Here is a 45,226-nt window from a genome sequence, read left to right as displayed (position 1 = left end):
GCTCCGGGTCGGTGGTCGTTGGCCTCGCAACCGCAGCCTCCCAACTCAGCCCCGGAGGGACAACCTCCTTGGCAGCGACAGCTAGCCGAGCAGCCTGCCGATCACCCGCGCCGTGTAGTCCACGACCGGGATGATGCGCCCGTAATTGATCCGGGTCGGCCCGATCACGCCGATCGCGCCGACGATGCGCTCCTGCCCGGTGCGGAAGGGCGCGACGATCATCGAGAGGCCGGCGGAGTCGAACAGCCCGCTCTCGGCGCCGATGAAGATCTGCACCCCCTCGGCGCGCTGCGCTAGGTCGAGCAGGCGCAGCATCGTCTCCTGCGTCTCCAGGCGCTCGAACAGCATCTGGATCTCCTGCAGCTTCGCGAGCTGGTCCACGTTCTGCAGGAGCCGCGCCTGGCCGCGCAGGATCAGGATCCCGCCGCCGCCGCCCGACCAGGTGGCGAGACCGGCAGCGATCACCTGCTGCGTCAGCTCGTCGAGCGCGCTGCGGTTCGCCGCGATCTCCTCCTCGATCGCGAGCCTCGCCTCGTCCAGCGTGCGGCCGGCGAGGCGGGCGTTCAGGTAGTTCGAGGCCTGGATCAGCGCGCTCGGCGGCAGGCCGGGCGGCACCTCGACGACCCGGTTCTCCACCTGGCCGTCGCCGGTGACCAGCACCACGAGCGCGCGGCCCGGCCCGAGGCCGACGAACTCGATGTGGCGCACCGGCGCGGCGTCGCTCTTCGGCGCCACCACCAGCCCCGCCGCGCCGGCGAGGCCCGAGAGCATCTGCCCCGCCTCGGCCAGCGTCTCCTGCACCGAGCGGCCGGAGGCGGCGCAGCGCGCCGCGATCTCCGCCCGCTCCTCCTCGGAGAGGTCGCCGAACTCGAGCAGCCCGTCCACGAACAGGCGGAGGCCGCGCTCGGTCGGCAGCCGGCCGGCGGAGGTGTGCGGGGCGAAGAGCAGCCCCGCCTCTTCGAGGTCCGCCATCACGTTGCGGATCGTCGCCGGCGAGAGGTTCAGCGGCAGCCGGCGCGAAAGCGTGCGCGAGCCCACCGGCTCCCCGGTCTGCACGTAGGTTTCCACCAGTTCGCGCAGCACGGCGGCGGAACGCGTGTCGAGCACGGGGCGCCGGTCGTGCCCCGGCATCTCGCCGCGGCGGGCCGCGCGTTCGGACGCGGCCACCGGCCCGGGGCGCGGCGGTCGGATCTGCGGGCCCATGGTTCCGGTGAAGTCCCTGGAATGCCTGACAAAAATCCTAGGGAGCCGGGGCCGCAACGTCAACGGCCCGGCCCGCCCGGCCCGGCGAGGGCGCGCAGGTCGCGCCAGGCGAAGGCCACCTCGGGCGCGCCGCCGAGCTCCGGGTTCTCGCGCGCCCCCACCAGCGTGCCGCCGAGCTCGGTGTAGAAGGCGCGCGCCGCGAGGTTGGCGCGCAGCACCCACAGGCTCGCGGCATCGAAGCCGTGGCCGAGCAGGCACGCCGCCATCCCGCGCATCAGGGCGCGGCCGATCCCGGCGCGCTGCGCGCGGCGCAGCACGTAGAGCGCGTGGAACTCGCCCGGGAAGGGCAGCGCCGTCCCGCGTTGCGGGCCGCAGGCGCCGAAGGCCACAAGCGGGCCGCCGGGCCCCTCCTCGGCGACGAGCACGGCGGAGTCGGGGGGCGGCGCCTCGAGCCGGGGGCGCCAGAGCGCCTCGCGGGCGGCCTGGTCCTGCGCCGCGATCACCGCCTCGGGCAGCAGCCCGCGGAAGGTCTCGCGCCAGGCGGCGACGTGCACCGTCGCGATGCTCGCGCAGTCCTCGGGGCGGGCGGGCCGGATCTCGGCAGCGGACATGCGACACAACCTAGCACGGCGGGCGCGCGCGCGCGGTAGCCGGGACGGGCCGCTGCCCGCCGCGGCGCCGACGCGGCCGGAAGGATCCGGCCCGGGACGGGCGAATGGACGGCGGCAGGGGCGACGCATCGTCCCGAGGAGGCGACCACGAACCCTGCGGCCATGCAGCGTGCCGAGCGTGCCGTCCTCGCCGCGGAGGGGCATGCCTTCGGCCCGTCCCGGGATCTCGGCGGGGCGCGCCGTTCTCTCCGGGGCGCGGCCGCGAATCAGACGCCACGCGGGGCCGCCGGCGGGAGCGGATCCTTGGGCCGCCTCGCCGACCCGCCCGGACCGCTGGACGCACCGCCCGCCGCGCGTGTAGGAGCCGCGCCTCCCCGCCGAACGAGGTTCCCGTTCATGCGTCCCTCCGGCCGCGCCCCCGACCAGCTCCGCCCCGTCATCCTCGAGCCCGGCATCGCCCGCCACGCCGAGGGCTCCTGCCTGATCCGCATCGGCCACACCGAGGTCCTCTGCACCGCCTCGGTCGAGGGCAAGGTGCCGCCCTTCCTGCGCAACACGGGGCAGGGCTGGGTCACCGCCGAATACGGCATGCTGCCGCGCTCCACCCACACCCGCACCGACCGCGAGGCGGCGCGCGGCCGCCAGTCCGGCCGCACCCAGGAGATCCAGCGCCTGATCGGCCGCGCGCTGCGGGGCGTCACCGACCTCAAGGCGATGGGCGAGATGACGGTGACGCTCGACTGCGACGTGCTGACCGCCGACGGCGGCACGCGCTGCGCCGCGATCACCGGCGCCTGGGTGGCGCTGCACCTCGCCTTCGAGCGCTGCCGGCGGATGAACATCCTCGCCGCCAACCCGCTGCGCGACCAGGTCGCCGCCGTCTCCTGCGGGATGTTCGAGGGCGTGCCGGTGCTCGACCTCGACTACGACGAGGACAGCAAGGCGGGGGCGGACGCGAACTTCGTGCTCACCGGCCAGGGCGGCATCGTCGAGGTGCAGGGCACCGCCGAAGGCGCCCCGTTCAGCGAGGGCGATCTCGCCGCGCTGCTCGCGCTGGCGCGCAAGGGCGCGGCGGAGCTGTTCGCGCGGCAGCGCGTCGCGGCGGGGCTCGGCTGAGATGGCAGCGGCACCGCGGCGGCTCGCGCGCGGCGAGCGCATCGTCGTCGCCACCCACAACGCCGGCAAGCTGCGCGAGGTCGCCGCCCTGCTCGCGCCCTGCGGGATCGAGGCGGTGGGGGCGGCCGAGCTCGGCCTGCCCGAGCCGGCGGAAACCGAGGACAGCTTCCTCGGCAACGCCCGCATCAAGGCGCTCGCCGCCGCGCGCGCCTCGGGCCTGCCGGCGCTGGCGGACGATTCCGGCTTCTCCGTCGCCGCGCTCGGCGGCGCGCCCGGCGTGCGCACCGCCGACTGGGCGGTGCAGCCGGACGGCCGCCGCGACTACGCCAAGGCCATGGCGCGGGTCGCCGAGCGCGCCGCCGCCACCGGCAGCCCCGACCGCCGCGCCTGGTTCACCTGCGCCCTCGTCCTCGCCTGGCCGGACGGCCACGCGGAAGGGTTCGAGGGGCGGGTGGAGGGCCACTGGGTCTGGCCCCCGCGCGGCACGCGCGGCTTCGGCTACGACCCCATGTTCGTCCCCGACGGCCACGCGGAGACCTTCGGCGAGATGGACCCCGAGGCGAAGCACGCCATCAGCCACCGTGCCCGCGCCTTCGCCCGCCTCGCCGCCGCCTGCCTCCCGGCGCCGGACTGGGGGGCGCGCGACGGCGCCGCCGCGCCGCGCCGCTAGCCGAGGCGGATGTTCGCCTCGCGGATCACCCGCGTCACCAGCTCGCGCTGGCGTTCGAGGAAGCCGGCGAACTCCTCCGGCGTGCTGCCGACCATCTCGGCGCCGAGCGGCTCCAGCCGCGCGCGCACGGCGGGATCGCGTGCCGCGTCGCCGACCGCCGCGCCCATCCGCGCCACGATCGGCGCCGGCACGCCGGAGGCGGCGAACAGGCCCATCCAGTCGTTCATCTCGAAGCCCGGCAGCAGCCGCTCGGCGATCGCCGGGGCGTCCGGATAGGCGCCGACACGCTGCGCGCTGGTCACCGCCAGCACCCGCGCCCGGCCCGCCTGCACGATCGGACGGATCGTGGAGGTGGTGATCAGCACCGCGTCGAGGTTGCCCGCCCCGACGTCGCGCGCGGCGTCGGTCGCCTGGCGGTAGGGCGCGTGGGTCATGCGGAAGCCGAGTTCGCGCATCAGCACCTCGCCCGCCATGTGCGCCATGCCGGCCGCCGGCGGCGTGCCGTAGGTGATGCGGCCCGGATTGGCGCGGGCGTAGGCGACGAACTCCTCGATGGTCGCCGCGGGGAAGTCCCGCCGCACCGCGATGACCTGGGCGAAGTACACGAGCTGCGAGACCGGAACGAAGCTCGCCCGGTAGTCGAAGGGCAGATCGCTGAGGAGCAGCGGGTTGATGAGCTGCTGCGCCGCGTCCACGAGGAAGGTGTAGCCGTCGCGCGGCGACTGCAGCGTCGCGCTGCCGGCGATGACCGAATTGCCGCCGGTCCGGTTCTCGACGACGATCTGCTGGCCGAGCGTCTCGCTCATCCGCGCGCCGAAGGCGCGGGTCGCGGTGTCGGCCGCGCCGCCCGGGCCGAAGGCGACGATGATGCGCACCGGCCGCGTGGGCCAGACGCCGCCGTCCCCGGCCGCGGCCCGGCTCGGCTGCGCCGAGGCCCCCCGGACGCCGCCGAGCATGGCGGCGGCCGCGGCGGGTGCCGCGAGGCCACCGATCGCCGCGCGGCGCGTGACGCCCCGGGCGCCGCCGCTGGTGTATTTGCCCTGCATGGTCTTTCCTCCCCGCGCGGCATGGGCCTGGTCGAGGCGGGTCGGCAGGGCCGCGCGACTCGCGCGGCATGATGCCGGAGTTCCCGGTCCGCCGCCACTCGCCCCGATGCGGCGCGCCGCGCATCCGGGCGCAGGCCGGAACGGATCGGGCGGACGGGCGGCTTGGCTTCGCCCGCCAGGAGATCGTATCCACAATTCTTATAAACTTTCTGCCATATCCCCGCCAATTTCGCGAAACAGCCTCCCCGTTCCACGCGCAACACGGGGAAGACCCAGGGCATGGCCGAACCGACCGCCTACGAGCAGTACATCCTCGAGCTGATCAACCGCGCGCGGCTCGACCCCGCCGCCGAGGCCGCCCGGCTCGGGATCGACCTGAACCAGGGCCTCGCGTCCGGCACCATCTCCACCGACCCCAAGCAGCCCCTCGCCTTCAACCCCTACCTGATCGACGCCGCCCGCGGGCACAGCGAGTGGATGCTCGCCACCGACACCTTCTCCCACACCGGCGCCGGCGGCAGCACGCCGGTCCAGCGCATGGCGGCCGCCGGCTACGAGTTCACCGGGAGCTGGGCCGCCGGCGAGAACATCGCCATCCGCTACGGCTCCGGCACCGCGATCTCCGCCGGCACCGCGCTGGCGCTGCACGACCAGCTCTTCCTGAGCCCGGGGCACCGGGCGAACCTGCTCGATCCGCGCTGGCGGGAAGCCGGCATCGGCCTCGCCGAGGGCGATTACAAGGGCTGGGCCGCGGCGGACGTCACCGAGAACTTCGCCCGCTCCGGCACCCAGTACTTCCTGCTCGGCGTCGCCTTCGACGACAAGGACGGCGACAACTTCTACGACCCCGGCGAGGGCCTCGGCGGCGTGACGGTGACCATCGCCCCTGCCGCCGGCGGCACCCCCACCGTGCTGACCACCTGGTCGGCCGGCGGGTGGCAGACCCCGCTCGCCGCCGGGACCTACACGGTGACCTTCTCGGGCGGCGGCCTGCCGGAGACGGTCAGCCGCAGCGTCACTATGGGCAGCCAGAACCAGAAGCTCGACCTCAACATCGACACCATCGAGGGCGGCGGCGGGGGACCGGCCGCCGGCGAGCTGATCGTCGGCACCGCCGCCGCGGAGTCGCTCCGCGGCGGCACCGGCGAGGACACGATCCGGGGCCAGGGCGGCAGCGACACGCTGTTCGGCGGCGTGCGCGGCGACCTGCTGGAAGGCGGCGGCGGCAACGACGTGCTCTACGGCCAGGGCGGCAGGGACACGCTGGTGGGCGGCGACGGCGCCGACCGGCTGGTCGGCGGCCCCGGCGCGGACTCGCTGATCGGCGGCGCCGGACCCGACCGGTTCGTGCTCCGGCACATGGCCGATCGCGGCGACCGCATCGCCGACTTCAACGCGGCCGACGGCGACCGCCTGGTGCTGACCGGCATCCTCGGCGCCTTCGGCAGCACCTATGCGGAACTGGCCGGGAGCGGCCATGTGCGCCTCACCGAGCACGCCGCCGGGGTGCGCGTGTGGGTGGACGAGGACGGCGGCGGCGATTCCTGGGTGGCGCTGGCGCTGCTCGAGAACGCCACGGTCGCCGGGCTCGGCACGGACTTCCTCATCGCCTGAGCGGGAAGCGCGGCGCCCGCCGGCCTCGACGCGGCGGGCGCCAGCCCCCCGGTGTCGCCGCCCCCTTCGGCCTCGGCCCCGCGACGGAAGGCAGACGACGCGGTACGGGCGGCGCTGTTCCTCGACTTCGACAACGTCTTCTCGCGCCTGCCGCGGCAGGAGGTCGAGGCCGCCGCCTTCGTGCGCGACCCGGTGCGCTGGAGCGCGGCGCCGACCGCCCCGCGGAGCTCGGCGAGCCGCCGCCGCGCCGGCTTTACCGGGAGCTCGGCTCCATCCCGACGGTCCTCGGGCCGCGGCTCGCCCGCGCCTTCGACGCCCCGGCGCGGGAGCTGCCGATCGCCAGCCCGACCTCCTCGGAGATCCGCCGCCGGATCAGCGAGGCGGCGCGGGCGGGAGTGGCCGCCGCGGAACCGGACGGGGCGCCGCCATCCCCCGCGATGCGGGATTTCGGCCCGGCCGAGGACGACCCCGCCGAGGCGGAGCCGGACGCGCCGGACCTCGAACGGGACGCCGGGCCCTCCGCCGCGGCCGGCCCTCGCGAACCGCCGCGCGCCAGCGGCAGGGGCAGCGGTCCCTTGTCCTGCCGGCGTGCTCCGTGTCTCCTCTCCGCTCCGGCAGCAACGAGGGACGATCCATGATCCGAACCGGAAGGCGCGGGCTGCTCGCCGTCGGCGCATCGGCGCTCGCCGGCACCGCCCTTGGCGCGCGGCAGGGGCAGGCGCAGGGAGCCGGCGGCAACAGGGGGGCCTTCCCGACCCGCCCGGTGACCATCGTCGTGCCCTTCCCGCCCGGCGGCTCGACCGACGTCACGGCGCGCATCATGGCCGAGCTCATGGCGCCGCGCCTCGGCCAGCCCGTCCTCGTCGAGAACCGCCCCGGCGCGCAGACGATCATCGCCGCCGAGCACGTCGCCCGCGCCGCGCCGGACGGGCACACGCTGCTGATGCCCTCCGGCACGACGCTCACCATCAACCCGCTGATCGGCCGCAACCTTCCCTACAGGCCGGAGGACTTCGCGCCGATCGCCCTGGTCGCGACGCTCCCCTTCGCCCTCGTCGTGCGCCAGGGCATGCCGGCGACGGTGGAGGAGTTCGTCGCCCTCGCCCGCGCTCGTCCCGGTGCCATCAACTACGGCCACAACGGGCGCGGCAGCTTCAACCACATCGTCGGCGCGATGATCGAGGAGAAGCTCGGCATCCGCATGCAGGACATCCCCTATCGCGGCGACGCGGCGCAGACGCAGGACCTGCTCGGCGGCACGCTCGACGCGATGGTGGTGGGCGGCGCCTCCGGGCTCGCGGCGCATCGCACGGGCCGCGCGCGCATCCTCGCCTGGACCGCGGAGCGGCGCCTGCCCGGCCTGCCGGACCAGCCCGTCTTCGCCGAGACGCATCCCGATCTGGTCGCGCAGACCTGGTTCGGCCTGCTCGCCCCCGCGCGCACGCCGCAGGCGGCGATCGCCAGGCTGAGCGAGGCGGCCCAGGTCGCGCTGCAGGACGGCTCCCTGCGCGAGCGCCTGCTCGCCGAGGGGATCGTCAGCGCCGCGCCCGCGGGGCCCGAGGCGTTCGCCGAGTTCCTGCGCACCGAGGCCGCGCGCTGGGCGCCGCTGCTGCAAAGGCTGGACATCCGGCTCAACTGATCGCCGGGCGCGGCCCTCCGCCGCGCGGAAGGCACGATACCTCCGCGGCCGGGCCGCCGTGGCGCCGGGGCGCGCCGCCCGGCCGACCGGCCGCGGCCCCCGATGCGCCACGGCAACGGGACGCTCACGCGGGGTTTGCCGTCCGTCCGGCCTCCGCTTCGCGTCCGGCGTGTTGGACCCGGCGGGCCCGGACCGGTCCGGGCCCGCGCGGGGGTGCTGCAGGCGGATGGCGGATCGAGGCCCGGGAGACCGACGACGGCCGACCCTCGCGCGGCCGCGCCACCCCGCCAGGGCCGAATTCGGCGCCGTCCTCGCGCGGACGGCCATGACACCGGAAAGCCTCGCGCGCCTGCTGCGCCGCCGCGGCTGGCACGTCCCCGCGCCCGTGGCGCGCGCCTGGGCGGCGGGCAGCGCGGCGCGGCGGCCTCCCCCGCCCGAGCTGCTCGCCTGGCTGCGGAGGCTGGCGGTGCAGCTGCGACGCGATCCGCTCCCCCGCCTCGATCCGGCCGCGGCCCGCGACGCGGGCGGGCAGCCGCCGCGCGTGCTGGTGGACTGGCTGCGCCGGCTCGCGGCCTACCACCTGCGCAACCCGCCGCCGCCACCGCCCGGGGAATGGCGCGCCGCGGCCGTGATCGCCCCGCCGCGGGGCCGCCCGCACTGACGCGCGTCCGGCGGGCGGCGGACGTCTCGTGCCGGCGGATCGGTCGCCGCCCGATGCCGCGCCCGCGCATGCGGCCCGCCGCCCACGCGGCGAAGCCGGTCGGGCCGGAGGTTCGCGCCCGGCGTCCGGGGCGTGGCCGGCGGGGCGACGCCGGCCGCCATCGTCAGATCGCGTCCCTGAGCTCCTTCGCCGGCCGGAAGGCGATCGTGCGGCTCGCCGCGATCTGGATCGGCTCGCCGGTCGCAGGGTTGCGCCCGGTGCGCGCGGGGCGGTCCCGCACCTGGAAGACGCCGAGTCCGCTGATGCGGACCTTCGCGCCGGCCTTGAGGTGGTCGGTGAAGGCGGTGACGAAGTCGTTGAGGATCGCCTCGACCTGGCGCCGCGGCAAGTCATGGTCCTCGGCCAGCGCCGCGGCCATCTGCCGCAGCCCGACCGCCGTCCCGGCGGCGCCGCTCCGCGCGCCCGCCGCCGCAGTCCCGGCTTCCTTTTCCTCCTGTGCCATCTTCGCGTCCTCTTGCGGTCTGTCGCGCCGCCAACGCAACCACGCCGGCGACGGATCAACAAGCGTCGCGACCCCGCGCGCGCGATGGAATTCCCGTGCCGCTCCGGGTTCGGAGGCTTCGCGCGCCCGCCGCCGGCAGGCGCGACGCCGGCGCTCAGCCCTGCTCCACCGCGCCGCCGGCCGCCGCCCAGTCCTTGAAGCCGCCGAGGTTGCGCACGTCCGCGTAGCCCATGTCCTTGAGCGTCTTGCCGGCGAGCGCGGCGCGGCCGCCGGAGGCGCAGTAGGTGATCACCGTCTTGGCGCGGTCGAACGCCGCCTCGTGCAGCGGGCTCTCGGGATCGGCGCGGAACTCCAGCAGCCCGCGCGGGATGGTCAGCGCGCCCGGCACCTTGCCCGAGGCCGCGACCTCCGGCGGTTCCCGGAGGTCCACGAACACCACGCGCGGATCCCCGTGCAGCGCCTTCGCCTCCTCCGCGCTGATGCGCGGCACGGCGGCCTCGGCGGCGGCGAGCATCTCCTTGACGGTCGTCGGCATGTCGGCGGTCTCTCCGCTGTGGATGCGCCCGTCCGCCGGCCGGCGTCGGCCGGCGGCGGTGCGGGGCCGGTCAACCTAGACGGGCGGTCCCGGAGCCGCCAGGGCCCCCGGCGTTGCGCCCCCGCGCGGCGTCAGCCCTCCCGCACCGCGGCGCGGACGCCGCCGCTGATGCGCAGCAGCTCGGCCGGCGTCGTCTCGAACACGTGCGTCGGGGAGCCGGCCGCCGCCCATACCCGCTCGAAGGCGAACAGGTCCTGGTCCACCAGCACGATCGGCGGCGCGAGGTGCCCGACCGGCGCGACGCCGCCGATCGCGAAGCCCGTCGTGTCCCGCACCCATCCGCCGTCGGCGCGCTTCACCGGCTGCCCGATCGCCCGCGCGACCTTCGCCATGTCCACCCGGTTCGCGCCGGAGGCGATCACCAGCACCGCGCGCGGCACGGCGCCGGCGCGAAAGACGATGGACTTGGCGATCCGCGCCAGGTCGCAGCCCACCGCCGCCGCCGCCTCCGCGGCGCTGCGCGTGCCCGCCGGGAAGGCGCGGATCGTGTCCGGATGGCCCGCGGCGAGCAGCGCCGCGCGCACCCGCTCGACCGAGCCGCCGGCCGCGCCCCGCCGCTCGACGCCCGCCCCGCCCACGCCCCATATCCTCCGTCGCGATGGAACCCCTGGCGCTCTACATCCACTGGCCGTTCTGCGCTGCCAAGTGTCCCTACTGCGACTTCAACTCGCACGTCCGCGAGCGCATCGAGCAGGCCCGCTTCCGCGCGGCATTGCGCCGCGAACTCGCCTTCGAGGCGGCGCGCACCGGCCGGCGCCCGCTGGTCTCGATCTTCTTCGGCGGCGGCACGCCGAGCCTCATGGAGCCGGAAACCGCCGCCGCGCTGATCGAGGACGCCCGCGCCGCCTTCGACGCCGCGCCGGACATCGAGATCACGCTCGAGGCCAACCCGACCAGCGTGGAGACCGGCAGGCTCGCGGCCTTCCGCGAGGCCGGCGTGAACCGCCTCTCGCTCGGCGTGCAGTCGCTGGAGGAGGCGGCGCTGCGCTTCCTCGGCCGCCGCCACGACGCGGCGCAGGCGGTCGCGGCGCTGGAGGCGGCGCGGGCGCTGTTCCCGCGCCTCTCCTTCGACCTGATCTACGCCCGCCCCGGCCAGGCGGAGGGGTCCTGGCGCGCCGAGCTGCGCCGCGCGCTCGCGCTCGCCGCCGACCACCTCTCGCTCTACCAGCTCACCATCGAGCCGGGGACGCGGTTCGCGACGCTGCACGCCCGCGGCGAATTCGCGCTGCCGGAAGGCGAAGAGGCCGCGCGCCTCTACCTCGCCACCACCGAGGAGGCCGCCCGTTTCGGCCTGCGCCCCTACGAGGTGAGCAACTACGCGAGACCCGGCGCCGAGAGCCGCCACAACCTGCAGTACTGGCGCTACGGCGACTACCTCGGCATCGGCCCCGGCGCGCACCAGCGCGTCACCCGCGGCGCCGACGGCGCGCTGCTCGCCGCGCGCCGCCACCGCGCGCCGGAGGAATGGGCCGCGCGCGTCGGGCGCGACGGCCACGCGATCGCCGAGGAGACGCCCCTCGCGCCGATCGAGCGCGCGCGCGAGGCGCTGCTGATGGGGCTGCGCCTCGCGGAAGGCGTGGACCCCGCGCGCGTCGAGGCGCGCAGCGGCGGCCTGCCCTTCGCGGAGGCGGTGGATTCCTCCATGCTCGCGGCGCTGATCGAGGAGGGGTATCTGGCATGGACCGACGACCGCCGCCTCGTCGCGACGCCGGAGGGCAGGCTCAGGCTGGACGCGCTGCTGCCGGCACTGCTGCGGTGACCGCGCCGCTCGCCACGCGCACCCAGGTCCTCGCCCACTACCGGCCGCTGCGCGGCGCGATCCGGCGCGTGCTGCGCGGCGCGCCGCTCATTTGCACCGAGGCGGAGGTCACCCGCGCCGCCTGGCTGCTCGGCCTCGATCCCGCGGATCCGAGGGCGGAACCCGACGCGGCGATCGAGATGCTCGCCGACCTGTCCCTGTTCGACCCCGACGCCAGCGGCCGCCGCGCGATCGACCGCTTCGCCGCCGCCCGCGGCGCCCGCGGCCCGGCGACGCGCGAGGACCGGGCCCTCGCGCGGCGCATGGCGCAGACCGCCCGCTTCTCGGTCTTCCACATCGCGGCGCGCCACAGGGCCGCAGGGCTGTGGCTCGAGGACATGCTCGACGGCGGCCGCCGCCTCTGGCTGGTGGACGAGGCGCTGGAGACGCAGCGGCCCGGGCTCACGCATCTCGCGATGCGGATCTTCGACGCCGGCCCCTACCATTGCGGCTTCGGCATCGTCGCCGCGCTCGACGCGGCGCAGGCCGCCGCCTGCGTGCTGGAGCAGCAGATGACGGGCGAGCCGCCCTTCGGCCCGCGCTTCGCCGCGGCGCTCTACGCCGCGATGCTCACCCGCACGACGCCGGAACGGGCCACGCGGCCGCCGCGCGCCCTCGGCGCGCCGCGTCCGGGCCGCCGCCGACCGGGGACCGGCTGATGCCGGTGGCGGCCGGCCGCGCGGCGTCGCGGTCGGCGCCCCCGCGCCAGGTCACGACGCCGGACCGCATCGTCTCGACATGGCCACGCGCGCGGTGCGGCAGCCGCCGTCCGCCCGCCGGCGGGTCGGCCAGCAGCACCGGCCGCTTCAGCGCCGGCGTGCCGCGGTCGTGCGGCCCGGGGCCGTCCCCGCCGCGTCGGGAGCCGGCGCGCCGGCTCCGGCAGCGCGGCGTTCCGTCGGACGGGGCGGGGGAAGGGGAGCAGCCCGCTCGCAGCCGGGAAGCCCGGCGTGACACGCTCGCCGCGGGCGTCGGCCGTCTCCGCCCCGCGCCGGGCGAGGCCGCGCCCGGCCGCGGCGACTCTGCCGCCCGTCGCGGTGCCGCCGCGGACGGCGGGATCGGCCGCGCCTCTCCCTCTCCGCGCCTCTCCCGGTCGGCGATGCCGCTATCCCGCCCGCGCCGCGCCGTGCCGGAACAGCCACGGCCGGCGCGCGCGGTAGCCCCGCTCGAAGGCCGCGATCGCCGGCTCGTGGCGCAGCGTCACGCCGATCTCGTCCAGCCCGTGCAGCAGGCGCCGCTTGCGGGCCGGCTCGATCTCGAAGGGCAGCTCCCGCCCGTCCGGGCCGGTGACGCACTGCCGCTCCAGGTCCACCGTGATCCTCGCGCCGGGCTGCGCGTGGAGCTGGCCGCGCAGCGCCGCGACGTTCGGCTCGTCGAGCCGCACCAGCAAGAGCCCGCCCTTGACCGAGTTCTCCCAGAAGATGTCGCCGAAGCTGATGGCGATGACGCAGCGGATGCCGCCGTCCACCAGCGCCCACACCGCCTGCTCGCGGCTCGACCCGCCGCCGAAATTCCGGTCGGCGACGAGGATGCGCGCGCCGCGGTAGGGCGCCCGGTTGAGCACGAATTCCGGCCGCTCCGCGCCCGGCGCCGAGAAGCGCAGGTCGTGGAACAGCACGTCGGCGTAGCCCTCCCTGCGCGGGCGGCGCAGGAAGCGCGCCGGCGCGATCTGGTCGGTGTCCACGTTCGGCGCGTCGAGCGGCGCGGCGACGGCGGTGAGGGTGGTGAAGGGCTCCATCGCGCTCAGCCTCCGGTCAGCTCGCGCACGTCGGCGATGCGGCCGCGCAGCGCCGCCGCCGCGGCCATGGCCGGGCTCATCAGGTGGGTGCGGCTGCCCCTGCCCTGGCGGCCGCGGAAGTTGCGGTTCGAGGTCGAGGCGCAGCGCCTGCCCGCCCCCACCAGGTCGCCGTTCATGCCGACGCACATGGAGCAGCCGGATTCGCGCCACTCGAACCCGGCTTCCCTGAAGATGCGGTCCAGCCCCTCCGCCTCGGCCTGGCGCTTCACCAGGGTCGAGCCCGGCGAGACCATCGCCGGCACCACCGCCCTGCCGCGCCGCGCGACGGCGGCGGCGGCGCGCAGGTCCTCGATCCGCCCGTTGGTGCAGGAGCCGATGAACACCTGGTCCACCGCGATGTCGGTCAGCCGCTGGCCGGGCGCGAGGCCCATGTATTCCAGCGTCTCGCGCCAGGCCGCGCGCTGCACCTCGGAGGCGGCGTCGGCGGGGTCGGGGACGCGGCCCGTCACCGGCAGCGCGTCCTCCGGGCTGTTGCCCCAGGTCACCATCGGCTCGAGCGCCGTCGCGTCCAGCGCCACCTCCGCGTCGAAGCGCGCGCCGGGGTCGGTCGGCAGGGTCCGCCAGTGGGCGAGCGCCGCCTCCCAGTCGGCGCCCTGCGGCGCGAAGGGGCGGCCCTCGAGATAGGCGAAGGTCTTCTCGTCCGGCGCCACCATGCCGGCGCGCGCGCCGGCCTCGATGGACATGTTGCAGACCGTCATCCGCTCCTCGACCGACATCGCGCGGATGGTCGAGCCGGCGTACTCGATCACGTGCCCCGCGCCGCCGTTCGCGCCGATCCGTGCGATGACGGCGAGGATCACGTCCTTCGCCGTCACCGCCGCGGGCCGCTCGCCGTCCACGGTGATGCGCATGGTCCGCGGCCGCCTGCGCCAGAGCGTCTGCGTCGCCAGCACATGCGCCACCTCGGAGGCGCCGATGCCGAAGGCGAGCGCGCCGAGCGCCCCGTGCGTCGAGGTGTGGCTGTCGCCGCAGACGAGGATCAGGCCCGGCTGCGTCACGCCCTGCTCCGGCCCCACCACGTGCACGATGCCCTGGCGCGGGTCGTCGAGGCCGAACAGGGTGAAGCCGTACTTCGCCGCGTTGAGCGGCAGCGCCTCCACCACGCGGCGCTGCGCCGGATCGGCGATGTCCTCGACGCGGCGGCTGATGGTCGGCACGCCGTGGTCCGGCGTGGCGAAGGTCTGGTCCGGGCGGCGCAGCGTCAGGCCGCGCTCCTCGATCGCGGAGAAGGCGTGGTAGGAGCCGTCATGGGCGAGGTGCCGGCCGACCAGCAGGAGGCACTGGCCGTCCTCCTCCAGGATCAGGTGGTCGTCCCAGATCTTCTCCAGCAGCGTCCTCGGTCCAGCCATCGCCTCTCCCCCGCCCCGCGCGCATCCGGAGCCGCCGTCGCCGGATCACGGCCCGCCACAGCCTGTCGCGCGCCGACCATAGCCCCCGGCGCCGCGCCGCAACAAGGCGCGGCGCGGCCGTCCCCGGCGCCGGTCAACGCCGCGCTTGCGGCGCCGGCCCCCGGCGCGCGAGGATCGCCCGGCCATGAGCGCCATCCCGCCCGAGACCGTCACCGGCTACCACGCGCACGTCTATTACGACCCCGCCACGACGCGCGCGCAGGCCGCGCGGCTGCGCGCCGAGGTCGAGGCGCGCTTCCCCGCCGCGCTCCTCGGCCGCTGGCACGACGCGCCGGTCGGGCCGCATCCCGCCGCCATGTTCCAGATCGCCTTCCCGGTCGAGCTGTTCGCCACGCTCGTCCCCTGGCTGATGCTGAACCGGCGCGGCCTGACCGTGCTGGTGCATCCGGAGACGGACGCGCCGCGCGCCGACCACCTCGACCGCGCGCTCTGGATGGGCCAGGTGCTGCCGCTCGACGCGAGCGTCCTGCCGGAGTGGCGCGGAACGCGGGATCCCTGACCCGCGCCGGCCGCCCCGGCGCGCCCCAGCTCAGCCGATGCGGCGCAGCCCGGCGGCGAAGCGGCGCCAGTTGTTCACGTAGAACTCCGCCGAGACGCGGATGATCTCGCGGATCTTCGCGTCCACCTCGCGCACCGCCTTGGCCGGCGCGCCGACGATCAGCGAGTTGTCGGGGAATTCCTTCCCTTCCGTCACCAGCGCGTTGGCGCCGACCAGGCAATTGCGCCCGATCCGCGCGCCGTTCAGCACCGTCGCCCCCATGCCGATCAGCGAATCGTCGCCGATGGTGCAGCCGTGCAGGATGGCGTGGTGGCCGACGGTGACGCCGGCGCCGATGCGCAGCGGGAAGCCCGGATCGGTGTGCATCATCACGCCCTCCTGCACGTTGGAGCGCGCGCCGATCTCGATCGGCTCGTTGTCCCCGCGCAGCACGGCGCCGAACCAGATCCCGACCTCGTCGCCGAGCGCGACGCGGCCGATCACGTGCGCGTCCGGCGCCACCCAGAAGCGTCCCGCCTCGGGCAGGACGGGCACGCGGTCGTCCAGGGCGTAGATCGGCATCGCTTGCCTCCTTCTCCGTCTCGTCATGCCGCCCGGCTAGGCCACCGCGCCGAGCCCGCGCAGCCGCGCGATCTCCTCCTCGGTGTAGCCGAGCCCCGCCAGCACCTCCGCCGTGTGCTGGCCGAGCAGCGGCGCGGTGCGCGGCGCCGGGCCGGAGCCGCCGCCGAACACCAGCGGCTTGCCGAGGCCGCGGTAGCGGCCGACCTTCGGATGCTCGTACTCCGCCACCATGCCCTCGGCGACCGCCTGGGGGTGGTCGAACATGTCCTCGATGGCGCGCACCGCGGCGCAGGGCACGCGCTCGCCGAACAGCGCCTCCCATTCGAGCGCGGTGCGCGCCCGCAGCGCCTCGCGCAGCCGCGGCACGATCTCGCCGGCGCGCTGCGCGCGCTTGCGGATGGTGTCGTAGCGCGGGTCCTCCGCCAGCTCCGGCAGGCCGACCAGCTCGCACAGCGCCCTCCAGAAATGCGCCGAGTTGGCCTGGAGGTAGAGCACCCCCTCCTTCGTCGGATGCAGCCCCGTGATCCCGCCGGAGCGCATGTCGCGCCCGATCGCGCGCGGCTCGCCCTCGGCCCAGACGAAGCGCCCCGCCTGCAGGGTCAGCGCGCTGCGCATCAGCGAGACGCCGACCCGCTCGCCCGCGCCGGTCCGCTCGCGCCGGTACAGCGCCGCCGCCACCGCGTAGGCCAGCATCGCCGCGCTGTAGTAGTCCACCACCGAGCCCGCGACGATCTCCGGCTGCCCGCGCGGCTCCCCCTGGAAGACGCAGATGCCGGTCATGGCCTGCAGCACCTGGTCGAAGCCGGCCTTGTCCTTCAGCGGGCCGCTCTCGCCGTAGCCGGTCAGCGCGCACCAGATCAGGCGCGGATTGATCGCGCGCAGCCGCTCGTAGCCGATGCCGAGGCGGTCGGGGACGGAGGGGCGGAAATTGTGCACCAGCACGTCCGCGCGCTCCACCATCCGGTGCAGCACCGCGAGGCCCTCGGGCCGCTTGAGGTCGAGCACCACCCCGCGCTTGCCGCGGTTGGCGCCGAGGAACATCCGGCTCTCCGCCTCCAGGGTCGAGGGGTACTGCCGCATCAGGTCGCCCTGCGGCGCCTCGATCTTGATCACCTCGGCGCCGAGATCGGCGAGCAGCGCGCAGCCATGGGGTCCCGCGAGGTAGGAGCTGAGATCGAGCACCCTCACGCCGCCCAGCGGCCCCGTCGCCTCGCCCTCCGCCCTCATCGCCCGCCTTCCGCGCTGCCCGCTCCGATGAACCGCCGCCCGGGGCGCGCCGTCAAGCCGCGCCACCCCTCGCCCTCGCCGCGCCGAGACGCCAGAATGCCGCGCCAGGACCAACGGCGGGCGGAGCGCGGCAGGCATGGCGGCAGGCATGGCGGAGGGGACGGAAGCCGAGGGGGCGAACCATGCGGTGGTCGTCGGCCAGGGGCTGATGGGCTGCGACATCGCCGCGATCTTCCTCGCCGGCGGCTGGCGCGTCACCGGGGTGGAGCCGAACCGCGCCGCCTGGCCCGGCTGCCTCGACCGGGTGCGCTCCTCGCTCGCCCAGCTCGGCGCCGATCCGGAGCGGGTCGAGCACCTGTTCCTCGTCGCCGCGCTCGGGGAGGTGGGCTTCGCCGACGCCGCCTGCGTGGTCGAGGCGGTGCCGGAGGACCTCGACCTCAAGCGCCGCGTCTTCGCCGAGCTGGACCGCCTGGTGCCGCCCGGGGTGCCGATCGGCTCCAACTCCTCGGCCCTGCGCATCACCGACATCGCCGAGGGCTGCGCCACGCGGTCGCGCATGGCCAACCTGCACTTCTTCCTCCCCGCGCATCTCGTCCCCGGCGTCGAGGTGGTGCGCGGCGCGCACACCGATCCCGAGACCTGCGACCGCCTCGCCGCGATCATGGCCGAACTCGGCCGCAAGCCGATCCGCGTCGCGCGCGACGTGCCGGGCTTCCTCGCCAACCGCATCCAGCACGCGCTGATGCGCGAGGCCTTCGCCGTCATTGACCAGGGCCTCGCCACCGCCGAGGACGTGGACGCCGCCGTGCGCTACGCCTTCGGCTTCCGCTACGTCGCCGCCGGCCCGATCCTGCAGAAGGAGCTGGCCGGGCTCGAGACCCAGCTCGCCGCCGCCCGCGCCATCTACCCCACGCTCTGCAACGACACCGAGCCGAGCCCGACGCTCAAGCGGCTGGTCGCCGAGGGCAGGCTCGGCACCAAGAGCGGGGAGGGATTCCGCCCCTGGCCGCCGGAGGTCGCGGCGCGCGAGCGCGAGCGCTACGAGCGCGTGCTGCTCGAAGCGGCGCGGCTGCTGCGCGAGGCGTAGCCGGCGGCGCGCGCCTCAGCCGAGCGCCTCCTCGATCACCGCCCGGTAGAGCGCGGCGAGCGCGCGCAGCTCCGCCACCGGCGTGCACTCGTCCACCTTGTGCATCGTGGTCCCGACGGCGCCGAGCTCCGCCACCGGGCAGTAGCGGGCGATGAAGCGCGCATCCGAGGTGCCGCCGCCCGTGTCGAGCGCCGGCTCCCCGCCGGTGGCGCGCCGCACCGCGCGCTTCAGCGCCTCCACGAACGGTCCGGGCCGGGTCAGGAACGCCTCGCCCGAGACCGAGACATCGAGGTCGAACCTTGCCCCCTCCGCCTCCAGCGCCGCGCGCAGCATGCGCGCGAGCGATTCGCCGGTGTGGCGGTCGTTGAAGCGGATGTTGAGCCGCGCCCGCGCCGCCGCCGGGATGACGTTGGTCGCCGCGTTGCCGACATCCACGCTGGTCACCTGCAGCGAGGACGGCTCGAACCACTCCGTCCCCTGGTCGAGCGGCCGCGCGATCAGCCCGTGCAGCACGCGCAGGAGGCGATGCACCGGGTTGTCCGCCCGCTGCGGGTAGGCGACGTGGCCCTGCACGCCGTGCAGCGTGATCGCCGCGTTCAGGCTGCCGCGCCGGCCGATCTTGATCACGTCGCCGAGCCGCGCGCGCGAGGTCGGCTCGCCGACCAGGCACATGTCGGGGACCTGGCCGTGCGCGGCCATCCACTCCAGCACGCGCGCCGTGCCGTCCACCGCCGGCCCCTCCTCGTCGCCCGTGATCAGCAGGCTGAGGCTGCCCGGCGCCCCCGGCCGCGCGGCGAGGCGGTCCGCGACCGCCGCGACGAAGGCGGCGATCGCGCCCTTCATGTCGGTCGCGCCGCGGCCGTAGAGCACCCCGTCGCGCACCTCGCCGCCGAAGGGATCGGCCGTCCACGCCCCGGCGTCGCCCGCCGGCACCACATCGGTGTGCCCGGCGAAGCAGAGATGCGGCCCGCCCGCGCCGCGCCGCGCGAACAGGTTCTCGATCGCGCCGAAGCGCAGCCGGTGGCAGGCGAAGCCGAGCGGGGCGAGCGCCGCCTCCAACACCGCCATCGCCCCGTCGTCCGCCGGCGTGACGGAGCGGCAGCGGATCAGCGCCTGCGCCAGCGGCAGCGGATCGGTCGCCACGGCGGCGTCAGTCGCGCAGCAGCTCGTTGATCGAGGTCTTGGCGCGCGTCTGCGCGTCCACCCGCTTGACGATCACCGCGCAGTAGAGGCTCGGCCCCGGCGACCCGTCCGGCAGCGGCTTCCCGGGCAGGGTGCCCGGCACCACCACCGAATAGGCCGGCACGCGCCCGACGAACACCTCCCCCGTCGCGCGGTCCACGATCTTCGTCGAGGCGCCGAGGAAGACGCCCATCGAGAGCACGCTGCCGCGCTCGACCACCACGCCCTCGGCGACCTCGCTGCGCGCGCCGATGAAGCAGTCGTCCTCGATGACCACCGGGTTGGCCTGCAGCGGCTCCAGCACGCCGCCGATGCCGACGCCGCCCGAGAGGTGGCAGTTCCTCCCGATCTGCGCGCAGGAGCCGACGGTCGCCCAGGTGTCCACCATCGTCCCCTCGGCCACATGGGCGCCGATGTTCACGAAGGAAGGCATCAGCACCACGTTGCGGCCGATGAAGGCGCCGCGGCGCACCACCGCGCCGGGCACGGCGCGGAAGCCGGCCTCGCGGAAGCGGTTCTCGCCCCAGCCCTGGAACTTCAGCGGCACCTTGTCGTAGGCCCCGGCCGCGGTCGCCATCGGCACCGAGTCGGCGAGGCGGAAGGAGAGCAGCACCGCCTGCTTGAGCCACTGGTTGACCTTCCAGCCGCCGCTGCCGTCCGGCTCCGCCACCCGCGCCCGGCCGGAATCGAGCAGCTCGATCGCGGCCTCGACCGCCGCGCGGTCCTCCCCGCGGGTGGCCGGCGAGATCTGGTCGCGGCGCGCCCAGAGCGCCTCGATGCGGGTCTGAAGGCTGGCGGTGTCCATCGTGGCGGCGTCCCGTCGTGCGAGCGTGGAGGTGCCGGCCCGGCTGTCGCGGCGGCGGCGCGGACGATGCATGCGGCCGCCGGCCTGTCAACGCCGCCGGCCGGCCGGCGGCGCGGCGGCTCAGGGCCGGATCAGCGTGCCCGCCCCGGCGTCGGTGAACAGCTCCAGCAGCACCGCGTGCGGCACGCGCCCGTCCAGGATCACGGCGCCCCGCACGCCGCGCTCGATGGCGTAGATGCAGGTCTCGACCTTCGGGATCATGCCGCCGGAGATCCAGCCCGCGGCGATCCCGGCGCGCACCTCGGCCACCGTCATCTCCGGCACCAGCGCCCCGTCCCGGCCGAGCACGCCGGGCACGTCGGTCAGCAGCAGCAGCCGCTCCGCCTTGAGCGCGCCGGCGATCGCGCCGGCGGCGGTGTCGGCGTTGATGTTGTAGGTCTGCCCGTCCTCGCCGACGCCGACCGGCGCCACCACGGGGACGATGTCGGCGCCGATCATCAGCTCCAGCACGCGCGTGTCCACCCGCTCCGGCTCGCCGACGAAGCCGAGGTCGAGCGCCTGCTCGGCGCCGTTCTCCGGGTCGCGCACGGTGCGCGTCAGCCTGCGGGCGCGGATCAGCCCGCCGTCCTTGCCCGAGATGCCGACGGCGATCGCCCCGGCGCGGGTGATCGCCTCGGCGATCTGCTTGTTCACCGGTCCGGCGAGGACCATCTCGACCACGTCGAGCATCTCGGCGTCGGTGACGCGCAGGCCCTGGACGAAGGTGGACTTGACGCCGAGGCGCTTGAGCATGGCGTTGATCTGCGGCCCGCCGCCGTGCACCACCACGGGCTTGACGCCGACCTGCTCCAGCAGGGCGATGTCGCGGCCGAAGCGGAGCGCGGTCTCCTCCTCGCCCATGGCGTGGCCGCCGTACTTCACCACCACGATCTGGTCGTCGTAGCGCTTGAGGAACGGGAGGGCGCCGGCCAGCATCGCCACCTGGTCGCGCGCGGAATCGGTCATCGGCGTGGCGTCCTTCCCCCGAGGGTCGCGCGCGGCGTCTAGGCGCCACGCCCGGCGGGGTCAAGCGCCCGGCCGGGCGCGGTCAGGGGAGGATCAGCGGGATCTCGCGCACCGTGCCCGGGGCGACCGAGAAGGGCTGCTCGTACCAGCGGCCGTCGGCCAGCACGCGGACGACGTAGGCGCCGCCGGGCAGCACGAAGCGCGCCCGCGGCGCCGCGCTCTCGGCGAGGGGCGCGTCGGCGACCGGCCGATCCTGCCGCGGCCGCTCGAACAGCTGCCAGTGCACGCCGAGCAGCGGCCGCCCGCCGCGCAGCGAGACCAGCGTGATGTCGGCCGCGCGCAACGCGATCCGCGGCTGCGTCAGGGCGCCGGGGGCGACGCGCGCCACCGTCTCCGCCTGCACCTGGCCGGTCTCGAAGCGCAGCCGATAATGCCCCGGCGCGAGGTGGAAGACCGGCTGGCGCGCCGTGGTGGAGACCACGACGGCGCCGGCCCGCCGCTCCGGCACCGACTCGACGATGACCGTCCAGAGGCCCTCGAGCGGCGGGGAGCCGGCGACCAGGCCGGCGACCGGACGCAGCGTGCCGGCGTTGAGGACGACGCGGCGGACCTCCTGCGGGGCCGGCGCGTCGGCCGCCACCTCGAACCGCTCCACCGCCTGCACCGCGCCGTAGGTGACGCGCGCCTCGTACCGGCCGGGGCCGAGATGCAGCGTGGGCCGCGCCTGGTTGGGGCTGGAGAAGACGGTCCGCGCGGGGTCGCCGAGGGCGACGACGGACCAAGCCGCCGGCACGGAGGGCCCCGCGGCGGTGGCGACCGCGTCGAGCGTCAGCGCCATCCGCGGAACCGGCACGGCGCCGCCGGTGCTGGCGTGACCGGGCCCGGCGCCCCGCGGAGCGGGGCGGAACGAAGCCGGGACCGCCCCGCCGGCGGCAGGGATGCCGGCGACCGGCCGTGCCGTCGCGGGGTCCGCCGTGCCGCGGTCCAGGGTCGCCTCGACGGACATCGGCGCCAGTATCAGCGGCACCGCCAGCCCCAGCGGGGCGAACAGCCCAGCGATTCGTCGCAGCAGGGGATCGCGCATGGCGGGGGTCCAGGCGTCGGGAGAGAGAACCAAATCCTCGATCGAAAGGAATGTTTTTTCAACATCGGAACGGTTGAAATTCCCGTGCGACGGCTTCGCCGTCGCGACTCACCCCGGCGCCGGTCCGGCGAGCGCGGCGAGTTCCGCGCGCAGCGTCTCGATGCCCTCTCCGCTGCGGCTGCTGGTCACGATCACCAGCGGATGCCCCGCGGTGTGGGACCGCGCCAGCGTCTCCGCCTCCCGCACGCGCCGGGCCAGCGCCGCCGACCGCACCGCGTCGGCCTTGGTCAGCACGATCTGGAAGGCGACGGCGGCCCTGTCCAGCAGGTCCATCACGGCGCGGTCGGACGGTTTGGTCTCGATCCGCGCGTCGAGGAGCAGCAGCACCCGGCGCAGGCTCGGCCGGCCGCGCAGGAAGTCGAACATCAGCCCCTGCCAGTCGGCCTTGATGTCCTTCGGCGCCTGGGCGTAGCCGTAGCCCGGCATGTCCACGAGGACGAGGCGTCCCTCGCCCGGCGGGCCCTCGATCTCGAAGAAGTTGAGCTGGCGCGTCCGCCCCGGCGTGTTGGAGACGCGCGCGAGCGTCGCCTGCCCGGTCAGGGCGTTGACCAGGCTCGACTTGCCGACGTTCGAGCGGCCGCAGAATGCCACCTCCGGCCCGCGCGGCGGGGGCAGCTGGTCGAGGCGCTGGGCGGCGAAGAAGAAGCGGCAGGGCCGGGCGAAGAGGCGGCGCCCGGCCTCGACCAGCGCGGCGCGCTCGGCCTCGTCGCGCGCCTCGAGCAGGCCGCCGGCGGGGAGCGTTCGGGCGCCGGGCGTGCTCACACCCGCGCGTCTTCCTTCTTCCGCCTCTCCTTCTCCTCGGCGGGCCCGGGCGCGAGTGCCGGGGGGCCGGCCTTCTTCGCCGCCGCCGCCGCGGCGCGGTCGTGGCGCATGATGTACCACTGCTGGGCGATGGAGAGCAGGTTGTTCCAGGCCCAGTAGATGATCAGCCCGGCCGGGAAGCTCGCCAGCATGAAGGTGAAGAGCACCGGCATCCACTGGAAGATCTTGGCCTGGATCGGGTCGGGCGGCTGCGGGTTCAGCCGCATCTGCAGCCACATCGTCAGGCCCATGATGATGGCCCAGGCCGGCAGGTGGAAGAAGGACGGCGGGTCGTAGGGCAGCAGCCCGAACAGGTTGAACAGGTTGGTCGGGTCGGGCCCCGAGAGGTCGCGGATCCAGCCGAAGAAGGGCTGGTGGCGCATCTCGATGGTGACGAACAGCACCTTGTAGAGCGCGAAGAAGACCGGGATCTGGATCAGGATGGGCAGGCATCCGGAGGCCGGGTTCACCTTCTCCGACCGGTAGAGCGCCATCATCTCGGCCTGCGCCTTGGCCGGGTCGTCCTTGTAGCGGTCCCGGATCTCCTGCATCTTCGGCGCCAGGATCTTCATCCGCGCCATGCTGTGGTAGGCCTTGTTGGCCAGCGGGAAGAAGGCGATCTTGATCAGCAGGGTGAAGACGAGGATCGCCAGCCCGAAGGGCGCGCCGGAGCCGAGCGCCTGGAACTGCTGCGCGATCCAGTGGAGCGCGTAGAAGAACGGCTTGGTCAGGAAGTAGAACCAGCCGAAGTCGATCGCCTTGTCGAAGTCGGTGATGCCCAGCCGGTCGCGGTAGGCATCGAGCAGCGTCACCTCCTTCGCCCCGGCGAAGAGGCGGGTGGCGAGCTGCGCGATCGCGCCCGGCGCCACGGTCTGCGCGCCGGCGGGCACGAGGTCGACCTGCCAGCGGTCGTGGCCGCCGTCGGGGACGTAGCGGTAGGCGAAGCGCGCGGTGAAGCCCTGATCCGCCGGAGCGAGCGCGGCCAGCCAGTACTTGTCCGTGATGCCGGCCCAGCCGCCGCGCGACTGCTGCTCGAACGCCGGACCGCCGCCGCGCTTCTGCGCCTCGCTCCGGGCGTCGGAATAGGTCCACTCGTGCAGCCGGCCGTCCATCACGCCGGTGAAGCCCTCGTGCAGGATGAAGAAGCCCTGCGTCGGCGGCGTCGCCTCGCGGCGGACGCGCGCCCAGGGCAGGACCTGCACCGGCTCGCCGGCCCCGTTCCGCACCCGCTGCTCGGCGGTGAACATGTAGTTCTCGTCCACCTCGAGGACGATCTCGAACACCTGCCCCTGGCCGTTGTCCCAGGAGAGCGTGACCGGCCTGCCGGGCGCGAGCGGGCCGCCCGAGGCCCGCCAGTCGCTGTCGCCGTCGGGCACGCGCGTGCGGCCGTCGGCCGCGGTCCACCCCCATTGCGCGAAATAGGGCTGCGGCCCGCCGCGCGGCGCGAAGAGTCGCACCAGCGGGGAGTCCCGCTCCACCGTCTCGCGGTAGTCCTTCAGCACCAGGCTGTCGAGCATGGCGCCGCGGAGGGTGATGCTGCCCTCCAGGCGCGGCGCCTCGATGCGCAGGCTCTGCGCGGGGGGGCGGGCGAGCACGCCGACCGCAGGCGGGCTCTCCTGGTAGCCCGGCAGCGCAGGACCGAGCGGGCCGGGCGGCACGGGGACGGCCTCCGGAGTCCGCTGCGGGGCGGTGGCCTCGGCGGGCGGGCGCGGCGGCGGAGGCGGCGGCGGGGCGATGTAGACCTGGAAGATCAGCAGGATGCCGATCGAGATCGCGATCGCCGCGAAGAGGCGCTTCTGGTCCATGGTCGGGGTCTGCTCAGCCTTTCGGCGAGGAACGGTCGGCCGCGGCCGGAGGAGCCGCGGCGGCGGCCCTTCGGGGCGGAACCGGATCCCAGCCGCCGGGATGCCAGGGGTTGCAGCGGAGGATGCGGCGCGCGGTCATGGCGCTGCCGCGCAGCGCCCCGTGCAGGGCGAGCGCCTCCAGGGCGTAGTCGCTGCAGTGCGGATGGAACCGGCAGTTCGCGCCGATCAGCGGACGCAGCGTGTACTGGTAGGTCCGCACCGCTCCGCGCAGCAGGCGCGCGGGCAGGGTGGGCGCGGGGGCGGAAACGGTCGCGGTCATGGCGCGGGCGCCTCCGGCACGGCCGGCGCCGCACGCGCCGCGGGGCGCGCGCCTCCGGCGGGCGGCGGCGATGCCGGGTGGTCGGACGGTGCGGCCGCCGGCCGCGGCGGCGCGCCCGACCAGGCGCCGAGCTGGCGCAGCGCGCCCTCGAGATCGGCCCGCAGATCCTGGAAGCCGCGCCGCGCCGTGCCCTCGCGGCCGATCAGCACCAGGTCCCAGCCGCGGGCGGCCTCGGGGTGCTCCCGGAAGGTCAGCCGCGCGGCCTCCTTCAGGCGGCGGCGGACGCGGTTGCGCAGCACCGCGCCACCGACCTTCCTGGTGACGGTGAAGCCCAGCCGTGGCGGCGGCGCGCCGGAGCCCGCGGGCGCCGCGGCGGGCATCGCCTGCAGCACCAGGCCCGGGCGGGCGACGCGCCTGCCGCGCGCGGCGACGCGCAGGAATTCGCCTCGCCGCTTCAGGCGCGCCGGCGCCAGCGCCGGCGCCGCGCGGGGCGACGTCGGCGGGGACGGCTCGGACACGGCGGCGGGACCTCGGGGCGAAGGTTGACGGGCGGCGGGAGGGCCGGAGGCGGCGAACGGGCGTGCCGGCCGCCGCGCGCCGCGCCGACCCGGCACGCCCTGCGGGCTCAGGCGGACAGGCGCTTGCGGCCCTTGGCGCGGCGATTGGCCAGCACCTTGCGGCCGGCCGCCGTCGCCATGCGGGCGCGGAAGCCGTGGCGGCGCTTCCGGACAAGCTTCGAGGGCTGGTAGGTACGCTTCACGGCGGATCTCCCGAGGGCATCCAGGCCGGACCAAACCGGCGCGGCCGGCGGCGCGCCCTTCGGGCCGCCCCGGCAGAGGCGCGCTCCTATAGGGAGGCCACAGGCGGCGCGTCAACCGCAGTGGCAGGAATTCCGGCGCGATGCGGCGCAAGGGGCTGGGCGAGGGCGGTCGGGCTCCGCGCGCGCCGACCGGCCGCCGCCCCTCGGGGCCGGCGACCGCGCCCACGGCCAGAACCGTCGCGCCCCGGTGCCGGGCGAGCCTCGCCAGCCGCGCAGGCGGACCGGGCGCCGTTGACGCAGCGCCCGCGACTCCCCTCCTGGCTGTCGGGCATCCTCCTGCCCGCATAACCCCGTCCCCGCCCGTCGTGAAGGCGCGCGCACGATGCCCGATCCCGATGCCGCGGCGGCCGCGATCACCGCCGCGACCAACACCCCGACCGGCGTCGCCGCCGCCGCGCCTGCCGAAGGGCGCGCAGCGCCGCCCGCCGCTTCGCCCGCTCCCGTCGCGACGGGCGGGGGAGGACCGAGGCGGGGACCGGATCCCGCCTGCCGGGCGGCGCCCGGCGCCCGGCGCAGGCTCGTGCCGCGCCTGCTGCCGCTCGGCCTGATCGCGCTCGCCCTCGCGCTCACCTATGCGTTCGGCCTGCACCGCCTGCTCTCCTTCGAGGCGCTGGCCCGGCACCACGAGGCGCTGGCGGCGCTGGTCGCCGCCGATCCGCTCGCCGCCGCCGCGCTCTACCTCGCCGCCTACATCGCCGTCGTCGCCCTCTCCCTGCCCGGCGGGGCGGTGATGACCCTCGCCGGAGGGTTCCTGTTCGGCCCCTGGCTCGGCGCCGGGCTTGCCGTGTCCGGCGCGAGCCTCGGCGCCTGCCTGCTGTTCCTCGCCGCCCGTTCCGCCCTCGCCCCCCTGGTCGCGGCGCGGGCGGCGCCGCTGCTCGACCGCCTCCGGCCCGGCCTCGAGCGCGACGGGTTCTTCTGTCTGCTCTCGCTGCGCCTGGTCCCGGTGGTGCCGTTCTGGCTGCTCAACCTCGTCCCGGCCCTGGTCGGCATGCGCCTCCTCCCCTATGCCGCCGCCACCGTCCTCGGGATCGTCCCGGGAGCGGCCGTGTATGCCGGCATCGGCGCGGGCCTGGGCGGGATCCTGGCGCGGGGGGAGACCCCCGACCTCTCGGCGATCCTCTCGCCCGGCATCCTGCTTCCGCTGCTCGGGCTGGCGGCGCTGTCGCTGCTCGGGGCGTGGTGGCGCCGGCGCAGGGGAACTGAGGGGCATGGCTGACTACGACGTGGCGATCATCGGCGCCGGCGCGGCCGGGCTCTCGGTCGCCGCCTTCGCCGCGCAGCTCGGCCTGAAGGTCGCGCTGATCGAGCGGGCGCGCATGGGCGGCGACTGCCTGAACCACGGCTGCGTCCCCTCCAAGGCGCTGCTCGCCGCCGCCCGCCGCGCGCAGCAGGCGCGCGACGCCGCCCGCTTCGGCATCCGCCTGCCGCCGCCGGAGATCGACTGGGCCGCGGTGCGCGCCCATGTGCGCGGCGCCATCGCCCGCCTCGCCCCGAACGACTCCGAGGCGCGGTTCCGCGCCCTCGGCGCCGAGGTGATCCGCGCCAGCGCCCATTTCGTCGCCCCCGACACGATCGAGGCCGGCGGCCGCCGCCACACCTTCCGCCGCGCCGTCGTCGCCGCCGGCAGCGCCCCCGCGGTGCCCGGCATCCCGGGCCTCGCCGAGGTGCCCTACCTCACCAACGAGACGCTCTTCGACCTCGAGGACCCGCCCGGCCACCTGATCATCGTCGGCGGCGGCGCGGTCGGGCTGGAGATGGCGCAGGCGCATGTCCGGCTCGGCTGCCTCGTCACCGTCATCGAGGCGGCGCCCGGCATCGCCGGGCGCGAGGACCCCGAGCTGGTCGAGGGCCTGCGCCAGGCGCTCAAGGCCGAGGGCGTGGCGCTGCGCGAGGGCGCGGCGCTGCGCCGGGTCGAGCCGGACGAGGCCGGCGGCCTCGCCGCGGTGCTGGAGGACGGCAGCCGGATCGCCGGCACGCACCTGCTGCTCGCCGCGGGCCGGGTGCCGCGCCTCGCCGGCCTCGACCTGCCGGCGGCCGGCATCGAGGCGACGCGGCACGGGATCGTGACCGACCTCTCGCTGCGCTCGGTCTCCAACCGCCGGGTCTGGGCGGCCGGGGACATCGCCGACCCGCGGGGCCTCGGCCCGCGCGGCTTCACCCACGTCTGCGCGCAGCACGCCGCGATCATCGCGCGCGCGATGCTGTTTCGCCTCCCGGCGAAGCTCGACTACGCGGCGCTGCCGCGCGTGACCTACACCGACCCCGAGCTCGCCCAGGTCGGGCTGACCGAGGCCGAGGCGCGCGAGGCCGGGCATACGGCGCTGCGCATCCTGCGCTGGCCGCTCTCGGAGAACGACCGCGCGGTGGCCGAGGGGCGGCCGGAGGGGCTGGTCAAGCTGGTCGCCACGCCGAAGGGCCGGCTGCTCGGCGCCTCGGTGCTCGGCCCGCGGGCGGGCGACATGGCCGGGATGTTCGGGCTGATGATCGGGCGGAAGCTGCCGCTCTCGGCGCTCGCCGGCCTCGTCCTGCCCTATCCGACCCTGGCCGAGGCGGCGAAGCGGGCGGCGGGCGAGTTCTTCGTCCCCCGGCTCCTCTCCCCGGCGGCGAAACGACTGGCCGGCTTGCTCATGCGCCTGCCCTGAGCCTATTGCGGCGGCTCGTCGCTGCGGTTGCGAAGGATCGGGGCAGTCCCATGGAACGCACGCTGGAGGGCCGCACGGCCCTCGTCACCGGCTCGACCTCCGGCATCGGCCTCGGCATCGCGCGGATGTTCGCGCGGGCCGGGGCGACGGTGATGCTGAACGGCCTCGGCCGGCCGGAGGACATCGCCGCGGCGCGGCGCGAGGTCGGCGCCGCCATGGGCGGCGGCGAGGCGCCGTTCTCCGACCACGACCTGTCGCGGCCCGCCGCCGTGCGGGAGATGGTGGCGGCGGCCGAGAAGGCGCTCGGCCGGGTGGACATCCTGGTCAACAACGCCGGCATCCAGTTCACCGCGCCGATCGAGGAGTTCCCGGAGGAGCAGTGGGACCGGATCCTCGCGATCAACCTCTCCGCCGGCTTCCACGCCATCAAGGCGGCGCTGCCGGGGATGAGGGCGCGGGGCTGGGGGCGGATCGTCAACATCGCCTCCGCCCACGGCCTGGTCGCGAGCCCGTTCAAGGTCGCCTACGTCGCCGCCAAGCACGGCGTCGTCGGGCTGACGAAGACGGTGGCGCTGGAGGTCGCGCGCACCGGCGTCACCTGCAACGCGATCTGCCCGGGCTTCACCCGCACGCCGCTCGCGGAGGCGCAGGTCGTCGCCGCGGCGCGGGAGAGGGGCATCAGCGAGGAGGAGGCGCTGACCGAGGTGGTCCTCGCCAAGCAGCCCTCGAAGCGCTGGGTGGAGGTGGAGGAGGTGGCGCGCATGGCGCTCTACGTCTGCGGCCCCGACACGGCCAGCCTGAACGGGGCGGCGCTGAGCATAGACGGCGCCTGGATCGCGGCGTGACGACGGACGCGCCCGCGACCGGGCCGAAGCGCAGCGCGGCGAAGCGCGAGGCGGCCGACCGCATCGCCGCCACTGAGGTGCTCGGCCCGGTCGCGCACCGCGCGCCGCGGCCCGCGACGCCGTCGCGCGCGCCGTCCGGGAAGCGGAGGATCAGCCTCGGCCTGCAGGGCGGCGGCACGCACGGCGCCTTCACCTGGGGCGTCCTGGAGCGGCTGCTCGAGGACGACCGGCTCGAGATCGACGGCGTCTCCGGCACCTCGGCCGGGGCGATCAACGCGGTGATGCTGGTGCAGGGCCTGATCGAGGACGGGCCGCAGGGCGCGATCCACGCCCTCGACCGCTTCTGGCGCAGCATCGGCGCCCGGCTGACGGCGAGCCCCGTCCGCAGCCTCCCCTGGGAGAGGCTGATCTGGGGCCACGACCTGACCTACTCCGTCGCCTACCAGACCTTCGAGACCCTGACCCGGGTCTTCTCCCCCTACCAGATCAACCCGACGCCCTTCGACTACAACCCGCTGCGCCGGGCGCTCGAGCAGTCGGTGGACGTCGCGCTGCTGCGCGAGGCGGCGAAGGCGCCGAAGCTCTTCGTCTCCGCGACCAACGTGCGCACCGGCAAGCCGCGCATCTTCAGCCGCAGGGAGATCAGCGTCGAGGCGCTGCTCGCCTCCGCCTGCCTGCCGCAGATCTTCAAGGCGGTGGAGATCGACGGCGAGCCCTACTGGGACGGCGGCTACCTCGGCAATCCCGCCCTCTGGCCGCTCTACGAGCATGGCGGGCCGCCCGACATCGTGGTGGTCCAGCTCAACCCCCTGGTCCGCGAGGAGACGCCGACCACGCCGGCCGAGATCATGAACCGGCTGAACGAGATCACCTTCAACGGCTCGCTTGTCGCCGAGATGCGCGCGATCGACTTCGTCCAGCGCCTGCTCGACGCGGGGCGGCTGGAGCAGCCGCGCTACCGTCGCCTGTTCCTGCACGTGATCGAGGACGAGGAGCGGATGCGCCGCTTCAAGCTCTCGACGAAGTTCAACGGCGACTGGGACTTCCTCCAGACCCTGCGCGGCTACGGCCGCGAGGCTGCCGACCGCTGGCTCGCCGAGCATTTCGACAAGCTCGGCCGCGAGAGCAGCCTCGACATCCGCGCCCGTTACCTGTGAGGTGGCGACGGACGCGGAACGGAGGGGGCGGGGCGATGCCGATGGGGTCCTGGCTGCGCATCGCGCTGGCGGCGGTGGTCGGCGTCGGCGCGCTGGTCCTGCTGGCGGGCCGGCAGGAGGCGGTCCTGACCGCCGAGCATCTCGGCGTGCTTCTGTTCGCCGCCTGCTTCGCCTACGCGATCCGGGTGGTGGACCGGCATTTCGACGCCCGCGAGCGGGGCGACGAGGAGGAGGGACGATGAGCGGCCCCGCGCCGTCCGCCAACCCCGGCTGGGACCCGGAGCAGTACCTGCGCTTCGGCGACGAGCGGCTGCGCCCCGCCCTCGACCTGATCGCGCGCCTGCGGCATCCCGGCCCGACGCGCCGCGTGGTGGACCTCGGCTGCGGCGCCGGCAATGCCCTGCCGATCCTCGCCGCGCGCTTCCCCGGCGCCGAGGTCACCGGCGTGGACGGCTCCGCCGCGATGCTCGCCCGTGCCGCCCGGGCGGGCTTCCGCGTCGAGCAGGCGGACATCGCCGCCTGGGCGCCGACCGAGCCGGTGGACGTGATCTTCTCCAACGCCGCCCTCCACTGGCTGACCGGGCACGAGACGCTGTTCCCGCGCCTGCTCGGCTGTCTCGCCCCGGGCGGCGTGCTCGCGGTGCAGATGCCGGCGATGGACGCCGCGCCCTTCCGGACGCTGCAGTACGAGGTCGCGGCGCGCGAGGGGCAGCCCTGGACGGAGCGGCTGCGCGGCGTGCGCAGCGCGCCGCCGATCCTGGCGCCGGAGACCTACTACGACCTGCTCGCCGGCCGCACCGCCGCGCTCGACCTGTGGCTGACCGAGTACATCCACGTGCTGCGCGGCCCCGACCCGGTCGTGCAGTGGGCCCTGGGCAGCAGCCTGCGGCCTTTCCTCGACGCCCTCGACGACGGTCCGGCGGCGGAGGCGACGGACGTGCGGGCGGCCTTCCTCGCCGCCTACGCCGAGGCGGTGCGGCCGCGCTACCCGCCGCGGGCGGACGGCGCGGTGCTGCTGCCGTTCCGGCGGCTGTTCATCCTGGCGCGGGTCTAGGGACGCGTTCGCCCGCCTGCACTCGCCGCAACGGCCCTCGCGCCCCGGGCTTCGGGCCGATCCGCGCTCCCGGCCGTCTCCGGCCGCCCGCGATCGGCTCGTGGCGTGCCGCCGGGGGGCGCGGCCCCCGCCGCCCACCCCGGCCGGAAGGAGCGGTCCGCCGCGGCGCGCATCGCCTCCAGCCGCGCGGCGAAGGGGAGCGAGCGCCGACCGGCGAGCACCGCCCGCAGCCGCCCCTCCATGCGCCCGCGGTTGAGCCACAGCATCAGGCTCGCCCCGAGGCCGAGATCGGCATAGCGGCGCAGCCCCTGCGCCGTGTCCACGTCGTAGGGATGGCAGTAGGTCCAGAACACGGCGCCGTCCGGCGCCGCGCCGGCCTGGCGCGCGAACTGCCGCAGCCGCCAAGGCGGCAGGTAGCGGAGGTACATCCCGCCGAGGAAGGGCATGGCGAGCGGCCCCACGCGGCCGAGCGGGCAGGGCAGCTCGAGCACCCCGGACGGCCACAGGAAGGGCCGCCGCGGCGCGCCCGGATAGCCGTGCAGGAAGTTCCAGGCCGGCACGACCGACGAGGAATAGGCGAAGCCCAGCTCGCCGAGGATCGCCGTCGCCCAGGGGGCGGTGCCCGCCGTCAGCGAGAACATCGGCGCGCGGAAGCCGAGCACGGGCGCGCCGGCGAGGTCCTCGATCCGCGCCTTGCACGCCGCAAGGCCGGCGCGGAACCCTTCCGGGGTTTCGGCGCCCAGCGCGCGGTGCCGCTCGCCGTGCGAGGCGAGCTCGTGGCCGCGCCGGGCGATCTCGCGCACCAGGCCGGGGGCGCGGCGGGCGGCCTCGCCGAGGACGAAGAAGGTGCCGCGCCCCTCCGCCTCCTCGAGCAGGTCGAGCAGCCGGCGGGTGGTGCGCTCCAGCCGGGCGGCGGAGGATTCCGGGTGCAGTTCCTCCACGTCCACGGTGAAGGTGAGCGAGTCCGGCAGCGCGGCGAACACCGCGGCGCGCCGGGCGGCCGCGGCGTCGGGCGCAGGCGGCGCGGGCGCGCCCGCCGCGCCCCGCGATGCCGCCCTTGAGACGCCGCTTGGCCCTTGATAACCTTGGCCTTCGGCGCGGGGGGGCGGCGCGATTGTCCGATTGCGTGGCATCCGACTTTCTGGCATCCGGCGGTCTGATATCGGGCGTCCTGGTCGCGCGGAACCCGGGCGCCGCATCTTTCCGCGCGCAGCGCCGCCGGCGCGGCGGGGATGCCCGTCCTCCAACCGATTGCGGGGCCTTGGTCCGAGCATGTCCGTGACTTCGACAGTTCCCCTGGAAGCCGAACTTGCCCGGCTGATCGTGGAAGCCCTGCATCTCGAGACGGCGCCCGAGGAGATCGATCCCGAGGCGCCGCTGTTCAACGAGGGCCTCGGCCTCGACTCGATCGACGCGCTGGAGATCGCCCTCGCCATCTCCCGCCGCTACGGCTTCCAGCTCCGCTCCGACGACGAGCGCAACCACCGCATCTTCGCCAGTCTGCGCGCCCTCGCCGCGCACGTCGAGAAGCATCGGACCAGGTAGGGCGCCACGGGATGGCCGGGGAGCCGCCAAGCGCCGCCTCGCTCCCGCTGGCGCTGACCGGGCTGCTCGGCGCCGGCTTCGTGCTGGCGCGCGCCCTCGGTGCGGACGGCCTCGCCGCCGCGGCGCTGGCGGCGGGGCTGGCGATGGCGGTGGCGACGTCCGGGCGCGGCGCGGCGCGGCGCGGACGCCTCGGCGGCGCGCTCGGCCTCGCGGGGCTCGCGGCGGCGGTCGCCGTCGCGCCGCCGCCCTGGCTCGGGCACGCCCTCGACGCCCTGCCGCCCCTGTGCGAGCTCCTGCTCGCGCTGGTCTTCGCCGCGACGCTGCTCCCCGGACGGGAGCCGCTGATCGCGCGCTACACCCGGCTCGACCGCGGCGTCGTGCCGCCCGAGTGCGAGGGCTACGCGCGCCGCCTGACCGCGTTCTGGGCGGCGCTGCTGGCCCTGCTGGCGATCGGGCACGGGCTGGTGCTCGCCGGCGTCCTGGCGGTGCCGGACGGGGTTCTGCTGGCGGTCAATCCCGGCCTGGTGGCGGCGGTGTTCCTCGCCGAGCACCTGGTGCGCACGCTGCGCTTCCCGCATCTCGGCATCGCCTCGCCGCTGCGGACCTGTCGCGTCGTGCTCCGCGCCGGATGGCACGAAGCGGCCCTCGCGCCGGCCTCGGCGGCGCCGCGGCGCCCGCGCCATGCCGCCTGACGCCGCCGGCACGATCGGCGCCGCGCCGCCGCTGACGCCGCGCCGGCCGGAGGCGGTGCTGTTCCGCCGCCGCGGCGAGGCGATCACGGTCGGCCGCTTCCTCGCCGAGGCCGCCGCGCTGGCGGCGCGGCTGCCGGAGGCGCCCTGCGCGATCAACCTCTGCGCCGACCGCTACCTCGCCCTGCTCGGCTTCGCCGCGGCGCTGATGCGCGGCCAGACCACCCTGCTCTCGGCCGACCGCTCGCCGCGCCGGCTGCGCGAGCTGGCGGAGCGCCATCCCGGCGCCCACGCCCTGGTGGACGACGCCGCCACCCTGGCGCAGGACGCCGCCGCCGCCGCCTGCCCCGTCGTCGTGACCGGCTGCGCCGAGGCGCTCCTCCCCCCCGGCGACGCCGGCCGCGCCGTGGCCGCGCCGCGCATCCCGGCGGAGCGGATCGCCGCCATCGCCTTCACCTCCGGCAGCACCGGCGAGCCGGCGCCGCACGCCAAGCCCTGGGGCGCCCTGGTCGCCGGCGCGCGCGCCGCCGCGGCGCGCTTCGACCTCGCCGATCCCGCCCGGCCCGCCAGCATCGTCGCCAGCGTCCCGGCGCAGCACATGTACGGCTTCGAGACGACGCTGCTGCTGCCGCTGCACGCCGAGGCGGCGGGCCATGCCGGCCCCACCTTCTACCCCTCCGACCTGGCCGAGGCGCTCGCCGAGGCGCCGCCGCGCCGCCTCCTCGTGACCACGCCGCTGCAGCTCCGCGCCCTGCTCGCCTCCGGCGCCGGGCTGCCGGCGCTGGAGGCGGTGATCTCCGCCACCGCGCCGCTCGCCGGGGAACTCGCGGCGGAGGCGGAGCGGGCCTGGCGGACCCGGGTGCTGGAGATCTACGGCGCGACCGAGGCGGGCTCCCTCGCCAGCCGCCGCACCGTCGAGGGGCCGCTGTGGCGGCCCTACGACGGCGTGCGCCTCCGCATCGCGGCGGACGGCTCGGCGCTCGCCGAGGTGCCCGGCCTGCCGCGGCCGGTGCCGCTCGCCGACGAGCTGGCGCCGGCCGGGGACGGCCGCTTCCGCCTGCTCGGCCGGCGCGCGGACGTGGTCAAGCTAGCCGGCAAGCGGGCCTCGCTCGCCGGGCTCACCCGCATCCTCAACGAGATCGAGGGGGTGCGCGACGGCGTCTTCGTCGCCCCGGAGGACCTCGACCGCAACCCGCGCGCGCGGCTCGCCGCCTACGTCGTCGCCCCAGACCGCTCGGCGCGCGAGATCGTCGCCGCGCTGCGCGAGCGGATCGAGCCGGCCTTCCTGCCGCGCCCCGTGGTGATGCTGGACGCGCTGCCGCGCGACGCGGTGGGCAAGCTCTCGCGCCGCGCCCTCGCCGCGCTGCGGCCCGCCGCCGCCCGGCGGCCGCGGAGCGACGCGTGAGCGGCGCCGCCGCCCGCGCCGAAGCCCAGGCGGCCATCTCAGTGCCGGCCGACCATCCCGCCTTTCCCGGCCACTTCCCGGGCCGGCCGGTGGTGCCCGGCGTGGTGCTGCTCGACCTGGCCGCGGAGGCGGCGCGGCGCGCCTTCCGTCTCGGTCCGCTGCGGCGGATCGCCCGGGCGAAATTCGTCGCCCCCGTCGGCCCGGGCCAGGCGGTGGCGCTGCAGCTCTCGCGGCGCGCGGACCGCCCGCTCGCCGTCGCCGTCGCGAGCGATGCCTTCTCCTGCGAGGCGGAGTTCGCGCCGCCCCCCGACGGAACGGACCCTCCGGCGTGACCGCCTGGACGCGGCAGAAGGAGCGCGGCAGCCTCGCGGCGCTGCGGCTGATGACGCGCCTCGTCTTCGCGCTGGGCTGGCGCGCGGGACACGCGCTGCTCCGTCCGATCACCGCCTATTTCGTGCTCACCGCGCCGGCGGCGCAGCGCCGGGCCGTGCGCGCCTATCTCGCGCGGGCGCTCGGCCGCGCGCCGGGCCTGCGGGACGTGTTCCGGCTCTACTTCGTCTTCGCCTGCACCATGCTCGACCGCGTCTTCCTGCTCGCCGGCCGCAGCGCCGGCTACGCGGTGGAGGTGGTCGGGCTGGAGCGGCTGGACGCGCGGCTGCGCGCGGGGCAGGGCGTGATCCTGCTCGGCGCGCATCTCGGCAGCTTCGAGGTGCTGCGCGTGCTCGCCGGCGCCGACTGCCCGGTCGAGATCCGGCCGATGATGTACGAGGAGAACGCGCGCCAGGCGGACGCGCTGTTCAACGCGCTCGATCCCGCCCGCGCCGGCAGCGTGATCGCGCTCGGCCGGCCGGACACCATGCTGCGCGCGCGCGAGTGCCTGGAGCGCGGCGGCATCGTCGGCCTGCTCGGCGACCGGGCGCCGCGCGGCGAGCGGATGCTGCGCGTGCCCTTCCTCGGCGCCGCGGCGCCCTTCCCGGCGGGGCCGCACCTGCTCGCGCACGTGCTCGGCGCCCCGGTGATGCTGTTCTTCGGCCTCTGGCGCGGGCCGCGCCGCTACGAGCTGCGCTTCGAGCCCTTCGCCGAGCGCATCTCGCTCGACCGCGCCGACCGGCCGGCGGCCCTCGCCGAATGGGCCGCGCGCTATGCGGCGCGGCTGGAGGCGCTGTGCCGCGCGCACCCCTACAACTGGTTCAACTTCTACGACTTCTGGGGCGAGTTCGAGGACCCGCCGCCATCGCCCTCCGCGCCATGCCCCGCCGCCGAAGCTGCTGCGCCGCGCTGATCCTCGCCGCGCTCGCCCGCGCCGCCCGCGCCGAGGCGCCGCTCGAGGCGCTGATGCGCGCCTTCGCCGCGATCCGCGCGAGCCGCGCCGCCTTCGTCGAGGAGAAGGAGATGCCGGAGCTCGACCGGCCGCTCCTCTCGCGCGGCACGCTCTCCTGGCAGGCGCCCGACCGGCTGGAGAAGCGCACCACCGCGCCCATCGAGGAGGTGCTGCGCGTCGAGGGCGACCTGCTGACGCTGGAGCGGCCGCTGCAGGGCACGCGGCAGGTGCTGAGCCTCGACCGCTCGCCCGAGATCCGCCCGCTGGTCGAGGCGATCCGCGCCACCCTGGCCGGCGACCTCGCCGCGCTGCGCCGCCACTACGCGGTCGCCTTCGAGGGCGACCCCGCGGGCCGCTGGACCCTGGTCCTGACGCCGCTCTCCGGGCGCGTGCTCGCCGCCGTGCAGCGGGTGGCGCTGACCGGGCGCGGGGCGGCGATCCTCGGCGTGGAGTCGCAGCACGGCGGCGGCTTCACCCGCATGCGCATCGAGCCGGCGCGGTGAGGGCGCCGGCCGGCCTGCGCCGCCTGCTGCCGCTGCTCGCCGTCCTCGCCCTGCTCGGCGCGGCGAACGCGGCGGTGCTGCGCGCGGTCGGCGTCACCACCGACATGGCCGGCTTCCTGCCGCCGCCGCGCAGCGAGGCCAGCGCCTTCCTGCTGCGCGAGCTGCGCACCGGCGCGGCCACCACGCTGCTGCTCGTCGGCATCGAGGGCGCGCCGGTGCCGGAGCTGGCGCGGCTCTCGCGCGCGCTCGGCGAGGCGCTGCGCGCCTCCGGCCGCTTCGCCTTCGTCGGCAACGGCACGGAGGGGATCGCCGAGGCCGAGCAGGAACTCCTGTTCCGCCACCGCTACCTCCTTTCCCCCGCGGTCACGCCGGCGCTGTTCGAGACGCCGGCGCTGCGCGCGCGGCTCGAGGCGCTGCTCGACGGGCTGCGCGGCGCCGCCTCGCCGCTGCTCGCGCGCATCGGCTTCGCCGATCCGGTGGGCGCGTTCGTGGAGCTGCTGCGCGCCTGGACCGCGGGCAGCACGGTCGCGCTGCGCGCCGGCGTGTGGTTCGCCGATCCGCCGCCGTCCGGGACCGGCGAGCGCGCGCTCTTGATCGCCCGCACCGCCGCCACGGGGCTGGACACGGAGGCGCAGCGCGAGGCGGTGGCCGCGCTGCGCGCCGCCTTCGCCGCGGCGGAGCCGGCGCCGGGCGCGCGCCTCCTGGTCAGCGGCCCGGGCGTCTTCGCGGCCGAGGCGGCGGCGGCGATCCGCGCCGATCTCGCCATGATCTCGGCCCTCTCCGCGGCGCTGCTCGCGGCCTTCCTGCTCTGGCGCTTCCGCACGCCGCTGATGCTCCTGCTCGCGGCGGTGCCGCTCGCCGCTGGCGTGCTCGCGGGCGCCACGGCGGTGGCGGCGGCGTTCGGCGAGATCCACGGCGCCGCGCTCGGCTTCGGCATGACCATGCTCGGCGTGACCGCCGACTACCCCATCCTCCTGGTGACGCAGCGCCGTCCCGGCGAGTCGCTGGCGGAGACCGCGCGGCGCGTCTGGCCGACGCTGCGCCTGGCCTCGCTCGCCGCCGCCGCGGGGCTCACCGCGATGGTTCTCTCCGACGTGCCGGGCCTCGCGCAGCTCGGCCTGTTCGCGGCCCTCGGCCTGCCGACGAGCGCGCTGGTCACGCGCCTGCTGCTGCCGCGCCTCGTCCCGCCGGCGGCGGGCATCGAGGCGCGCGCCCTGCCGCCGCCGCTGGCGCGCGCGCTGCTGGCGCTGCCGCGCCGGCGCGGCGTCGCCTGGGCGCTGCTCGCCGGCGCCGCGCTGTACCTGGTCGCGATCGGCGGCCCGCCGGCGGAGGACGACCTTGCCGCACTCAGCCCCGTCCCGGCGGCGCAGCGCGCGCTGGACGGCGAGCTGCGCCGCCAGCTCGGCGCGCCGGACGTCGGCGTGCTGGTCGCGCTCGCCGCGCCCACGGCGGAGGCGGCTCTGCAGGGCGCGGAACGCATCGGCGAGGCGCTGGCCCCCCTCGTCGCGCGCGGCGCGCTGGGCGGCCTCGACCTGCCGAGCCGCTACCTGCCGAGCGAGCGCACCCAGCGCGCCCGCCAGGCCGCCCTGCCCGATGCCGCGACGCTGCGCGCGCGCCTCGCCGCGGCCGCGGCGGGCCTGCCCTTCCGCCCCACCGCCTTCGACCGCTTCCTCGCCGACGTCGAGGCCAGCCGGACCCTGCCGCCCCTGACGCGCGCCGACCTCGCCGGCGGCGAGGCCGGATCGCTGCTCGCCGCCCGCCTCGCCCCGCTGCTCGCCCCGCTGCCCGACGGCCGGGGCTGGCAGGCGCTGGCCGTGCCGAACGACCTGCGCGAGCCGGAGGCGCTGCGCGCCGCGCTCGCGGCGCTGCGCCTGCCAGGGCTGCTCGTCGTGGAGGCGAAGGCGGAGACCCAGGCCCTGGTGGATGCCGCCACCCGCCAGGCCCTGCTGTGGTGCGGTGTCGGCGCGGCGATCGTCCTTGGCCTGCTGGCCGCCGGCCTGGGCGGCCCCGCTGCGGCGCTGCGCACCGCGGCGCCGCTTGCCGGCGCCGTGCTGCTCACCCTCGCCGGGCTCGCGCTGCTCGGGGAACGATTCGCCCTGTTCCACCTGGTCTCGCTGCTCTTGCTGGCCGGCGTGGGCATGGACTATGCCTTGTTCGTCGCCCGTTCCGCTGGCGAGCCCGTGGAGGAGCGGGCCCGGGCGCTGGGATCGGTCGTCCATTGCACCCTCACCACCCTGCTCACCTTCGGCCTGCTGGCCTTCTGCGCGACGCCGGTGCTGCGCGCGATCGGGCTGACGGTGGCGATCGGCACCGCCTGCGCCGCGGCGCTCGCCGCCACGCTGGTCCCGGCGGCGCGGGCGCCCTCCTGACCGCCGCATGCGCCAGCCCCCGCTGAGCATCGCCGCCCACACCGCGGTCAGCGCCATGGGCGTCGGCCTCGACGCCACACGCGCGGCGCTGCGCGCGCGCCGCGGCGGCCTCGCCCCCTGCGACCTGCCCGGCGCGCCGGAGGGCATCTGGGTCGGCCGCGTGCGCGGGCTGGAGGAGGTCGCGCTGCCCGCGCCGCTGGCGCGCTTCGCCTGCCGCAACAACCGCCTCGCCGAGCTGGCCCTGCGCGCCGACGGCTTCGCCGAGGCGGTCGCGGAGGCGCGCGAGCGCCACGGCGCCGAGCGCATCGCCGTCGTCCTCGGCACCTCCACCGCCGGGATCGAGGAGACCGAGCAGGCCTATCGCCGCCGCGACGCCGAGGGCCGGCTCCCCGCCGACTTCGACTTCGAGCACACCCACGACCTCTACGCGCTGCCGCGCTACGTCCGCGCGCGGCTCGGGCTGCGCGGCCCGGCGATGGTGGTCTCCACCGCCTGCACCTCCGGCGCGCGCGCCTGGCTCGACGCGGCGGCGCTGATCGCGGCGGGGGTGGCGGACGCCGCGGTGGTCGGCGGGGTGGACACGCTCTGCCGGATGACGCTGCACGGCTTCGCCTCGCTCGAGCTGCTCGCGCGCGGCGGCCCGACGCGGCCCTGCGCGGCGGACCGCGACGGCATCTCGATCGGCGAGGCGGCGGCCTTCGCGCTGCTGGAGCGCCCGCGCGCGGGCATGCGCGGCGGCCTCGCCCTGCTCGGCGCCGGCGCCTCGACCGACGGGCACCACATGTCCTCGCCGCATCCGGAGGGGCTCGGCGCGGCGGCGGCGATGCGCGCCGCGCTGGAGGCGGCGGGCCTCGCGCCGCGCGAGATCGGCTACGTCAACCTGCACGGCACCGGCACGCGCGCCAACGACGCGATGGAGGACCGGGCGGTGGCGGCCGTGTTCGGGCCGCGCGGCGTGCCCTGCTCCTCCACCAAGGGCTGGTCCGGCCACGCGCTCGGCGCCTCCGGCGCGCTCGAGGCGACGATCGCCGCGCTCTGCGTCGAGGAGGGGCTGATCCCCGGCTGCCTCGGCATCGAGCGGGCCGATCCGGGCTTCGAGAGCGCCGTCCTCGCCGAGAACCGCGAGGTTCCCCGCCTGGACCGCGTGCTCTCCAACTCCTTCGGCTTCGGCGGCAACAATTGCGCCCTGGTGATCGGGCGGCTCCCCGCGTGAGGGTCGCGGTCGTCGGCGTCGCGGTGCTGGGACCCGGCCTGCCCGGCTGGGCGGCGAGCGCGCCCGTCCTCGCCGGCGCCGCGCCCTACGCGCCGGCGCCCCTCGCCCTGCCGCCGCCCGCCGCGCTGCCGGCGACCGAGCGGCGGCGCACCTCGCCGGCGGTCCGCCTGGCGCTCGCCGCCGCGTCCGAGGCCGCCGCCGCGAGCGGGCGCGCGCCCGCCTCCCTGGAGACGGTCTTCGCCTCCTCGAACGGCGACGGGCAGGTGGTGGGCGCGATCCTCGAGGCGCTGAGCGCGCCGGAGGGGGCGATCTCGCCGACGCAGTTCCACAACTCCGTGCACAACGCCGCGGCCGGGTACTGGGGCATCGCGGTCGGCTCGACCCGGCCCTCGGTCTCGGTCGGCGGGTACGACCAGGTCTTCGCCGCGGGGCTGCTGCACGCCGCCGCCCGCGTCGCCGCCACCGGCGCGACCGTGCTGTTCTGCGCCTACGACGCGCCGCTCGACGAGCCGCTGGCGGGCTGCCGCCCGACCGTGGCGCCCTTCGCGGCGGGACTGGTGCTGGCGCCGCCGGGGCAGGGCGCCCTTGCCCGGCTCGACATCCGCTACCGGGCGGAGCCCGCGCCGCCGCCGCCGCCGGCCGCGACCGGGCTCGAGGTGCTGGCCGCGGGCAATCCGGCGGCGCGCGCCCTGCCCCTGCTGCGCGCCCTGGCGCGGCGCGAGGTGGCGCGGCTCATGCTGCCGATGCTCGAGGATGGCCGCGTCGAGATCGCGGTCGCGCCATGCTGAGCGAAGGCGCGTCCGGCCTGGCGCCGGGCATCCCGCCGACGCCGCCCCTGCTCGATGGCGCGGCGGTGCGGCGCCTGGTGCCGCACCGGGGCGCGATGTGCCTGCTCGACGCCATCGCCGCCTGGGACGGCGTGCGCATCGCCGCCCTCGCCCTGTCGCACCGCGATCCGCGCAACCCGCTGCGGCGCGCCGGCGCGCTGCCCGCGATCTGCGGCGTCGAGTACGCGCTGCAGGCGATGGCGGCGCACGGGGCGCTGCGCGCGTCCGGGCGGGCGCAGCCGGCGGGCTTCCTCTCCAGCCTGCGCGGGGTGGAGATCGCGGCCGAGCGGCTCGACGATCTGCCCGGGCCGCTGCTCGTCACCGCCGAGGCCCTTGCCGCGGAGGCGCGCGGCTTCATCTACCGCTTCGCGGTCGAGGGCGGGGGGCGGCGCCTGCTCGCCGGCCAGGCCGCGATCATCCTGCCGGGGGAGTAGGGAGGGGAGATGCGGCGCGCGCTGGTCACCGGCGGCGGCAGCCCGATCGGCGCGGCGATCGCGCACGCCCTGGCGGCGCAGGGCGCGCATGTGCTGGTGCACGGCCACGCCAACCCGGCGCGCGCCGAGGCGGTCGCGGCGGCGATCCGCGCCGGCGGCGGCAGTGCCGAGGCGGTGGCCTTCGACCTCACCGAGGCGGCGGCGACCGCCGCCGCGGCGGAGCGGCTGCTCGAGGACGGCCCCGTCCAGATTCTCGTGCACAATGCCGGCGCGCACGACGATGCGCCGATGGCGGGCATGAGCGCGGCGCAGTGGCGCCACGTGATCGCCGTCTCGCTCGACGGCTTCTTCCACGTCGCGCGCCCGCTGCTGCTGCCGATGATCGGCACGCGCTGGGGGCGGATCGTGGCGATGTCCTCGCTCTCCGCCATCATGGGCAACCGCGGCCAGGCGAACTACGCCGCGGCGAAGGCCGGGCTGATCGGCGCCGTGCGCGCCCTGTCGCTGGAATGCGCGCCGCGCGGCGTGACGGTGAACGCGGTCGCCCCCGGCATCATCGAGAGCCCCGCGGTGGAGGCGGCCGGGCTGACGCGGGAGAGGATCGCCAAGATGGTGCCCGCGCGGCGCGCCGGGCGGCCGGAGGAGGTGGCGGAGCTGGTCGCCTTCCTCGCCTCGGACCGCGCCGGCTACATCACCGGGCAGTGCATCTCGATCAATGGCGGGCTGGCGTGACGCGCCCGGGCAGGCTGGCGGCTGCGGCCCGGCGGACGCCGGGCCCGCCGCGCCGGCGCCGCGCCCCGGTTCCTTGCCGCGAGGCGGGGCGGCGGGTAACGCCCCGGGCGTGATCCCCGCCCGCCTCCTCCGCCGGATCGCGGCGCTGCCGCCCCGGCGGGCGCTGCTGCTCGCCTTCGGCCTCGGCCTGCTCGCGGCGCTCGCCCTGCCGCCGGTGCACGCGGTGCCGGTGCTGCTGGTCTCGATCCCCGGGCTGCTCGCCCTGGTCGGCGCCGCGCCGAGCGCGCGGCGGGCGGCGCTGATCGGCCTCCTCTGGGGCTGGGGGCACTTCGCGGGGGGGCTCTACTGGATCACCCACGCCATCCTCACCGAGGTCGAGCGCTTCTGGTGGCTGGTGCCGATCGCGGTGCCGGCGATCGCGCTGCCGCTCGGCCTGTTCGTCGCGGCGCCGGCGGCGCTCGCCTGGCGCGCCGCGCCGGGCTGGCCGCGGCTGCTCGTCTTCGCCGGCGGCTTCATCCTGGCCGAGATGCTGCGCGGCGTGCTGCTCACCGGCTTCCCGTGGAACCTGATCGGCACGGTCTGGGCCTTCGACGCGGTGCCGATCCAGGGCGCCGCCTGGATCGGGGTGCACGGCCTCGGCCTCGCGACGCTGCTGCTCGCCGGGCTGCCGATGGCGGGCGGCGGCTGGCGCGTGCTGGCGGGCGGGGCGGTTGCGGGCCTCGCGCTGTTCGGCCTGCTCGGCGCGGTGCGGCTGGGGATGGCGGACCCCGACGGGCCGCGCGCGAACCCGCCCTGGCGGGTCGTCCTCGTCCAGGGCAACGTGCCGCAGGACCTGAAGTGGCGGCAGGAGACGCGGCTGCCGATCTTCCGCCGCTACCTCGACCTGACGGAATCGGCGGTCGCGCGGCTGCTGCCCGACCTCGCCCCCGGCGAGCGGATCGTGGTGGTCTGGCCGGAGACGGCGAGCCCCTTCCGCCTCGCCGAGGACGCCGAGGCGCGGCGCCTGATCGCCGCGCGGCTGCCGCCCGGGGCGGTGCTGCTCGCCGGCACGCTGCGGGTCGAGTGGGGGCCGGACGGCCGGCCGCGCGACATCTACAACAGCCTGCTCGCGGTCGACTCCGAGGGCCGGGTCACGGGGGGCTACGACAAGGCGCATCTGGTGCCCTTCGGCGAGTACATGCCGCTGCGCGGCCTGCTGCCGGTGCGGGTGGTGCCGATGGCGATGGACATCAGCCCCGGGCCCGGCCGCGTGACCCTCGCGCCCTCGCTCCTGCCGCCCTTCGGCGCGCTGATCTGCTACGAGGTGATCTTCCCCGGCGCGGTGACGCCGAATCCGCGGCCGGAATGGCTGGTGAACGTCACCAACGACGCCTGGTTCGGCCTCTCGGCCGGGCCCTACCAGCATCTCGCCGCGGCGCGGCTGCGCGCGGTGGAGGAGGGCCTGCCGCTGGCGCGGGCGGCGCAGACCGGGATCTCGGCCGTCTATGATTCGCTCGGCCGCGTGCAGGCGCGGCTCGGCCTCGGCGAGACGGGTGTGGTCGCGGCGCGATTGCCCGCGCCGCGTGTAGCGACGGCGTTCGCCCATCTGGGGTTGGCGATCCCCGCAGGGCTTGCGTCCTTCAGCTTCGCCCTGGGGTGGTGGCTGGCCCGGCGGGCGCGGCGAGATTGAATCTTGAATATTCTCCGGCACGGCTCTCGCCACCACGGGCTGTCTCGAACGCCGAGATTTCTCAAAAGAGTTGACAGACCAGCGACATAGCGTTACTCGGACCTAGGCTTGCAAGCATGCGGCCGCAACGCTGACGTGCGGATCGGACGTCGAGTCCTGCGAGACTCGCCGCCGGAATCTGCAGCGGCAGGGCGGATCGCCAGAACGGCGGAGGCGGAGAGTGCTCATGGAGGAAGTGGCAGAGCGCAACGCGACGAGCGAGCGCGAGCACCGCCCGAGCCCGATCGACGTGCACGTGGGCAGCCGCGTCCGGCTGCGGCGCACCCTTCTCGGCATGAGCCAGGAGAAGCTGGGCGAGGCGCTCGGCCTCACCTTCCAGCAGGTGCAGAAGTACGAGCGGGGGGTGAACCGGATCGGCGCCAGCCGGCTGTTCGACCTCGCCCGCGTGCTCGACGTGCCCGTGAGCTTCTTCTTCGACGACATGCCCGACGCCATGGGCGCCAATCCCGCCGTGGGCGGGCGCCGCAGCGGCGGCTACGGCCTGTCCGAGGCGCAGGAAGGCTTCGACGACGACACGCTGCACCGGCGCGAGACGCTGGAGCTGGTGCGCGCCTACTACCGCATCACCGATCCGGCGGTGCGCAAGCGCGTCTTCGACCTGATCAAGAGCCTCGCGCCGGCCGAGTAGCGCGGCGCGGCGCGCGGGCGGGCGCTACCGCCCCGCCGCCGCCTTCTCCGCCTGCCAGCGGTCGAGCGTGGCGCGCGCGCCGTTGCGGCGCGGGTCCATCGCCGCGTCGTGCCCGGGCTTCTTCACCGTCAGCTCCGCCACATAGCCGTTCGGGTCGCGGAAGTAGATCGAACGCATGGCGCCGTGGTCGCTCGGGCCGCGCGTCTCGATCCCGAGCGC

48 protein-coding genes and 1 pseudogene (1 of these 49 cut by a window edge) are annotated in these 45,226 nt (G+C 76.3%); 28 read left to right on the top strand and 21 right to left on the bottom strand.

Translation table 11 applies throughout. The features are described from left to right. Positions 1 to 81 precede the first annotated feature (81 nt). Positions 82 to 1,131, bottom strand: a complete 1,050-nt coding sequence (gene hrcA, locus IEX99_RS18745) for a heat-inducible transcriptional repressor HrcA (RefSeq protein WP_188903123.1) — start codon at positions 1,129 to 1,131, stop codon at positions 82 to 84. Positions 1,132 to 1,262: 131 nt separating this feature from the next. Then, complete coding sequence (locus tag IEX99_RS18740) at positions 1,263 to 1,814, bottom strand: GNAT family N-acetyltransferase (RefSeq protein ID WP_188903104.1); 552 nt, start codon at positions 1,812 to 1,814, stop codon at positions 1,263 to 1,265. 396 nt (positions 1,815 to 2,210) lie between these two features. On the opposite strand from IEX99_RS18740, the gene rph reads away from it, so the two are divergent. Together rph and IEX99_RS18730 are read left to right on the top strand one after the other, a co-directional pair. Then, on the top strand, positions 2,211 to 2,930 hold the full coding sequence (rph, locus tag IEX99_RS18735; protein ID WP_188903103.1) for a ribonuclease PH: 720 nt from the start codon (positions 2,211 to 2,213) through the stop codon (positions 2,928 to 2,930). Position 2,931: 1 nt separating this feature from the next. Beyond that, on the top strand, positions 2,932 to 3,600 hold the full coding sequence (locus IEX99_RS18730) for a non-canonical purine NTP pyrophosphatase (protein WP_188903101.1): 669 nt from the start codon (positions 2,932 to 2,934) through the stop codon (positions 3,598 to 3,600). On the opposite strand, the gene IEX99_RS18725 is transcribed toward IEX99_RS18730, so the two are convergent. Beyond that, positions 3,597 to 4,646, bottom strand: a complete 1,050-nt coding sequence (locus IEX99_RS18725; RefSeq protein ID WP_188903099.1) for a Bug family tripartite tricarboxylate transporter substrate binding protein — start codon at positions 4,644 to 4,646, stop codon at positions 3,597 to 3,599. The genes IEX99_RS18730 and IEX99_RS18725 overlap by 4 nt on opposite strands. 279 nt (positions 4,647 to 4,925) lie before the next feature. On the opposite strand from IEX99_RS18725, the gene IEX99_RS18720 reads away from it, so the two are divergent. The 3 genes from IEX99_RS18720 (at position 4,926) to IEX99_RS18710 (ending at position 8,560) form a co-directional block, all read left to right on the top strand. Then, positions 4,926 to 6,260, top strand: coding sequence for a CAP domain-containing protein (locus tag IEX99_RS18720; protein ID WP_188903097.1), 1,335 nt, complete (start codon positions 4,926 to 4,928; stop codon positions 6,258 to 6,260). Positions 6,261 to 6,894: 634 nt separating this feature from the next. Continuing rightward, positions 6,895 to 7,899: a Bug family tripartite tricarboxylate transporter substrate binding protein gene (locus IEX99_RS18715; protein ID WP_188903095.1), complete on the top strand. Its 1,005-nt coding sequence runs from the start codon at positions 6,895 to 6,897 to the stop codon at positions 7,897 to 7,899. A gap of 325 nt (positions 7,900 to 8,224) precedes the next feature. Continuing rightward, positions 8,225 to 8,560: a hypothetical protein gene (locus IEX99_RS18710; RefSeq protein WP_188903093.1), complete on the top strand. Its 336-nt coding sequence runs from the start codon at positions 8,225 to 8,227 to the stop codon at positions 8,558 to 8,560. A gap of 163 nt (positions 8,561 to 8,723) precedes the next feature. On the opposite strand, the gene IEX99_RS18705 is transcribed toward IEX99_RS18710, so the two are convergent. The 3 genes from IEX99_RS18705 to IEX99_RS18695 all read right to left on the bottom strand — a co-directional run bounded on the left by IEX99_RS18705 (position 8,724) and on the right by IEX99_RS18695 (position 10,235). Next, on the bottom strand, positions 8,724 to 9,062 hold the full coding sequence (locus IEX99_RS18705; protein ID WP_188903091.1) for an HU family DNA-binding protein: 339 nt from the start codon (positions 9,060 to 9,062) through the stop codon (positions 8,724 to 8,726). Positions 9,063 to 9,216: 154 nt separating this feature from the next. After that, positions 9,217 to 9,597, bottom strand: a complete 381-nt coding sequence (locus tag IEX99_RS18700) for a rhodanese-like domain-containing protein (RefSeq protein ID WP_188903090.1) — start codon at positions 9,595 to 9,597, stop codon at positions 9,217 to 9,219. Positions 9,598 to 9,728: 131 nt separating this feature from the next. After that, on the bottom strand, positions 9,729 to 10,235 hold the full coding sequence (locus IEX99_RS18695) for a YbaK/EbsC family protein (RefSeq protein ID WP_188903088.1): 507 nt from the start codon (positions 10,233 to 10,235) through the stop codon (positions 9,729 to 9,731). Positions 10,236 to 10,255: 20 nt separating this feature from the next. Here IEX99_RS18695 and hemW point away from each other — a divergent pair, with 20 nt between their 5' ends. Beyond that, complete coding sequence (gene hemW, locus IEX99_RS18690) at positions 10,256 to 11,416, top strand: radical SAM family heme chaperone HemW (protein WP_188903086.1); 1,161 nt, start codon at positions 10,256 to 10,258, stop codon at positions 11,414 to 11,416. Further along, positions 11,413 to 12,114, top strand: coding sequence for a hypothetical protein (locus tag IEX99_RS18685; RefSeq protein ID WP_188903084.1), 702 nt, complete (start codon positions 11,413 to 11,415; stop codon positions 12,112 to 12,114). Before hemW ends, IEX99_RS18685 begins: the two co-directional genes overlap by 4 nt. Positions 12,115 to 12,557: 443 nt before the next feature. On the opposite strand, the gene leuD is transcribed toward IEX99_RS18685, so the two are convergent. Both leuD and leuC read right to left on the bottom strand, forming a co-directional pair. Then, complete coding sequence (gene leuD, locus IEX99_RS18680; RefSeq protein ID WP_188903082.1) at positions 12,558 to 13,190, bottom strand: 3-isopropylmalate dehydratase small subunit; 633 nt, start codon at positions 13,188 to 13,190, stop codon at positions 12,558 to 12,560. A gap of 5 nt (positions 13,191 to 13,195) precedes the next feature. After that, the gene (leuC, locus tag IEX99_RS18675; protein ID WP_188903080.1) at positions 13,196 to 14,599 is read right to left on the bottom strand and encodes a 3-isopropylmalate dehydratase large subunit; all 1,404 of its coding nucleotides are present in this window, start codon (positions 14,597 to 14,599) and stop codon (positions 13,196 to 13,198) included. A 184-nt stretch (positions 14,600 to 14,783) separates the two neighbouring features. Here leuC and IEX99_RS18670 point away from each other — a divergent pair, with 184 nt between their 5' ends. Continuing rightward, a complete protein-coding gene (locus IEX99_RS18670; RefSeq protein ID WP_188903078.1) occupies positions 14,784 to 15,158 on the top strand; it encodes a DOPA 4,5-dioxygenase family protein in 375 nt (124 codons plus the stop codon). Between the two features lie 30 nt (positions 15,159 to 15,188). On the opposite strand, the gene IEX99_RS18665 is transcribed toward IEX99_RS18670, so the two are convergent. Together IEX99_RS18665 and IEX99_RS18660 are read right to left on the bottom strand one after the other, a co-directional pair. After that, positions 15,189 to 15,719 (bottom strand): gamma carbonic anhydrase family protein, encoded by a 531-nt coding sequence (locus IEX99_RS18665; protein WP_188903076.1) that lies wholly within the window; start codon positions 15,717 to 15,719, stop codon positions 15,189 to 15,191. A gap of 36 nt (positions 15,720 to 15,755) precedes the next feature. Then, positions 15,756 to 16,946, bottom strand: coding sequence for a CaiB/BaiF CoA transferase family protein (locus IEX99_RS18660; protein WP_188903074.1), 1,191 nt, complete (start codon positions 16,944 to 16,946; stop codon positions 15,756 to 15,758). A gap of 136 nt (positions 16,947 to 17,082) precedes the next feature. Between IEX99_RS18660 and IEX99_RS18655 the strand changes: the two genes are divergently transcribed. Beyond that, a complete protein-coding gene (locus IEX99_RS18655; RefSeq protein ID WP_229678138.1) occupies positions 17,083 to 18,033 on the top strand; it encodes a 3-hydroxyacyl-CoA dehydrogenase family protein in 951 nt (316 codons plus the stop codon). A 15-nt stretch (positions 18,034 to 18,048) separates the two neighbouring features. On the opposite strand, the gene dapE is transcribed toward IEX99_RS18655, so the two are convergent. From dapE to rpmH, 9 genes and pseudogenes are all read right to left on the bottom strand, one after another. Beyond that, complete coding sequence (dapE, locus tag IEX99_RS18650) at positions 18,049 to 19,176, bottom strand: succinyl-diaminopimelate desuccinylase (RefSeq protein ID WP_188903072.1); 1,128 nt, start codon at positions 19,174 to 19,176, stop codon at positions 18,049 to 18,051. Between the two features lie 7 nt (positions 19,177 to 19,183). Then, positions 19,184 to 20,020, bottom strand: coding sequence for a 2,3,4,5-tetrahydropyridine-2,6-dicarboxylate N-succinyltransferase (dapD, locus tag IEX99_RS18645; RefSeq protein WP_188903070.1), 837 nt, complete (start codon positions 20,018 to 20,020; stop codon positions 19,184 to 19,186). A 120-nt stretch (positions 20,021 to 20,140) separates the two neighbouring features. Beyond that, entirely contained in the window at positions 20,141 to 21,025 is an 885-nt protein-coding gene (gene argB / locus IEX99_RS18640; protein WP_188903068.1) for an acetylglutamate kinase, read from the bottom strand. Positions 21,026 to 21,107: 82 nt separating this feature from the next. Continuing rightward, positions 21,108 to 22,109, bottom strand: coding sequence for a hypothetical protein (locus IEX99_RS18635; RefSeq protein ID WP_188903067.1), 1,002 nt, complete (start codon positions 22,107 to 22,109; stop codon positions 21,108 to 21,110). A gap of 108 nt (positions 22,110 to 22,217) precedes the next feature. Then, the gene (gene yihA, locus IEX99_RS18630) at positions 22,218 to 22,931 is read right to left on the bottom strand and encodes a ribosome biogenesis GTP-binding protein YihA/YsxC (protein ID WP_373285231.1); all 714 of its coding nucleotides are present in this window, start codon (positions 22,929 to 22,931) and stop codon (positions 22,218 to 22,220) included. Beyond that, the gene (yidC, locus tag IEX99_RS18625; RefSeq protein WP_188903065.1) at positions 22,928 to 24,775 is read right to left on the bottom strand and encodes a membrane protein insertase YidC; all 1,848 of its coding nucleotides are present in this window, start codon (positions 24,773 to 24,775) and stop codon (positions 22,928 to 22,930) included. Before yidC ends, yihA begins: the two co-directional genes overlap by 4 nt. Before the next feature lie 13 nt (positions 24,776 to 24,788). Further along, complete coding sequence (gene yidD / locus IEX99_RS18620; RefSeq protein WP_188903063.1) at positions 24,789 to 25,094, bottom strand: membrane protein insertion efficiency factor YidD; 306 nt, start codon at positions 25,092 to 25,094, stop codon at positions 24,789 to 24,791. Between the two features lie 125 nt (positions 25,095 to 25,219). Continuing rightward, positions 25,220 to 25,567, bottom strand: a pseudogene (gene rnpA, locus IEX99_RS22575) (ribonuclease P protein component); the annotation flags it as partial. A gap of 152 nt (positions 25,568 to 25,719) precedes the next feature. Beyond that, positions 25,720 to 25,854, bottom strand: a complete 135-nt coding sequence (rpmH, locus tag IEX99_RS18610) for a 50S ribosomal protein L34 (RefSeq protein WP_188903061.1) — start codon at positions 25,852 to 25,854, stop codon at positions 25,720 to 25,722. A 580-nt stretch (positions 25,855 to 26,434) separates the two neighbouring features. Here rpmH and IEX99_RS18605 point away from each other — a divergent pair. Genes IEX99_RS18605 through IEX99_RS18580 form a run of 6 tightly spaced genes read left to right on the top strand, consistent with a single transcriptional unit; the run spans position 26,435 to position 31,612 of the window. Beyond that, positions 26,435 to 27,130, top strand: coding sequence for a TVP38/TMEM64 family protein (locus tag IEX99_RS18605; protein WP_188903059.1), 696 nt, complete (start codon positions 26,435 to 26,437; stop codon positions 27,128 to 27,130). After that, entirely contained in the window at positions 27,123 to 28,556 is a 1,434-nt protein-coding gene (locus IEX99_RS18600) for a dihydrolipoyl dehydrogenase family protein (RefSeq protein ID WP_188903056.1), read from the top strand. The genes IEX99_RS18605 and IEX99_RS18600 overlap by 8 nt, the downstream gene beginning before the upstream one ends. A gap of 50 nt (positions 28,557 to 28,606) precedes the next feature. Continuing rightward, positions 28,607 to 29,401 carry a 3-hydroxybutyrate dehydrogenase gene (locus tag IEX99_RS18595; RefSeq protein ID WP_188903054.1) on the top strand — a complete coding sequence of 265 codons (795 nt, stop codon included), beginning with the start codon at positions 28,607 to 28,609 and terminating at the stop codon, positions 29,399 to 29,401. Next, entirely contained in the window at positions 29,398 to 30,558 is a 1,161-nt protein-coding gene (locus tag IEX99_RS18590) for a patatin-like phospholipase family protein (RefSeq protein ID WP_229678137.1), read from the top strand. Before IEX99_RS18595 ends, IEX99_RS18590 begins: the two co-directional genes overlap by 4 nt. Positions 30,559 to 30,593: 35 nt before the next feature. After that, entirely contained in the window at positions 30,594 to 30,800 is a 207-nt protein-coding gene (locus IEX99_RS18585) for a hypothetical protein (RefSeq protein WP_188903052.1), read from the top strand. Next, positions 30,797 to 31,612, top strand: coding sequence for a methyltransferase domain-containing protein (locus IEX99_RS18580; RefSeq protein WP_188903050.1), 816 nt, complete (start codon positions 30,797 to 30,799; stop codon positions 31,610 to 31,612). The genes IEX99_RS18585 and IEX99_RS18580 overlap by 4 nt, the downstream gene beginning before the upstream one ends. Here IEX99_RS18580 and IEX99_RS18575 read toward each other — a convergent pair. After that, the gene (locus IEX99_RS18575; protein WP_188903048.1) at positions 31,609 to 32,595 is read right to left on the bottom strand and encodes a polysaccharide deacetylase family protein; all 987 of its coding nucleotides are present in this window, start codon (positions 32,593 to 32,595) and stop codon (positions 31,609 to 31,611) included. The genes IEX99_RS18580 and IEX99_RS18575 overlap by 4 nt on opposite strands. Positions 32,596 to 32,884: 289 nt before the next feature. Between IEX99_RS18575 and IEX99_RS18570 the strand changes: the two genes are divergently transcribed. From IEX99_RS18570 to IEX99_RS18510, 13 genes are all read left to right on the top strand, one after another. Then, entirely contained in the window at positions 32,885 to 33,157 is a 273-nt protein-coding gene (locus IEX99_RS18570; protein WP_188903046.1) for a phosphopantetheine-binding protein, read from the top strand. An 11-nt stretch (positions 33,158 to 33,168) separates the two neighbouring features. Then, positions 33,169 to 33,849 (top strand): COG4648 family protein, encoded by a 681-nt coding sequence (locus tag IEX99_RS18565; RefSeq protein ID WP_188903044.1) that lies wholly within the window; start codon positions 33,169 to 33,171, stop codon positions 33,847 to 33,849. Beyond that, positions 33,839 to 35,251 carry an AMP-binding protein gene (locus tag IEX99_RS18560; RefSeq protein ID WP_188903042.1) on the top strand — a complete coding sequence of 471 codons (1,413 nt, stop codon included), beginning with the start codon at positions 33,839 to 33,841 and terminating at the stop codon, positions 35,249 to 35,251. The genes IEX99_RS18565 and IEX99_RS18560 overlap by 11 nt, the downstream gene beginning before the upstream one ends. After that, entirely contained in the window at positions 35,248 to 35,583 is a 336-nt protein-coding gene (locus IEX99_RS18555; protein ID WP_188903040.1) for a hypothetical protein, read from the top strand. Before IEX99_RS18560 ends, IEX99_RS18555 begins: the two co-directional genes overlap by 4 nt. Further along, the gene (locus tag IEX99_RS18550; protein ID WP_229678136.1) at positions 35,580 to 36,533 is read left to right on the top strand and encodes an LpxL/LpxP family acyltransferase; all 954 of its coding nucleotides are present in this window, start codon (positions 35,580 to 35,582) and stop codon (positions 36,531 to 36,533) included. The genes IEX99_RS18555 and IEX99_RS18550 overlap by 4 nt, the downstream gene beginning before the upstream one ends. Beyond that, the gene (locus tag IEX99_RS18545; RefSeq protein WP_188903038.1) at positions 36,500 to 37,075 is read left to right on the top strand and encodes a LolA-related protein; all 576 of its coding nucleotides are present in this window, start codon (positions 36,500 to 36,502) and stop codon (positions 37,073 to 37,075) included. Before IEX99_RS18550 ends, IEX99_RS18545 begins: the two co-directional genes overlap by 34 nt. Continuing rightward, positions 37,072 to 39,444, top strand: a complete 2,373-nt coding sequence (locus tag IEX99_RS18540) for an MMPL family transporter (RefSeq protein WP_188903036.1) — start codon at positions 37,072 to 37,074, stop codon at positions 39,442 to 39,444. Before IEX99_RS18545 ends, IEX99_RS18540 begins: the two co-directional genes overlap by 4 nt. A 7-nt stretch (positions 39,445 to 39,451) precedes the next feature. Next, complete coding sequence (locus IEX99_RS18535; RefSeq protein ID WP_188903034.1) at positions 39,452 to 40,657, top strand: beta-ketoacyl-ACP synthase; 1,206 nt, start codon at positions 39,452 to 39,454, stop codon at positions 40,655 to 40,657. After that, positions 40,654 to 41,445, top strand: a complete 792-nt coding sequence (locus IEX99_RS18530) for a beta-ketoacyl synthase chain length factor (protein WP_188903032.1) — start codon at positions 40,654 to 40,656, stop codon at positions 41,443 to 41,445. Before IEX99_RS18535 ends, IEX99_RS18530 begins: the two co-directional genes overlap by 4 nt. Beyond that, positions 41,439 to 41,918, top strand: coding sequence for a hydroxymyristoyl-ACP dehydratase (locus IEX99_RS18525; RefSeq protein WP_188903029.1), 480 nt, complete (start codon positions 41,439 to 41,441; stop codon positions 41,916 to 41,918). The genes IEX99_RS18530 and IEX99_RS18525 overlap by 7 nt, the downstream gene beginning before the upstream one ends. 9 nt (positions 41,919 to 41,927) lie before the next feature. Then, positions 41,928 to 42,650 carry a 3-oxoacyl-ACP reductase FabG gene (gene fabG, locus IEX99_RS18520; protein WP_188903027.1) on the top strand — a complete coding sequence of 241 codons (723 nt, stop codon included), beginning with the start codon at positions 41,928 to 41,930 and terminating at the stop codon, positions 42,648 to 42,650. A 109-nt stretch (positions 42,651 to 42,759) separates the two neighbouring features. Next, the gene (gene lnt, locus IEX99_RS18515) at positions 42,760 to 44,319 is read left to right on the top strand and encodes an apolipoprotein N-acyltransferase (protein ID WP_229678135.1); all 1,560 of its coding nucleotides are present in this window, start codon (positions 42,760 to 42,762) and stop codon (positions 44,317 to 44,319) included. A gap of 226 nt (positions 44,320 to 44,545) precedes the next feature. Beyond that, positions 44,546 to 45,007: a helix-turn-helix domain-containing protein gene (locus tag IEX99_RS18510; protein ID WP_188903023.1), complete on the top strand. Its 462-nt coding sequence runs from the start codon at positions 44,546 to 44,548 to the stop codon at positions 45,005 to 45,007. 24 nt (positions 45,008 to 45,031) lie between these two features. On the opposite strand, the gene IEX99_RS18505 is transcribed toward IEX99_RS18510, so the two are convergent. Continuing rightward, positions 45,032 to 45,226: the final stretch of a VOC family protein gene (locus IEX99_RS18505; RefSeq protein WP_188903021.1), read on the bottom strand. Its footprint extends 303 nt past the window's final position; 195 of the gene's 498 nt are visible here — the last part of the coding sequence; the start codon falls outside the window, past its right edge; the stop codon is at positions 45,032 to 45,034.

It is taken from the genome of Caldovatus sediminis, from assembly GCF_014644455.1.
GTDB classification, from domain to species: domain Bacteria; phylum Pseudomonadota; class Alphaproteobacteria; order Acetobacterales; family Acetobacteraceae; genus Caldovatus; species Caldovatus sediminis.
The sequence above is the reverse complement of the archived record's forward strand: the minus strand, read 5'-3'. Positions and strand labels throughout refer to the sequence as shown.

Bases quoted from the DNA above. Each gene is read 5' to 3' on its own strand.
- IEX99_RS18740 (WP_188903104.1), bottom strand. From the start codon at position 1,814: ATGTCCGCTGCCGAGATCCGGCCCGCCCGCCCCGAGGACTGCGCGAGC.
- IEX99_RS18600 (WP_188903056.1), top strand. From the start codon at position 27,123: ATGGCTGACTACGACGTGGCGATCATCGGCGCCGGCGCGGCCGGGCTC.
- IEX99_RS18725 (WP_188903099.1), bottom strand. From the start codon at position 4,646: ATGCAGGGCAAATACACCAGCGGCGGCGCCCGGGGCGTCACGCGCCGC.
- IEX99_RS18560 (WP_188903042.1), top strand. From the start codon at position 33,839: ATGCCGCCTGACGCCGCCGGCACGATCGGCGCCGCGCCGCCGCTGACG.
- IEX99_RS18715 (WP_188903095.1), top strand. From the start codon at position 6,895: ATGATCCGAACCGGAAGGCGCGGGCTGCTCGCCGTCGGCGCATCGGCG.
- hemW (WP_188903086.1), top strand. From the start codon at position 10,256: ATGGAACCCCTGGCGCTCTACATCCACTGGCCGTTCTGCGCTGCCAAG.
- IEX99_RS18580 (WP_188903050.1), top strand. From the start codon at position 30,797: ATGAGCGGCCCCGCGCCGTCCGCCAACCCCGGCTGGGACCCGGAGCAG.
- IEX99_RS18535 (WP_188903034.1), top strand. From the start codon at position 39,452: ATGCGCCAGCCCCCGCTGAGCATCGCCGCCCACACCGCGGTCAGCGCC.
- IEX99_RS18665 (WP_188903076.1), bottom strand. From the start codon at position 15,719: ATGCCGATCTACGCCCTGGACGACCGCGTGCCCGTCCTGCCCGAGGCG.
- IEX99_RS18720 (WP_188903097.1), top strand. From the start codon at position 4,926: ATGGCCGAACCGACCGCCTACGAGCAGTACATCCTCGAGCTGATCAAC.
- yidD (WP_188903063.1), bottom strand. From the start codon at position 25,094: ATGACCGCGACCGTTTCCGCCCCCGCGCCCACCCTGCCCGCGCGCCTG.
- yidC (WP_188903065.1), bottom strand. From the start codon at position 24,775: ATGGACCAGAAGCGCCTCTTCGCGGCGATCGCGATCTCGATCGGCATC.
- rph (WP_188903103.1), top strand. From the start codon at position 2,211: ATGCGTCCCTCCGGCCGCGCCCCCGACCAGCTCCGCCCCGTCATCCTC.
- IEX99_RS18710 (WP_188903093.1), top strand. From the start codon at position 8,225: ATGACACCGGAAAGCCTCGCGCGCCTGCTGCGCCGCCGCGGCTGGCAC.
- IEX99_RS18700 (WP_188903090.1), bottom strand. From the start codon at position 9,597: ATGCCGACGACCGTCAAGGAGATGCTCGCCGCCGCCGAGGCCGCCGTG.
- IEX99_RS18525 (WP_188903029.1), top strand. From the start codon at position 41,439: ATGCTGAGCGAAGGCGCGTCCGGCCTGGCGCCGGGCATCCCGCCGACG.
- IEX99_RS18705 (WP_188903091.1), bottom strand. From the start codon at position 9,062: ATGGCACAGGAGGAAAAGGAAGCCGGGACTGCGGCGGCGGGCGCGCGG.
- dapD (WP_188903070.1), bottom strand. From the start codon at position 20,020: ATGGACACCGCCAGCCTTCAGACCCGCATCGAGGCGCTCTGGGCGCGC.
- IEX99_RS18510 (WP_188903023.1), top strand. From the start codon at position 44,546: ATGGAGGAAGTGGCAGAGCGCAACGCGACGAGCGAGCGCGAGCACCGC.
- leuC (WP_188903080.1), bottom strand. From the start codon at position 14,599: ATGGCTGGACCGAGGACGCTGCTGGAGAAGATCTGGGACGACCACCTG.
- fabG (WP_188903027.1), top strand. From the start codon at position 41,928: ATGCGGCGCGCGCTGGTCACCGGCGGCGGCAGCCCGATCGGCGCGGCG.
- IEX99_RS18730 (WP_188903101.1), top strand. From the start codon at position 2,932: ATGGCAGCGGCACCGCGGCGGCTCGCGCGCGGCGAGCGCATCGTCGTC.
- leuD (WP_188903082.1), bottom strand. From the start codon at position 13,190: ATGGAGCCCTTCACCACCCTCACCGCCGTCGCCGCGCCGCTCGACGCG.
- argB (WP_188903068.1), bottom strand. From the start codon at position 21,025: ATGACCGATTCCGCGCGCGACCAGGTGGCGATGCTGGCCGGCGCCCTC.
- IEX99_RS18660 (WP_188903074.1), bottom strand. From the start codon at position 16,946: ATGAGGGCGGAGGGCGAGGCGACGGGGCCGCTGGGCGGCGTGAGGGTG.
- IEX99_RS18570 (WP_188903046.1), top strand. From the start codon at position 32,885: ATGTCCGTGACTTCGACAGTTCCCCTGGAAGCCGAACTTGCCCGGCTG.
- IEX99_RS18545 (WP_188903038.1), top strand. From the start codon at position 36,500: ATGCCCCGCCGCCGAAGCTGCTGCGCCGCGCTGATCCTCGCCGCGCTC.
- hrcA (WP_188903123.1), bottom strand. From the start codon at position 1,131: ATGCCGGGGCACGACCGGCGCCCCGTGCTCGACACGCGTTCCGCCGCC.
- IEX99_RS18670 (WP_188903078.1), top strand. From the start codon at position 14,784: ATGAGCGCCATCCCGCCCGAGACCGTCACCGGCTACCACGCGCACGTC.
- IEX99_RS18595 (WP_188903054.1), top strand. From the start codon at position 28,607: ATGGAACGCACGCTGGAGGGCCGCACGGCCCTCGTCACCGGCTCGACC.
- IEX99_RS18655 (WP_229678138.1), top strand. From the start codon at position 17,083: ATGGCGGCAGGCATGGCGGAGGGGACGGAAGCCGAGGGGGCGAACCAT.
- IEX99_RS18565 (WP_188903044.1), top strand. From the start codon at position 33,169: ATGGCCGGGGAGCCGCCAAGCGCCGCCTCGCTCCCGCTGGCGCTGACC.
- IEX99_RS18585 (WP_188903052.1), top strand. From the start codon at position 30,594: ATGCCGATGGGGTCCTGGCTGCGCATCGCGCTGGCGGCGGTGGTCGGC.
- IEX99_RS18635 (WP_188903067.1), bottom strand. From the start codon at position 22,109: ATGCGCGATCCCCTGCTGCGACGAATCGCTGGGCTGTTCGCCCCGCTG.